Genomic DNA, 55,294 nt, shown 5'->3' with positions numbered 1-55,294 from the left:
TGTGCCCACGACGAGTTCGACATGTGCCGCAACGGCAAGTACACCGAACGCGGCATCAAGGAGCTCGACGGGTATGCGAGCGAACTGTGGTGCGTGGAAGCCGGCTACGCCGTGAAGATCGATCCTGCGCTGGAACGGGTCGGCGTTCTGATGGAGCCCACCTCCGTCGTGGCCAAGGCCTGGGAGCAGATCCGTCGTGTCGGCGAGCGCGCCTGGTTCGAACCACGACGTGCGCTGATCACCGGAGCGGGTCCGATCGGGCTGCTCGCCGCTCTGCTCGGCATCCAGCAGGGCCTCGACGTGCACGTGCTCGATCGCGTGACCGAGGGCCCGAAGCTCGATCTGGTGCGCAAGCTGGGAGCGACCTACCACCACGAGGACGCCGCGACAGTGGCAGCCCATGTCCATCCGGACGTGGTGGTCGAGGCGACCGGCGCCGGCACGGTCGTCTTCGACGTGCTCGCCAACACCGCCGCCTACGGGATCGTGTGCCTGACCGGGGTTTCGTCCGTCGGACGCCCGATACGGCTCGACGCGGCGGCGATCAACCGCGAGCTCGTTCTCGAGAACGACGCCGTGATCGGGTCGGTCAACGCCAATCTCAGGCACTACCGGCAGGCCGCCGACGCACTGGCGTCCGCCGACGAGACCTGGCTCGACTCCCTGATCACCCGCAGAGTGCCGCTGACCCGCTACGCCGATGCGTTCGAGTCCGGCCCTGAGGACGTCAAGGTCGTCATCGAGCTGAACGGAGCCGGCTCGTGACCGCCGTGCCGATCGAGGACTACGCGCTCCTGGGTGACCTCCAGACAGCGGCCCTGGTCGACCGGCGGGGCAGCATCGACTGGCTGTGCCTGCCGCGGTTCGACTCACCCGCCTGTTTCGCCGCCTTGCTCGACGACGCGGACGCGGGCCGGTGGCTGCTGGCGCCGGCGAACGGCGCGCCGTGCACCCGCCGCCGCTACCAGGACGAAACACTGATTCTCGAGACCGAGTGGGAGACACCGGACGGGACCGCACGGGTGATCGACTTCATGCCGCCGCGCGGCGAGGCCGCGGACGTGGTGCGCATCGTGGAGGGGATCTCCGGCTCCGTGCCGATGCGCATGGACCTGCGGCTGCGGTTCGACTACGGCAACGTCGCGCCCTGGGTGCGCCGTCACGACGGCCAGCTCGTCGCGATCGCCGGTCCGGACGCGGTGTGGCTGCACACCCCGGTCTCCCTCGACGAGACCGGCTCAGGTGCCGCGTTCACCGTGCGCGCAGGTCAGCGAATTCCGTTCGTGCTCACCTACGCACCTTCTCACTGCCCGACACCGCAGGCCGTGGACGCGGAGCAGGCCCTGCGAGACACCGAACGCTACTGGCGCACCTGGATCAGCGGCTGCCGGTACGAGGGCAGGTGGGATCGCGAAGTGCGCCGCTCACTGATCTTGCTGAAGGCGCTGACCTACGCCCCGACGGGCGGAATCGTCGCCGCGGCCACCGCGTCCCTTCCGGAGGAACTGGGCGGCACGCGCAACTGGGACTACCGCTACTGCTGGCTGCGCGACGCAACCTTCACCCTGCAGGCGCTGCTCGGCACCGGCTTCGTGGAAGAGGCGCGTGCGTGGCGGGAATGGCTCGTCCGGGCGGTCGCGGGAGACCCGGCGAAACTTCAGATCATGTACAGCGTCGACGGCGCACGTAGGTTGCCGGAACAGGAATTGCCGTGGTTGTCCGGCTATGCAGGGTCGGCACCCGTGCGCATCGGCAACGCCGCGGCGGATCAACTCCAGCTCGACGTCTGGGGCGAGGTCCTGGAAGGCCTGCACCTCGCCCGGCAGTCGGGAATCGCGGTCATGGACACAGCCTGGGACGTCCAACGGGCGCTGCTCGACTACCTCGAAGGGCACTGGGCCGAGCCGGACAACGGCCTGTGGGAGGTCCGGGGACCGCGAAGGCACTTCGTGCACTCCAAAGTATTGGCGTGGGTCGGCCTGGACCGCGCCGTGCACACCGTCGAACACCACGGCCTCGACGGACCAGTCGACCGCTGGCGCGCTGTACGGGACACCATCCACCGCGACGTGTGTGAACACGGCTACGACGTTGAACAAGGCACGTTCACCCAGTACTACGGCTCACGAGCGGTCGACGCGGCCTTGCTGCTCCTGCCCCGCGTCGGATTCCTGCCCTGGCACGATCCGCGTGTCCGCGGCACCGTCGAGGCGGTTCAACGGCAGCTTTCCGAGGACGGGCTCATCCTGCGGTACCGCACGGAGGTCGAAGGCCGGGTCGACGGGTTGCCCGGCTCGGAGGGTGTATTTCTGGCGTGCAGCTTCTGGCTCGCTGATGCGCTGTGCGGCATCGGACGCGTGGACGAAGCCGAAGCGCTGTTCCGGCGACTGCTCGATCTGCGCAACGACGTCGGGCTGCTCAGCGAGGAGTACGACGTGACCACCGGGCGGCACCTCGGCAACACACCACAGGCGTTCAGCCTCGTCGGCCTCGTCAACACCGCTCGCAGCCTGTCCGGAACGCCGACGACGACCTCGGCACCGGACGGCGCCGAGAGGCGATGAATCCGGTGAGCTGACCAGACAACCTGGTGTGCAGGGCCAGGAAGGGATGTTCGCGGACTACTGGGTCCGCGGACATCCGACGTGATCAGGAGTTGGCGTTCTCGTTCTTCCGGACCTCGCCGGGATCGATCTTGTCCCGGGAACTCCTCAACTCCTGTTTCACCACCGGCGCCAGCAGGTACACGCCGATGATGTTGAACAGGGCGAGGAGGAACAGCACGGCGTCGGCGAAGCTGAGCACGCTGCCCAGGGGCAGCACCGACCCGGCGACGATGAACAGGCAGAAGATCAACTGGTAGAGGCGTTCGCTGCCTCGTGACTTGCCGAACAGGTAGGTCCACGCCTCCTGTCCGTAGTACGCCCAGGTGATCAGCGTGGACAGGGCGAACAGAGCGACCGCGACGGTGAGCACGTAAGGGCTTCGAAGTGCTTGATCTCGCCGGGATCGTCCTTCTTGCTGTACTTCCCGCGCACGAGGCCCAGCGCCATCCCGAACCCGCCGAACTGGATGAATTCGAAGTAGACGCTGAAGATGGTCGCGGCGGTGACCAACCAGGCGACGATCCACGGAAACTCAAGGCCGAACACGGAAATCTCGGCGAAGACGAAAGCGACAGTGCCTGGGACACCGGATCGAAGGCGCTGTTGATCCAGTTTTCGACGGCGCCGAGAGTCCCGTTCAACCAGGTGGTGGTCCGGGCCGCCGTCGCGCTGGTGTCGCTGGTGGTCGCGGTCGACGCGGTGGAGGTGGCTGGGCTGACTGGTCAGATCCAGCCGAGATCAGCGGTGGTCACCGCGGGCTCGCCGCCTGCTTCGGTGAATGCGGTCAGCGCATCGACGAGTCCTCGCCGTTCGTCCTCGGGCATCTTTGCGACGATCTTCCCGATCGCCGCACGGCGCCGTCGTGTCACGCCGCGTACGACCCGGCGGCCTTCGTCGGTCAGTTCGGTCACGACCTCACGGCGTGTTGCCGGGTTGGGCTGGCGGGCGACCATCCCGGTCGTCACGAGGCGGTCGACCATGCGTGTCACGGTGGACGGGTTGACGTCCAGCAGCTCTGCCAACGAGCTGAGCTTCATCGCTCCCCGGCTGTCCAGGACCACGAGCATCCGGAACTGCGGCAGGGTAAGCGTCTCCTCGAACGCCGCGAGCGAGCGCGCGGACACGGCGACCAGCAAGCGCGAAGCTGTGAGCACGGCGTCGGTGAGCGCGTCGACGTCGTTCGCGCCGACCTTGGACCGGGTCATGCGACTGTTGTACCCCAACTTCGGCGCTGTGATCACAGAGCCGGTTGGTGTACTGCCTGCTTTGTGCGGCATTCGGCGGCTACGACGGTTTCAAGGGCGTCGAGCGCTGCCTCGACCCAGGTGTCGACCGTGCTCCGCGACGCTCCGGGCGGACCGGTCAGGCGCACGCAGACCGCGCTGCGGCCCGCGGTCAGCCGCAGAACCTGAAGGGTGCCGTTGCAACTGGTCGTGGTTTCGCTGCCCCAGGTGATGCGCAACCGTTCCCAGTCGATGGTGACCTGGCGTTCGACGTCCACATCGGCGTGCAGGCCCGGCAACCACAGGCGGATGAGGTTGGGGCCGGACAGCTCGACCTCGATGGAGTCGGGCAACCAGGCGGTCATGTTGTCGAGGTCGGACAGGACGTCGAAAACGGCGTCCGCGTCGGCGGGCATGGAACGGCTTCGGCTCAAGACGGGGTCCTTCCGGCGGATTCCGTCCATCGTGTCTGGTTCGTCGGCCTCTGCGCCTGACGAGTGCCTAACGATTGCCCGTTGCGCCGGGTGACGGCGTGAGCGCCGTCGAGGCAGCAGGCGTGCTGGAGGTTGGTGAAGTGGTCACGGGTGTCGAATGACGCCGCTGTGTCACTACCGGCGTGGGTGCCTCGCTGCGCGTGGTCGTGGTGCCCAGCGGCTCCGGTTCATCCTGTGTGGACACCCCGCACGCGGTGGTCAAAAGGCACGCGGCGGCGGCCAGGACGACTCTCATGAGAGGGCCTTCGGAAGCTCTACGACGAATCGCGCTCCACCGCCGGGGCGGTCCTCGACCCACACCCTGCCGTGATGGCGGCGGACGTGTTCGGCGACGAGCGCCAGGCGGCCGAGCCCACTGCCGGTGTCGGCGCCCCGGCTGCCCGCTCTGGTGCCACGGGTGAAGCGTTCGAACACCTGGGTCCTCATGTCGCGAGGCACACCGGGTCCAGCATCGTCGACCTCGAGCCGGACGATGCCGTCCTGGTGGAGCACGGCGAGCCGGACAGCGCCTCCGGCGTGCTGCTCGGCGTTTTCGATGAGGTTGCCGATGACGCGGTCGAGCCTGCGCCGGTCGCCGAGCACCAGTGGGGGAGGGGGCTCGACGACGACCTCGACGTCCTGGCCCAGCCGCAGACCCGCGGCACCGTGCACGAGGCCACCGACGTCGAGCGGCTCGAAGTCCTCCTTGTCGCCGTCCTGGTCAGCTCGGCTGATCTCCATCAGGTCGACCACCATGCGGGCGAACCTGTCGACCTCGGACGTGAGCAGCCCGAGTGCCTTGCCCGCCGTGCCGGGCAGCTCCGCCTGCCGCCGCCGGAGCACCGCGGCGGCGTTGACCATCGTCGTGAGGGGCGAGCGGAGTTCGTGGCTGACGTCGCCCGCGAACCTGGCATCACGCAGCACGCGTTGCTCCAACGCGTCGGCGGTCGTGTTGAACGTGCTGGCCAGCGGCCCGAGATCGGGATCGCGCCGGCTCGGCAGCCGCGCCTTTAGATCGCCGCCGGCGATGCGTGATGCGGCGTCGGTCAGCTCGGTCAACGGCCTCAACGCGCGCCTGCTGGCCCATGAACCGAGCCCTACGCCGATCATGCCGCTGAGCACCGTTCCGGCGATCAGCAGGCCGCTGAGGAAGCGGAAGGTGCGGTCGAGCTGGACGAGCTGGAAGAGTTCGACGTAGACGCCCTGCCCGTCGGCCAGCGACTGGGCCACCGCGATGACGGGGATGCCGTCGGCCCGGAGGCGTTGCCTTGCCGGTGTGCCGTCGCGTGCCATCACGATCAGCTCGGCGGGAACGACGGCGGGATCGACCTGCCGTCCGCTCGTCAGGACCTCGTCGCCGTGGAAGAGCATGATCGTCGAATCCGGGTTGGTGGTGAGACCGGTCAGCAGTTCGGTCAGGCCGTCCGAGTTGGTGCGGACGGCCTCCTCGACTAGGCGCAGGTTGACCTCCGCCTGACGGGTCGTGGCCTGCACGCGCTGCCGGAGCATGTAGTCCGACGCCAGGTTCCACGTCGCGATGGCCAGCAGGCTGGTGACGAGCACTGAACCGAGACCGAGCGCGGCCGCCACCCGCCATCGCAGGGAGAGGCGGGGCACCATCACCTCGGCGGGCCGATCTTGTAACCGGAACCGCGCACCGTCAGCACGAACACCGGATCTTCGGCGTTGTGCTCGACCTTCGTGCGCAGTCTGCGGATGTGCACGTCGAGCAGCCGGGTGTCGCCGTAGTAGTCGTACCCCCACACCCGCTGCAACAGTTGCTCCCTGGTGACGATGCGCCCGCCGGCGCCGGCCAGTTCGGCGAGCAGGCGGAACTCGGTGCGGGTCAACCGGATCTCCTCGCCGCCGCGTTTGACGACGCCTTCGTCAGGCCAGATCTCGAGGTCCTCGACGCGGTAGGAGAGGTTCTCCCGCGTGCCGCCACGGCGCCGCAACAGTGCTCGGATGCGTGCGGCCAGCTCGCTCGCCACCAGAGGTTTGGTCACGTAGTCGTCCGCGCCCGCTTCCAGCCCGGCGATGACGTCGGGCGTGTCGGTGCGCGCCGTCACGATGATGATCGGCAGGTCGCCCTGGGCACGCAGTCTTCTGCAGACCTGCAGACCGTCCACCCCGGGCAGCATGAGGTCGAGCAGGACGACGTCGAAAGAGCCGTTGTCGAGCCGGCTCAACGCGTCTTCGCCCGAGACGGCCTCGTCCACGGCGAAGCCCTCGTCCGCGAGGGCCAGGCCAAGTGCCTGGCGGATGCGCTCGTCGTCGTCCACGAGCAGCACGGAGAAGTCCATGTCCCGCTTTTCTTCGTAGGTTTCTGGTGCTGCTTCTACCACGTTGTCATGGTGACCGCATTGCGGCTGAGATGTATGCCTTCGAAAGGAGTTCGTAAGGTTGCACAATGCACGCGTCAGGCATGCTTGTCGCCGCGGGTGAACACCCGTAGTGGGCGCGTGCTCGCGCGCTTCCGGGGAAGGTCAGACATCAGTCGACGAGAGACGGCCGGCGTCTGCCTCGGGATGATGAGAGGCCATACCAGTCGTGACAGGCATGCCCACCGCCGATGAAGGCATGACAGGAACAATTCTGGTGTGCGACGGGTGCGGGCGGTCGCGCCGTACCAGTGCCACCGGCATGTTCGTGTGGGACCTGTTGTGGCTTCAGGCCGACCAGGCAGGGTGGACGGGCTCCGACAGGCCGCTGGGGCCTCACTACTGCACGGTCTGCGCCGGTAACGAATAGATAACCTTTGCGCAATGCAATAATCTTGCTGGCCTGATTTGTCCGTATCCCTGATTTGTTAGCGCGCCTTGGTGGCAGCGGGAGTAGCCTGGTGGGGTGAACTGCCCGCGTTGGTGTCGGAGCTTTGTAACCCTTGGGTTGCAGGCGTTTCGTGCTGCCTTGGGCGAGTCTCACACTGAACGTGGTGGAGCAAAACTGGAGCACGGCAAGGAGCTGAACGTCACCGAACGGCACGAAACGGCGCCGAACGGCACGCAACGGCACCGCATTTCCTGGGGCACTTGCGTTTCCGCTGGTGGGAGTCCTTTGTGGGCCATTCTGGCAGTGTGAGGGTCAGGGGTTCGAGTCCCCTCAGCTCCACAACTTAATGTAGGACCGGATTCGCCCGCTGACCTGCGGTAATGCAGGTGGCGGGCGATCTTGCTCTTGCGTCCACTGTGGACTGCGGCGGCCGAGCTGGAGCAAATCTGGAGCAGGCGGTCACTCCGCACGAAATGTTGTCAGCTGTGTGCTCCAGCTCTTACTAACCCGGCTGGGTGGATCCGCAAAGGAACTCTCTGGTCGCCGTGGCCGTCGCCAAAGTTCGGCGCTGGCGGTCAATGGCCGGAGTGGTCCGGTGAGGCCGTCAGCGGGCGTCTGGTGCCCGAACCTGCAGTTGGCTTGTCCTGGCACGCCCATTCTGCGCCGAGTGCTGTCGTTGCCCTCGCCTCCGGTTGGGATCGCCGGCCCGTACTTCCTCGGGGGCAATTGCTCGTACTGATCGCGGGAGCGGCAGTGGTCGCTGCGCACGGCGCGGCTTGGCCTGTTCTTGTGCGTCTCTCGGGCGGCTGCGTGGCACCGGGCGAGTCGTCCGGGACCGCGCGGAGCTGCCAGTTGAGTAGTACCGCCTCCATCAGACAACGCATCGGGTGCCCCGTCTCCGATAGCGATCTCACCGTGAGGCCAGACGTCGGGTAGCCCGGACAGCGTCCACCGACAAGTAGTATCGACTGGGGTAGCAGCGGAAGCGAGCTCTCGTCAGCCGGGGCTGGGCAAGCGGCGTCGGGATTGAGCAGTCCGGCGGTGGCTGCCGCGGCGACCGTCCCGACGGGCAGTCGATCTTGTAAGCCCTCCAGCTCCATGTGAGAGCCCTGTGTCCAGGTCCTGGCCGACGTCATGACGTCGGCCACGCGGGACGTGGGCGTGCGCATCGCCCTCTAGCAGTGGTACGGCGTCTCCCAACGCGATCGCCTCAAGAAGAGGTGTGGTATAAGACTCGTGCACCGTCCACCGCGGGCCGGATACAACCCGACCTCCTCAGGTGGCTAGATTATCGCATGGACCATGTGCCGAGCAGACCCCACCGAGGATGAAGACACTGAACACTCTACCGATGTTCGCGGCGCCGGTTACGATCGGTACGACTTCCGTTCCGGACGGCAAAGTCAGCGACTTCCTTACCGGGAAACTGTTTAAAGACACGCCTGAAGAGTATGTCCGACAGAATGTCGAGAAAGCTCTTGTGCGAGGCTACCGGTACGCTGCAAGTGACTGCGAACCGGAATTTGCAATCAAAGTCGGTTCGTCACGTCGAAGGATTGATATTGTAGTTTTCCGCCCGCAGTCCGAGCATAGGCAGGAAAACGCATGGATCCTCGTAGAGACAAAAAAGCGGGGAACGAACCCGGGAAATAAAACCGAAGGTGTAGAACAACTCAAGTCGTACATGGCTGCTTGTTTAAACGCTCAGTACGGCATGTGGACTAATGGCGACGAGCAGATTTTTTACGCGAAGCGGATCGCGGAACACGGCTTTCGCATCGAAGAAATCGTCGAGATTCCTGCCGCAGGACAAAGTGAGGCCGACGCACAAAGGCCTAAAAGGAAGGATCTCAAACCGGCGACAGCGGATAATCTCCTTTTTGCATTCCGTCGATGCCACAACTATATCGCAGGCACCGAAGGAAAACAAAAAGCCGAGGCCTTCTGGGAGTTGCTCAAACTCATTTTCTGTAAGATTGAAGATGAGCGCTCGAAGGTTCTAGACTTTTATGCCACGGCAACGGAGCGCACTTCCGCGACGTCTGCAGTAGCTGCCAAAAAGAGGATCCAGCGAGTTTTTACCGAAAAAGTTGTCAAAAAGTATCCAACGATTTTTTCCGGCGCTGATAGGGATATCGATCTTAAGCCTACGGTAGTTGCGTATGTCGCAACTCAATTGCAAGGCTTCTCGCTTCTCGCGTCTCCTGTAGATGTAAAGGGGGTGGCATACGAAGAAATCGTCGGAAGTAATTTGCGCGGCGATCGGGGTGAGTTCTTTACCCCTCGAAATGCATGCCGCATGGCAGTAGCGATGCTCAAGCCTCAACCGGACGAACGTTTGATTGATCCAGCGTGTGGCACTGGCGGCTTTCTGATTACTGCTATGAATGCTGCTTTGGATTACATCGAGGCTGATGAACGTGCTGAGTGGGCAGACCCAACAGACGGCACGGATTCAGAGCGGCAACAACTATGGGCACGTCGTAATGACTATCTTTCACGCTGTGTCCATGGTGCAGATTTGAACCCTAGTCTCGTGCGTGCAGCTAAAATGAACATGGTTATGAATAATGACGGTTCGGGAGGGCTCTTCCAGGCAAACACTCTGGCGAATCCATACTCTTGGGATCCGCAGGCCGCAGCATCGATCCAGCTAGGCAGCTTTGACGTGGTGGTGACCAATCCACCGTTCGGAGCTAACATCTTGATCGAGGACGAAGAGATTTTGCGCCAGTACGACCTCGCAGCGATGTGGGACCGCACTGACGGTGTATGGAAGATTCGTCTAGGTCCGAACGGCGAACCGGTATTGCAGAAGTCTCAGCCTCCGGAAATTCTCTTCATCGAACGATGCGTGCAGTTGCTCAAGCCCGGGACTGGCCGTATGGCGATGGTCATTCCGAATGGCATCTTGAACAACCCGGCGCTTGGGTATGTTCGCCATTGGATGATGATTAATACCCAAATTCTTACGGTTGTGGATATGGCGCGCGAGCTTTTTCAGCCAAAGAATGATACGCAAACTAGCATGGTGCTGCTTCGACGTCTTTCGGACGATGAGCGTCAGCGCGCTAGCGATGGAGCGCTTGACTATCCGATTTTTATGGCCGTTACCCGATCGATCGGCCATGATAAACGAGGTAATGTTCTCTATCGTCGTACGGAAACCGGGGATGACGTCGTTGTTGAACGCATCGATACGGTAGCGGAAATTGATCCGAAGACAGGCAATGAAGTCCTACGCCAAGTAAAAACGGCGGAACGCCTTGTCGACGATGAACTTCCCGACGTCGCCCAGGAGTACTTGAATTGGCTTGAGGGGCGTCTGTGAAGACACCGATGAAACTTAATGCCACCACTGTTCAATCCAAATCAATCCAAATCTACGACCGTCTCGACGCCAATTTTTATTCGAATGCGTCGGTCGGAGCTTCGGAGCAAATTGAACATCTAAGTAAGCGTGGTGTTAAGATGACGACCATCGGTGCGATGGGCTCGGTCTCGATGCCCGCCCGCACCGCATTGGCCAGAGCGGAATCTCTCGAAGATTCGTTGCCTTATTTGCGTCCGTATGACGTATTCGACTACATTCCGACCGCAGCCGATCATGTGTCGGTACCTAGAAATAAAAAAATAGACTCCTTCCGTATCAAAACTGGCAGTATCCTGCAAACGCGCTCAGGTAGAAACCTTGGCCCCTGCACGCTCGCCGATGATGTGCTCGCACAGTTTGCGCTCTCCGATGACATGATACGGATTCATGTTGAAGAAGAGCGTGACCGTCTAGTGCTGCTTGCTTTCCTGAAGACTTCATTGGGTCAAGCTCTGATCCGTCGCGGACGGAGCGGTTCTGTCATCGATCATCTAACTGTATCGGATGTTGAGGCAGTTCCTGTTCCTGTCTTTCCGGTTGAAGTAAGTGATGCGATAGGAAGCATTGTCGGCGATTCTGTCCTATTGAGGCAGCAGGGTAGGACTGCCCTAAAAGCGGCCCTCAAGGAGGTTGAAAATCTCTATCCAATCTCTGAGTGTACAACGTGGACCCACTGGTCAATGCAAGCGCAAGTATGTGAGGATCGCCTTGACGCTGGTTACTATCATCCGATGGTCCGTAACGGGAAACAGCAACTTCTGAAAGCGGGAGGTGTAAGTCTTGGCACACTTGCGACGGCAGCACTGCCAGTCAGGTATAAGCGGTACTACGTAGAGGAGGTTTATGGGCGTCCGATAGTTAGTGGTCGTCAGCTTTTGCAGCCGGAGCCAATCAATCTTCGATACGTGTCAGATAGATCATTTAAGAATACCGACGATTACGAAATTCGCTCTGGCTACACCGTTTTTGGCGCTGTCGGCCGTTCGGAGGGGCGCCAGGCATGGCCAGCTCTTGTAACTGCGGACCGGGAAAGATGGCTCGCCAGTAACGATGTGATGCGCCTTGTTCCAAATAGTGATGTTCGCCCCGGAGCGCTTTGGCTCGCTGTAGCTACCCCGCAAGTGCAGTCTCAGATCAAGGCGCTTTCTTTCGGCAGTGTTGTGGATCATATGAATCCTTGGGATGTGGAATCTGTGATTGTTCCTGTGTTCAATGATTCATTGGCTGCGCGAGTGGAGCAAGCGTGGGACGATTTGGCGCAGAGTACAATTCTCATCCAAAATGCCACCAGTGAACTCGAAAAGGAGATCCAACGACTCGGTGGATGAGTTGAATTGCGAAAGAATTTCCATTAAGTTGCAGTTTATCGTCTTCCTATAAGTTGATCATCGTGATCGGGGGGCGAGGGTTCGCATCGGTTATCGCCGCGGAGCGTAAGGTTCTGCGGTTGCGGGTGGTGGCGGGGAAGGGCAGCGGAGGTGTTCGGGGTCTCCGAGCGCTCTGTGGGCACCTGGTGGCGAACCTACCGACGGGGCGTCCGGCCTTGCCGAATTGATTAGCGCGGAGGATCGGGGCACGCTGTTCGGCGCGATGGCTGACTACACGCCCGAGGAGTTGTTGATCGGCGGCCACGTTGTGGACCCGCCCGGCGGTGGTCAGCTGATCAGGCTTGTCGTCGGTGTGGACATGACCGAGCAGGGCGTCGGTTTGTGGCTGCGCCGCCACGCGTTCGCTCCGCAACGCCCGGCACGCCGGACCTACGAACAGCAGCCTGCTGCGGTGCGCGCGTGGTTGGACGAGGACAATCCGGCGATCGAGCCACGGGCGAGGGCCGAGGTGCGGCGGCGAGATGCGAGATCAGAGTGCACACCAGGATGTCTTGAACCTGCGTCCGACCGGTCGAAGTGTGAAGTGGCAGCAGTCCTTGCACACGCAACTACCGTCTACGCTCGGATGATCCACGGACTCCAGGATCTAGGCGAGATGAGGACGGCGGCGTGTCATGGCCGGGTCTGCGGTTGACCGAGAGGCTGGCTGTGGCGTTGCGGGTCCGGCTCGAGTTTCGCACCGCGTGAGGGGTGAGTGTTCGACGGTTGAGCCGGTGCCTGTCGCCGTTTCACACTGGGGTGTGTGGAGCAAATTTGGAGCAACTGGCGGAGCCCAATGACGTGCGACGGCCTCGAACGGCGGTGAACGGCACCGGCTGACGTGCTGATTCTCTGTTTGCGCTGGTGAGGGAAAAGGCCGGACCACTGGCAGTGTGAGGGTCAGGGGTTCGAGTCCCCTCAGCTCCACTTGAAGTAGAACCCGTCTGATCGAGCGATTTTCGCTGGTCAGGCGGATTTTTGCTGTTCTGGGTGGATCTTGGGTGATCGTCTGCTGATCGTGTTGCGGTGACCCTGTGGAGCAGTTCTGGAGCGGGATTTGCCCGAATCCACTCGGTGGTTGGCCGCCTAGCTGGGACGATCGATGCGACCCCTCCCGCCAATGGTGTGAGGGTCATAGATCGTCGAGCCCTCGGCGACCACGTTGTACGTGTTCGGTCAGGAGATCCGCCTGGAGGCCGGCACGACGACGCCGTCGTGGACCCGCTACTACAGCCACAACGGCCGCACCGTGGCGCAGCGCAACTCCATCTCGGGCCCGAAGTGGTTGCTGTCCGACCACCAGGGCACGGAGACAGCCGCGGTGACTGCGGGGCGGGCATGGCAGTGGCGACTCGCCGCCAGAGGGTGCGCGTGCGCGGTGGTGGGCGTTCGTGCTCGGTTCGGGCTTTCGCGTCGGGATCGTGTTCCTGATGAGCTTGGCCGTCTTTGGTTTGGTGATGATCGGCGTGCTGGCGATCGTGTGGCGTGCCTCCATGTCGTGTCGGGGAGAGTGTGGGGATCAGAGATGAGCAGGAAGTTCGAACTCCAGCCGTTCGAGGCTGATCAAGCCGCACCGGCGGACCTGAGAGCGCTCTACGAGCTGTCGGTGGCCGCTCTGCGTCTGGATCGCCCGGATCCGGTGGTGCTCGATTATGACGACTGGGTGGCCAGTCTGCGGCAGCTTGCCCCGAGTTTGGGGCCTCGGGGGTACTGGATCGCGCGTTGTGATGGCGAGCTGGTGGCCAAGGCCGTCGTCTACTTCCCGCCGAAGGAGAACGAGCACCTAGCGCTTACGGAGATCACCGTGGCACCGCGGCGACGGCGTGAGGGTGTGGGGACCGCGGTGCTCATGGCGTTGCTGCCGGAACTTGAAGCGCGTGGCAGGAAGCTCGTGGAGGGCTGGGAACTGTCCAAGGGCGGACCGGGGGCGCAGTGGGCGGTCGGGGTGGGGATGCGCATCTCCAAGTCGACGATCGCGCAAACGCTGGATATTCGCGATGTCGCCCCGGCGCTCTGGGAGGTGCCTGCTCCTGACGGTTTCAGGGTGGCGGAGTGGGTGGGAGCCGCGCCTGATGAGCTGGTGGCTTCGTACGCTCGCGCGCTGCACGTGATGCGCGATGCGCCTGCCGGCGACTCCGAGTACAGGCTTGCGGAGTGGACGGCCGAGCGCGTACGCGAGGCCGAGGCTCGCCATCGTGAGCGGAACGTCGTGCAACGGGTGGTGGTCGCGGTGTCCGAGGCGACAGGTGAGGTTGTTGCACTGACGCAGATGGACCTCTACACCGCCTATCCCGAGTGGGCCGTTCAGCAGGACACCGCCGTGATACCCGCGTATCGCGGCAAGGGGCTCGGACGGTGGGTCAAGGCGCACATGTTGCGGGCACTGCTCGCCGAACGGCCCTCGATCGGGAAGATCTACACCAACGTGAACGCTGACAACCAACACATGATCAGGGTAAACGGGCAGATCGGCTTCACGACCAGCCGCTCGACGGTAGGGGTCAGCGGGGAGATCGCCGAACTGCGCCGACTGCTGGGCTGAGTCTCACACTGATCGTGCTGGAGCGGAGCTGGAGCAGGGCAGGCAGTTGAACGTCGTCGAACGGCACTCAACGGCGCTGAACGGCGGCTAGTTGCGTTGGACTTGTTGCGGTTCTAGTGTTTGAGCTGGTAGGAGTCCTCTGTGGACCAAACTGGCAGTGTGAGGGTCAGGGGTTCGAGTCCCCTCAGCTCCACAATTTGATACAGTGCACGAATCGCCCGCTGGCCTGTGAGAACAGGTTAGGCAGGCGATTTTCGTTATGCGTCCACTGTGGACAGCCGGGTGGTGTTCCTGTCGCACGGCAGGCAGGCACGGCAGGGTGCTCGCCCGCAGCTGCGCGCCGATGAACCTGGATCGCCGGTACTCGTTGGCGCACCGAGGAATGCTTCCAGCGGCCGAAAACGAAGCCGGACTGGACCATCACCAGGGATCAGACCCAAGCACCTCGCCGGCGCGAACGTTGCGACCTCGTGTCGCACCTTGTCATGGCGGGCGGCGCAGCCCATCCAGTACGAGGGTGATGACACCGTCGGCTTCGCCCCTCATGAGAACAGGGCCTTGAGGATCTTCGCGGACACCGGCAAGTGCGTTGGCGCCGGGCAGTGCGTGCTTACCGAGCCCGCGCTGTTCGACCAGAGCGAGGACGACGGCACGATCATCCGTTCAGCGTGGACGATCACGTTGATCGATGGGTTCCTTTCGGCCCCGGCGTGATCAAGTAGCGCAGCGGCCCATCGGAGAACACTCCGCGCATCACCGGGCCAGGCGGTCCAGCAGTTCGGCGAGCAGCGCGCGTTCGCCCGGCGTGAGGTCGCCCGGATCGTCGGCGATCAGCGCGCGCAGGGTGAGTGCGGTGCTCGCGCGCTTCGGCGTGCCCGCCGGGGCCGTGTGCAGGACGGCTGCGAGCGCGGCCTCGCGAACCCGTTCGGACAGGCCGAAGTCCGGGTCCGGCTGGGAGATCAGCGTCAGCGTGATGCCGACGTTCGCCGCGAGCACCTGCTCGGCGGCGTCGTCCGCGGGCACCTTCAACAGGCCTCGAGCGGCCGCCTCGGTGAACCGGTCGCGCAGCGCGGCGTGCGCGGGGGCGGTGACGGCGCAGGGCTTGCCCGGTTCGGCGCGGCCGTAGAGCAGGCCGTAGAACGACGGGTGCTCCAGCCCGAACCGCACGTGCCGGTCCCAGCCCTCGCGCAGGTCGCCGAGGGGGTCGCCGGAGCTCTCGACCGCCGTGTACTGGGTGAAGCCGTGGTTCGCCACGGCGTCGATCAGGCCCTGCTTGCTGCCGAAGTGGTGGTACAGCGTCGGCGCCTGCACCCCGGCGCGTTCGCACACCGCCCTCGTGGACACCGTGCCGCCGGTCTCCAGCAACTCCGCCGCGGCGAGCAGGAGCCGATCCCGTGCGTTCTGCATGTTTGCTACAGTAGTCCATGTAGCGATACATTGATGGCTATAGCGCCATGTGGAGCGCTATAGCGAGAGGAGAAGTCCATGAGGACCTGGTTCATCACTGGTGGAACGCCCGGAGGGTTCGGCCTGGTCTACGCCGAGGCTGCGCTGGCACAGGGCGATCAGGTGGTGGTGACCGCCCGTCGGCCCTCTGAACTGCGGGAATGGGCTGAACCGCACGGCGACCGCGTGCTGGTTCTCCAGCTCGACGTCACCGACGCCGAGCAGGTGCGCGCGGCGGTCAAGACCGCGGAGGAGCGGTTCGGCGGGATCGACGTGCTCGTCAACAACGCGGGCCGTGGCTGGTTCGGCTCGGTCGAGGGGACCCCTGACGAGACGATCCGCCGCACGTTCGACCTCAACCTGTTCGCCGTGGTCGAAGTGGTCCGCGCGGTCCTGCCGGGGATGCGGGCACGCGGCGACGGCTGGATCGTGAACATGTCGTCGGTGGCAGGCCTCGTCGGCGCGGAGGGGTTCGGCTACTACTCGGCGGCGAAGTTCGCGCTCGAAGGACTCTCGGAGACGCTGCGCCAGGAAGTGCAGCCGTTCGGTGTGCGCGTGCTCGTCGTGGAGCCGGGAGCGTTCCGCACCAAGGCCTACGCCGGCTTCCAGGACGAGCCCGTCAACGAGACCGTCGACGCGTACGTGCCGCTGGTCGAGAACGTCAAGGCGGCGTTCGTGGACCAGAACGGCAAGCAGGCGGGCGACCCCGAACGCGGAGTGCAGGCCGTGCTCAGCGCGATGAACGCACCCGTTCCGCCGCACCGGATCGTGCTCGGCAACTCCGGCTACGACGTCGTTGTCGCGATGCACGAGAACGCACTCGCGGAGCTGCGCGCGAACGAGAAGCTCTCGCGCAGTGCGGACTTCTGAACCGGCTACCAGAAGCTCGGCCCTGGATGGGCCGTCCCGTTGGTGCTGCAAGGACGTGCCAGGACGCGCCCTGCGTCCTGGAAACCGAGAGACCGGAGAGCGGAAATGGACAACGTCACCCTTCCCAAGGCTGTCGACGACTTCGTCGCGGCCACCAACGCGCACGACGTGAACGCGCTGGCCGCGGTCTTCGGCGACGAGGCCACCGTGCGCGATGACGGGACGACCTACGTCGGCGAGGCCGAGATCCGCGAGTGGATCCAGGCGCACCTGATCGACCCCAAGATCGTGATCACGCCTATCTCGTTCGAGGGTGATCGGCTGGTGGCCTCCGGGGACGGGGACTTTCCCGGCGGGCCGCTGTCCTTCGCGTTCGTGTTCGGTATCGAGGACGACCAAGTCACCGATCTCACGATCGACCCCGTTTGATTCGGTGCCGGCCGGGGCGGTCTGAGGGCTGCCCCGGCCGTGAGTGGGGAGCAATCCAACGCAATGGTCCGCTGCACAGTCCGGACGATGTATTGTTGATGCGGTAGCCACGTGAGTAGAATTCCCGGCAGTCGCGAGGAAGGATCACATGGAATCTCCTGTCTGGTGGGTGAAGAACGACAGGATTGGGCGGAGCAGGCTTTTCCTCCTTGCCTTCGCCATCCTCTGCGTGCTCGGAGCTGCCGTGGTCGGCTGGCCGAGTTGGACGAACGCGTTGATGATTTTGGTCCCCTCGGTCGTCGTGTTCATCGGCGACTACCTGTTCTGGCGCGTCGATTTGCGTCGAGCCAAGAATCCGTAGGAGCCCGGTGTCGGCGGCGGTGGAGCTGGCGTAGCCGGGCGCTCGGAGGTTGTGGAGCACGGTGCCTGAGGAGCGAGCAAGCCTGAAGAAGAAGCGGGCGCCACGAGTCATGATCATCTGGGGGGACGACCTCGACTCTCCCCGGTCGCCGCACTGGGCAGGACTGCACGACCACTGGTTCCGTCCTTGCCGGGCGGACGCCATCCTGCTTGTCAACGGCATGGTGGAAGACCTGATCGACTGGCCGAATTGGGCCGATGCCACGTCGATCTGCGACACGTTCTTCCTCACTTGCGTGGAAGCTGAGGAAGGGGCCGGCCTGGAGTACGTCTACGGTGGCAGGAAAAGGCGGATTGTTTCTGTTGACATCAAGCTGCCCGCTGAAGTCGTCCGCGCCACCTCGATTGCGAAGGTAGTCGGCACCCTGGTTGAATCCGCGTTGGCGGCCATCGAGTTTGCGGCGACCAGGCTGTCGATTCCCTCTCCGCCGTTGGACGCACTTCCGAGGGGAGAGAGCCTCCTGGGCGGAAACCGTGTCAGCGCGCTTCGTGACATCCTGATGCCGAACAACGTTCTGCTTGTTCCCGTGGGGCCGCCGAGGGATCGAAGACTTCTCAAAGAGAAGCTCGTTCTCGAACTCGGCGGCACCGACCACGATGTCAACGGTTATCCGGGTGTGCTGTGCGCACTTCCTCCGAAGGTGCGGATGTCAGCCGACGTCGAGGTCGACGTGGGAGACTTCATCGCCAGCCCTGTGCTGATCGAGCAGCTCGCTCTTCCTGAACCGGTCGAACTCGTCGCGTTCCTGTCCGGTGCGGACTTTGATCATCGCGCGACGAGGCTGGCGCAAGCCGCGAGGACCCGGCGCGTCCTCGCGGAGCGCGTCAAGATGAGGCTCATCGCCACGGGGCGGGACAACTCCGTCGTCTGGATGACGTTCTGCGGCGACGAACTGCGATTCGACGTCGAGGACTTCGTGGGGCCAGGCTCCCGGTAGAGGTCTTGTGGAGCATGCCTGAGTCCCGAGCAGGAGGCCAACGCTGAGCGCGTGGGCACCGGGCTGGGAAGAAGCGGGCTGAGGGGCTCCGGGGACGACAGAGCCCGGCCGGTTGAGATCAGCCGGCCGGGCTCTGGTGGTTCGTACCTCCTGGGCCGCCGGTGTGCCGGCGGCGGTGGGTACTAGGAGGGGACGACGTTCTCCGCCTGCGGGCCCTTCTGGCCCTGCGTGATCTCGAAGGAGACCTTCTGGCCCTCCTGGAGCTCGCGGTAGCCCTGGGCGGCGATGTTCGAGTAGTGCACGAAGACGTCGGCGCCACCGCCGTCCTGTTCGATGAAGCCGAAGCCCTTTTCCGAGTTGAACCACTTGACGGTTCCGGTGGCCATGTTGCACTCCAAGCATCAAACGGCACCGCACGATGCGGAGCCAAAGGGGATCGGTCATGGTCGCCGAGGCACGGAACAGCAAAACGCCCGTGACACGTGATCACGGGCGAACGGTACTTCGGAACCATGACTGATGGACACCACGCTACACCGACCGGTGCGACTTCGCTGCCCAGGTGGTGCAGATTTTGGCGAAGAGGGCGTGAGCTGGGCTGAACGGCGGTGAGGGGCGTGTCGTCGCGGCTTCCGGTCGGTGGCGCCTCAGCTCGGCCACTCCGGTGTCTGGTGCCTCCCCGAGTACTGGGACGCGGGCTGGTCTCGTCGAGCCTCGTGTGACGCGGACACCGCGGCCGCCGGGCACGGGACCGTCGCGGCCCTTGCGGGGGCGCCGGCCACGTACTTGGCGTAGAGCTCGTCGAAGATCGGGGTTGCGGTCATGCACAGAATGGTGATGAGAAAAGATCACAAATCTTGTCACGACAGGTTTAAACCGCTTGATGGGGTGATCTGTGATAACGAAATGGAAACCGTCCGCGGGCGGGGGTGAGCTTTCCCCGCACATGACGAAGCGCCCGGCCGGAGTCCGGCCGGGCGCTTGCGTGGTCTTCCAGCAGGCCGGTTTGTGCCGGCGCAATCGTCATCGTGGCCGCAGAGGCGGAAGGAGTGCCTCCGCGGCCACGACAACGACCTCATCTTGTCGTTTTTCAACGAGATCAGGCACGCCGGTCGAACTCCACAATGCCGGTCGGGCGTGGCGACGTCGTGGCGAAGTCGATGGTTCACGGCGTCGTCACCGTCCGGCATTTTCGGATGTACCGGCCCCCGAAGAAATCAACCGGTCAGCCACTGCGTCGACGGGCTTGCCGGTGCACCGCCTCGACTTCAGGCGGTGCACCGCCGCAACGATCAATGCACGTCTTCCAAGCACACCGGTACAGGCGTCAGCCGGTTCCGGTGATTCCCTGCGAGGTACGGCGGCGCGGGTCAGCGCTCGTCGTCGTCCTCGTGGTGGTGGTGGTGCTCGTGCTCGTGGTCGATGTCGATGTCCGGGTTCACGCACGAACCGCTGTCGTTGTTCGAGAGGATCGGCACAGCGATGACGTTGACGTCGATGTGGCAGACGTTGATGTCGCTGAGCAGCTCGGAGTCCTCCATGTTCACCAGGCCGACCTGGTGGTCGTGGTCGTACTCAGAGGCGAGCGTCATCATGTCGCTCATCGCGTCGCCCTGCGTCGCGAACGCGGGCGAACCCATCATCAGGAAACCGGCGCCAACGGCGGCCGCGGCCACAGCCTTCTTCAGCATGATTGCTCCTCATGAACCAGTCGTTTGACCTGCACGTGTGAGAAAAGGCGGGAGCGGACCCCGGCATTCCGGCCGGGGCTCCGCCCCAACTGCAAGAACGGCGCGATCACGGGGAGCGCCGTTTCACATCACTCGTCGTCGGGGTTGGCGCACAGGCCGCTGTCGTTGTCCGACAGCACCGGCACCGCGATGACGTTGACGTCGATGAAGCAGGCGTTGATGTCGCTGACGACCTCGGAGTCGTCCAGGTCGACGAGGCCGACCTGCTCCGTGATGTCCAGCTCCGGGGCGTCGGCCATCGCCGTGGAACCAAAACCGAGGAAAGCGCCCGCGATAGCGACGGCCGCCCCTGCCTTCTTCAGCACGAAAATCTCCTTGAGTAATTTGCTCGGAACAGATTGCGCCGACGAACCGCATCGGCCGCAAGTCCGACAGCACCATATCCAGGTGATCGGGATGGGCAAAATCGGTGATCACGCGATGGTGTGAATGTAGCCGTTACACCACCCTTTCGGGTGGTGTCGGAATTGTGATGTTCCGGGGTGGCCGAGCATTTGAACAGGCAGAACGCGGAAATCCGGCGGATTTGGCGTTGTCGCGGGGCAAAGCGAATCCGCCACGTGTTCCGGTGGGGCCGCCGTTCGCCGCGGCCCCACCGGAAGTGCCGTCCTCAGCGGATCGTCGCGGCGATCAGTCTGTTGTCGCGTTCAGCGTCTTGTAGCCGACGCCCAGCTGGGCGAACGACTCCAGGGTGAACTCGGTGAGCTGGTCGACCGCCAGCTTTCCGAGCAGCAGCACCCGGACCTGGTCCAGCCGGGCGCCCGTGAGGCCGGGCTGCTCGCGGTACTCGATCTTGACGGTGTTCCCGCCCATCGTGCTGACGTCCACCTTGACGTCCCGGTAGACGCCGGTGAGCTTCGAGGTGATCTTCGAGACGAGGTCCTGGAGCAGGATGGCGCCGGTCAGCGCCGCGATGATGGTCAGGATCGTCGTCGGGTCCGTGTACAGCACGCGGGACCTCGGCGTCGACCAGCCGCCGTTGCTGTAGAGCCGGGTCGCGGTGTTGTCGTCGGTGAGGTCGATCTCCACGGCGTTGGACCTGGCCGAGCTGAACATGGTGCTCGTCGTGATGTCCTGCTCGAACCACACCTGCACGACCTCCATCGGCGTCAGCACGTCGCTGCCCGGAACGATCGGTGTCTCGGCCACGTAGATCGGGGTCGTCTTGCCCTGCCCGTCGACGCCCGTCGAGTACGCGGACAACCCGGGGTGGATCGAGCCGTAGTGGTTGACCAGCGTGATCCCGGTCGCCGGGCCGCCGGACGAGGCGTCGCCCAGCAAGCCTTCCTCGCTCAGGACCGCCTCGTAGCCCAGGCCGATCGGCACCTTGTTGGTCGCGGTGTGCACCCAATCGTTGCCCTTGAAGTCGTTGCTGCCGAAGAGCTCGTAGAGCGGCTGCCACGAGAACGTGTTGTCGACGAGGTAGTCCTCGGCTGACTGCCAGACCACGTTGTAGGTGTCGTTGACCTTCTTCGCGAAGCAGAGCATGTAATGGCTCTTCTTGAGGGCTTTAAGGTCGTCCGGGGCGATCTGGATGTCGATGCTCTTCATCTGGCCGTTGGGCATGGTCGCGCTCCTCGGTCGTCGGCGGGGGTCGTCGTGACTCCCGGAGCACAACCTCCAGCGGCGGCGTCTCCCGCGGGTCGTCGTGGCGGGCGGGGCGCCGTCGGCCGATCGTTTGGCCCCTGTCGTGTCACTCGATGGGTTGGACTGGGCCGGAAGGGTGCGCTTGGGCCATTGGCGTTACCGGCACCCGGTGGATCCGGGAGGAACAACGACACGCCGTGGACGCGTGCTCCCCACCGGGTGACCACCGGCGCGGAAGTCAAGCCCGCGCACGACTGAGCGGCGCCCGTTCGCCGGCGGTCCGGCCGACGGCGGGGCAGGCGCGAGCGAGACGCACCGAAGACGCGGCCGGTGCGATGCTCGTCGCCCCGGGAACACCGCAGGCGAAACCGGAAGGACCACGATGAACGAAGCGTCCGAAGGCGGCAGACGGACCGGGACCGGGGGAGAGCGGCTGGTGCTGCTGGGCCGGTTCGAGCTGTTCACCGGGTCCGGGGACGTCGTGCTGCCCAAGGGCGCGCAGCGGTTGCTGGCCTTCCTCGCGATCCACCACGGCGACGCGGTGAGCAGGCAGGCCGCCGCGGAGCAGCTGTGGCCGGGATGTCGCAGGCAGCGCGCCAACGCGAACGTCCGGCAGGCGCTGTGGCACCTGCGCCGGGCGACGGACCGGCCGGTCGTCGAGCCCTCGGTGGACCGGCTGCGGCTGTCGCCCGCGCTGACCGTCGACTTCTGCCGGGCGGTCGAGGCCGCCCACCTCGTCGTCGGCCCGTCCGCCCCTCTCGGCCCACGCGTCGCGGACGGCCTGGTGGATGCCCTGTCGCAGGACCTGCTGCCCTACTGGGCCGAGGAGTGGCTGGCCCCGGAACGGCGGCGGTGGGAACAGGTCAGGCTGCACGCGCTGGAGGCGATCGCCCAGCGGTTCATCTCCGCGGGCGCGCACCTGGCCGCGCTCGAGGCCGCGTTCACCGCGATCGCCATCGACCCGGTCCGGGAGACCGCGCACCGGACGGTGGTCGCGGCCCACCTCGCCCAGGGCAACTGCGGGTCCGCGCTGCGGCACTACCAGCAGTACCGGGCCCTCCTGCACCGGGAGCTGGGTGTCGCGCCGTCCGCGCAGATGACCCGGTTGGTGGCGTCGCAAGCGGCGATGTGAGCCCCGCGCCGCGTGCTCGCCCATCGGCCGTGACCAGGCCAGGAGGTAATGTCCGTCGGGTGGAGAAGATCGTCCGCATCGGCGTGTTCTACGACGGCACGTGGTTCGCGTACCTCAGCGACTTCTACGCCACCGCGCACCGGCGGGCGGCGCGGATCTCGCTCGACGGCTTGCACGACGCCCTGCGCTGGTTCGTCCACACCGAGACCGGACGGCCGCTCGACGAGTGCGTGGTCGCTGAGGCGCACTACGCGCGCGGCCGCATCGAGACGCCCGCCGTGTCCTTCGACGCGGCGCTGACCGCCGCCGGCATCACGCGCCACGACCTGCCCCTGGTCGGCGGCAAGGAGAAGGGCGTCGACGTCCACCTCGCCCTGGAGGCGTGGGACCGGGCGATCTCGGCGCCCCTGCAGTGGGTCGTCCTGCTCACCGGCGACGCCGACTTCGCCCCGCTCGTGACCAGGCTGGCGGCACGGGGCGTGCACGTCGTGGTGCCGGTGGTCGACGTGCGGACGATCGAGAAGCCCCCGGCCTGGACGCCGCGCACCGCGGCTCCGCTGCGGGCGGCCACGCCGTTCACGCCGGGGTTCGACGCGTTGTTCGCACCCGGTGACGACGCCGCCTACCCGCTGCGGCGGGCTTTCGTGCGGTCCAGCGAGGTGGTGGCCTCACCGGTGGGGGCGCCGCGCGGGCGCAGGCGCGGCACGGTCGCCACGTGGAAGTCGGGACAGGCACACGGGTTCATCACGGACACGCGCGGCGGTTCGTGGTTCGTTTCCCGCGACGATTTGCCGGACGGGCTGACGCTGTTGCTCGCGGGCACCCCGGTCTCATTCACCGGGTCGCCCGTGCCGGCTCAGGGCAGGAAGTACCCGCGCGCGCAGTCGGTGCGCGTCGATGATTTCCCGGCGGCGCGGACGCGCTCTTCCGCGCACTGACACATCGCTTGCCGCCGGTGTCAGCGGAACGTCAGCGCCGGTCGTGATCCTTCTCGGCAAGACGAAATTCTCCCTGCACGAGTCGAGGGTTCACGGTGCTGAAGAAATCTGTTTTCATGGTGCTGATGGGTGCGCTGATCAGCGCGTCCTTCGGTGCCGGTGCGGCCAACGCGGCGACGGCGCGCAACGGTGTGTGCGAGTCGGGCGAGTTCTGCCTGTACTACAACAGCAATCAGGCGGGTTCGGTTTCCGACTTCGACACGTCGATTCCGGACTACGGAGACGACCAGCCGAGCTGTTACGAGTTCAAGAGCGCGGGCAACGGTCAGGGCCTGTGCGTGAAGAACAACGCCGCCGCGGTGTGGAACCGCACCGGCGGTTCGGTCACCGTGTACTTCAACAGCGGTTACGCCGGTCCGCGGCAGACGATCGCCGCGGGTGCCAAGGCGAACCTGAACTCGGACCTCAAGAACGAGAACGCCGCGCACAAGCTCGGTGACGGTGGCGGCACGCCGCCTCCCGGTGGCTCCTACGGCGCCCCGGCCACCAACCCGCACCCGGAGGCGAGCGCCCGTGCGCCGCAGGCCACCAAGCGCACGCAGCACGTCGACGACCAGATCCGGGCGCTGACCGGCGAGAAGGACTGCTGGGTCGGCGACTACCGCAGCTACGAGCCCTCGACGAGCAACCACAACACCGGCAACGCGCTCGACTGCACGATCTCCAACGCGATCGGCTCGCACCCGTCCGCGGCGCAGAAGGAGCAGGGCTGGAAGCTCGCCCGCTGGCTGCAGAAGTACGCGTCGCAGCTCGACGTCCGCTACGTGATCTGGCAGGGCAAGATCTGGAGCGTGGCCCGCTCGGCCGAGGGCTGGCGCGACTACACCGCGGGCAGCGGTGTGACCGGTGGCCACTACGACCACGTGCACGTCTCCATGCAGAACCCGCACGGCGACTGATCGCCACGCGGGAGAGGTGACCTGCCCGGGGTGGGCGGCGGGGCTGTGGAGGCCCGGCCGCCCACCCCGTCGTCGTCGCACCGGGCTCAGGGCCGCAGGTCGTGGACGATCAGCGAGGCGGCGAGCAGCCGGATGTCCGCGGGGTCGGCCGGGTTGTAGCCGGTCAGCTCGGTGACCCGGCGCAGGCGGTAGTTCAGCGTGTTGCGGTGCAGGTGCAGCTTCTCGGCGGTCCGGTGGCGGTTGTGGTCGCTGTTGAGGAACTCCCGCAGGGTGTGCAGCAGGTCGGGGTGCTCGGCCAGCTTGTCCATCACCAGCGCGAGGCGCTGCCGGCCGGGACCTGGCCGGCAGAGCTGGTACTCGAGCAGGACGTCGTCGAGCACGTACGCGCCGGGCGGGCGGCGCAGCCGCGCGACCAGCTCGGCGATGTCGGCGGCCTGCCGGGCGGCGGCCGGGATCTCCGCACGGCCCTGTGCGGCGGCGATCCCGCCGACCAGGCCGGTGCCCGCGGCCGTGTGCAGCCGGTGGACCAGGTCGGCGGCGTCGGCCAGCTCCTGCTCCAGGTTCTCGGCCGTCGTCGGCAGCAGCACGGTGCCGCCGTCGTGGTCCAGGGCGGAGAGCGCGTGCCTGGGGAGCTCCGCCCGCAGCCGTCGCACCAGCGCGTGGGCGGCGAACCTCGCGTCCGCGGCCTCGGCCAACGGCGGCGCCTCGACCCGCACGGCCAGCACGACGTGGTCGGTCGCGAGGTCGAGACCGATCCGCTCGGCCAGCGGCTCGGCCTCCCTGCCGGTCAGCAGCGCGGCCACCAGCGCCCGGCCGGCTTCCCGGCGTTCGGCGTGCAGCTGCTGCTGTTCGGTGAGGTAGGAGGCGGCGACGGCGGGCACCGCGACGCTGAGGTACTGCAGCAGCGCGGGCACGGTCGCCAGCAGGTCGTCCAGCTCGTCCTGCTCGGCGACGTCCGCCATCGCCATCCACCCGACGTGCGCGGCGACGTGGTACGTGCTCAGCACGACGTCGAGCGGCACGCCCTGCTGCGCCCGGCGCACCGCCGTGGCGATCTGGTCGGCGAGCTCCTCCGGCGCCGGCGGCCGCTGTTCGCGCAGGGCGCGCAGGAAGACCTGGAGGTTGCGGCTCACCGCCTCGGTGATCTCCCGGTCGACGAGCTGGTGCGGTAGCTGCCGGTAGGCGGCTGACCTGGCGAAGAACGCCTCCAGCACCTTCTCGGAGATACCGGGGATCTGCGTCGCGGCGCGCTCGTACAGCGGGGCCTGCGGATCGGGAGCCTGGATGTCGACCACCGGCAGAGGCTCGCGCATGCGAGGGCCGGGGGCCATCGCCCGAAACGGTCTTCTTCGGTGAGCACCGTGCACGAAAGCACCCACCCGCCGTTGTGCAGCTGACCCAAACACTTGACCTGATCGAGTGACATCCGGTGAGTCGTGCTCGTGCACGTGGCCAGAATTGTCCCCTTCAAAACGGCAGGGGCAGGGTGACTTGGCACATCACGCGAACAGCGTCCAAGAATGCATGAAGGTGTTGTTGCGGCGAGGGTTTCAGCGGTCCGTGGTGCGAGACCGCATGACGTGCGTCAACGCGGTCATGTTCCGCCGGGTGTGGCGGGGCACCAACGAGACGGTGCTGGCGTACTCGGAGTCGGAAGCGCTGGCCTACCGCGTGCGTCAGGAGGACGTCGATCCGGCGGACCCGTTCGTCGTCGACCCCGACCACGCGCTGTGGCAGTGCGGCGGCGAGTTCCTCGACGTCGCGGGGCAGCTGCTCGAGCTGCCCCCGGCGCCGGAGCACTCCACCTTCGACCGCTGAGCTCAGCCGGTCAGGAACTGGTTCGGGCGCAACGCCCTGCCGACGACGCGCGTGTCCCCGATCGCGCCGTAGAAGCCCTGGCCGTACCGCAGCGCGAACTGGGTCGCGCCGATCACGAACGGTTTGCCCTGGGTGGTGATGCCCCTGGACTCCTCCGCGGCGTTGCGCGCGATCTTGGCGCCGTCGACGTACATCGTGGTGCGGCGGCCGTCGTTGACCACCGCGACGTGGGTCCACCGCCCGACCGGGATCGCGTGGCTCCACGAGGTGGGGTCGGCGTCGCCGGGCACGGGGTAGACGACGAACTGCAGGAACCGCTCGCCGGACACGTTCAGGCTGCAGGTCGGCTCGTCGTCGGACCAGCCGCTGTGCTTGCCCGCGTCACCGGCGCGGCCCTCCCAGCTCAGCACGCCCATGAACGCGTGGTCGCCGGCGAACGGGCTGGGCAGCTTGAGGAACGTCTCGATGGTGTAGCCGGACTCGAACTTCGCGCTGTTGATCGCCGCGGTGGGCGACGTGCGCAGGATCGCGCCGCGGTCCGGTCCCTTGCCGCCCGCGAACGACAGGCTGGCGTGCGCGGGCTGGGCGTCGTGGTGGTCGCGCGACCACGTCAGCACGTCGGGCGCGCTGGCGTGCAGGTGCTGCACGGTGAGGTCGTTGCCGTTGCCGGTGAGGTCGCGCACGACCGTGCCGGGCGCCACCGCGCCCTCCGCCGCGGAAGGCAGTCCCTCGGTGTCGAACCGCCAGTACGCCACGGTGTCCCTGGTCAGCACGGCCCTCGCGGGACGGGGCGCGGGCAGCGCCGGCGGCGCGAACGCGGCGAACCGGCGGCGGAAGTCGATCTCGACGGTGAACCTGTCGGTCTCGCCGCTGAGCTGCGCGGTCTCGGCCTCCGGCAGCGTGTCGCGCCTGGTCAGCAGCCACGGTGAGAACGTCTCGACGTCGATCACGTTGCGCGCGAGGTCGAACGAGTAGAACCGGACCATGCCGGCGCCGCCGTAGTAGCGCTCCTGGTAGTTCGTGATGTGCAGGTGCACGGGGTTGCCGTGGTCGTTGGTCAGCGTCGTGCGCCCGGACGGCCAGTAGTGCCCGTTGAGCGTGAGGAAGATCTGGTCGTTGCGCCGGATCAGCTTCTCCCACAGGTGGGTGCCGTGACCGGACAGCTCGGCGCGAGGGCTGCCGGCGACGAGGTCGTGCGTGGTGAGGATCGTCGGCAGGTTCCGGTGCCGGTCCAGCACGCCCTGCGCCCACTCGACCCCCTTGTCCGACACCCGCCAGTCGAGCGCGAGCAGCAGCCACTCCCGGCCGCCGCCGGAGATCACGTGGAAGGTGTTGTAGCCGCCGGGGGAGGCGCCGCCGAACGTCTTCATCCGCGCGAACCTGTCCGGCCCGAACGTCCGCGAGTACGGCGTGGGGCCGCGCTGGTCGTCGGTGCCGCCCGGCACGTCGTGGTTGCCGGCCAGCACGCTGTACGGGAGCTGCCCGCCGATCGCGCCGAACACCGAGTCGGCGGTCCGCATCTCCTTCTCGGTGCCGTGCTCGGTCACGTCGCCGAGGTGCGCCAGGAAGACGATGTTCGCCTCGCGCCGCCGCCTCACCAGCGCGCGCAGGGCCTCCCTGACGGGTTCGGGGTCCGAGCCGCCCTCGTCGAGGAGGTACTGGGTGTCCGGCAGGACCGCGATCGTGAACCGCTGGTCGCCGTCGCCCGCGGCGGGGGCGGCACCGGCGGACGGGGCACCGAGAAGCGCGGCGGTGGCGGGCGCGGCGAACGCGGCCTGCAGCAGCGTGCGGCGTCCGATCTCTGACTTTTCGGCCATGCGCGCAGCATGTCCGGCCACATCGGACCGGAGGTTGACGGGAACGGGAACACGCGCTGAACGTTGCGAGAGCGCTCCCAACTCATCCCAGCCAGCTCACCCCCGCCTGCTCACCACCTCGGTGATCCACACAGGAGCGAACGGCGAGGTGCAGTTCGGCGGCGTCGGGTAGTCCTTGAGCACCTCCAGCCGCTCGCCGATCTCGATCGCGCGGGCGCGGTGCGCGGGGTGGTCGATGCCGATCTGGGCCAGGCAGTGGTTCATCGCCCACTGCAGGCGGTCGTCGGCGTCCTTCATCTCCCGTTCGACGACGTCGAGCAGACCGGAGAGGTCCAGGCCGTCCGGCTTCTTCGCGACGCGGTCGGTGGTGAGCGCCCAGCCAGCGCTCGCGACCACCGGGTCCGGGTCGGCGAACCACGCCCGGCGCAGGTCCTCGGCGTGGGCGCTCTTCTTCACCACGTAGTTCACGAGCCAGTCGTGGACCTTGGGGCGACGGGCCTCGCGCAGCATGGTGTCCAGCTCGTCGCGCGTGAACGCCTTGGGCCGGCAGACCAGCAGGGCGAGCAGGCGGGCCGCGGTGTCACCGGTCGCCCACAGCGCGACCGCGAGGTCCTGCTGGGTCTTCAGGCGCTTGGCCACCGCGCGCAGCTTGCCGAGGTTCACGCCGTGGTCGTCGCCCTGCTTCTCGTTGACCGCGCGCGCCCTGGGGTCTTCGAGCGCGGCCAGCTCGGCCATCACCTCGGTCACCGTCGTGCCGGCCACCGCGTTCGCCACCGTCCGGCCTCCCGTTCGCCACTGGTGACGACCAGCCTACGACCAGGCGCGCTGACAATTGTCACCTCGACGAGGTGACTGCGGCTCACTACTGCCGCAAGGCCGGTCCGAGCAGGCTGAACACCATGGAAACGGTGCTCGAGGTGCGTGGGGCGCGGCACGACTACGGTGCCACGCGAGCGTTGGACGGCGTCGATCTCGACGTCGGCGCGGGGGAGTGCGTGGCGTTGCTCGGGCCGAACGGGGCGGGCAAGACGACACTGGTGAACCTGGTGGTCGGGCTGCTGCCGGCGAAGGAGGGCCGGATCCGGGTCTGTGGCGGCGATCCCCGTGTCGCTGCGACCCGGCGGCGGCTGGGGGTGGTGCAGCAGTCGCTCGGGTTCCCCACCACGTTGAAGGTGGGTGAGCTGGTCACCGGGGCCGCGGTGCGTGCGGGTGTGCCGAGGTCGGCCGCCGGACCGGTGCTCGCCGAGCTCGACCTGACCGACCTGGCGGGGCGGCGTGCGGTGAAGCTCTCCGGCGGTCAGAGGCAACGGCTGCAGCTCGCCATGGCGCTGGTCGCCGATCCGCGGCTGCTGGTGCTCGACGAACCGACCGCGGGCCTGGACCTGACCGCGCGCAGGAGGTTCTGGCAGTTGCTCGCCCAACGGCGCGAGCGCGGGACCGGCGTGCTGCTCACCACACACCTCGTCGAGGAGTCGTCGGCCGTCGCCGACCGCGTGGTGGTGCTCGGCAGGGGACGCGTGCTGGCGAGCGGCACGCCGGACGAGCTGGTGGCCCGGCTGCCCGATCGCACGGTGATCGCGCGGACGGCGTTGGGGCGCACGCGGCTCGAGGCGCTGCCCGGCGTGGTGTCGGTGCGGGCCGACGGCGAGCACGTCCACCTGGGCACCAGGGCGCCGGAGGCGTTGTTGCGGGTGCTGCTCGCGGAGGACCCCGGTCTCGCGGACCTGAGGGTCGAGAGCGCGGGCCTGGCAGAGGCGGTGGCCGGTCTGGTCGAGAGGGGTGCGGCGTGAACGCGAAGGTCTTCGGTGTCGAGCTCGCGGACGAGCTGAGGGGGATCGTCCGCGAGCCCGCCGCGCTGTTCTTCTCCATCGTCATGCCGGTGGCGTTCTTCGCGCTCTTCGTGTCGCTGTTCGGAAAGCTCGGCAGCGGCGGGTTGTCGGCGGGCACGACGATGCTCACGACGTTCGGCGCGTTCGGCGTGATCTCGGTCGTGCTGATGAACCCCGGCATCGGGGTGGCGGCCGACCGGGAACGCGGCTGGCTGCGGGCGAAGCAGGTGTCGGCGGTGCCGATCGGCGTGACGCTCTCGGCGAAGGTGGTGGCGTCGCTGCCCTACGCGGCGGGCGTGCTGGTCGCGATGACGGCGACTGCCGCGATCACCGGTGCGCTTGACGCGCCGGTGCCCGCCCTGCTGCGGATCCTCGGCGTGTTGCTCCTCGGCGCGTTGCCGTTCGCCCTGCTGAGCCTCGCGATCGGGTTCCAGGTCGGTACGGGCGCTGCCGCCGCCGTCCTCAACGCGGTCCTGATCCCGTCGGCCGTGCTGTCCGGGCTGTGGATGCCGTTGGAGATCATGCCCGCGTTCTTCGCCGACGTCGCGCGGTTCCTGCCCACCTACCACCTGGCCCGGCTGGCGCTCGCGCAGCTCACCGGTGCCCCCGCCCTCGCGCACGCGCTCGTGTTGCTGGGTACGACGATCGTGGCCGCGGCACTGGCCGCGGTGTCGTATCGTCATGCGCGGTCATGAAAAAAGTCGCCGGTGCCTCCCGCTGGTTCCACCTGCTGTACCTCGGGAACCTGCTGTGGTCGGTGGTCTTCGACCCGGCCACCGACTGGGTGGACTGGGCGCTCGTCGCCGTGGTGGTCGTGGCCTTCGTCCCGATGTACGTGCTGGCGTGGCGGCGGCCGGAACTGGTCCGCCGGTGGTGCCTGGTGCCGACGGTGGTGCTCGGCGCGCTCGTGACGCCGTTCAACACCGGGGCCGCGGTGCTCTTCGTCTACGCGGCGGCGTTCGCCGGGCTGGCGGAGTCGCGACGTGTGGCGATGCGGTGGTTCTTCGGCCTGTCGGCGTTGATCTGCGTGTTCGCGGTGGTGTCGACGGTGCCGATGCCGTACCGGCTGTGGGGGCTGCTGCCGTCGCTGATCTTCCTGTGGCTGGTCGGCGTCCTGCAGGTGGAGTGGTCCGAACGCGAACGCGACGCCGAGGAGCTGCGCATCCGCACCGCGCGGGTCGAGCACCTGGCCACCCTCGCCGAACGCGAGCGCATCGCCCGCGACCTGCACGACCTGCTCGGCCACACGCTGACCGCGATCGTCGTGCGCGCCCAGCTGGTCGCCGCGGACCCGGCGCGGGCGCGCGAGGAGGCGGCGGAGATCGAGCGCACCGCCCGCGCGGCGCTGGGGGAGATCCGCGACGCCGTGACCGGCTGGCGCAGCGCGAGCCTCGACACCGAGCTGGAGGCCGCGCGGACGGCGTTGACGAGCCTCGGCGTCGAGGTCGTCGTGCGGCGGGACCCGGACCTCGTGATCGTCGGCTCGACCGAGCACGAGCTGGCGCTCGCGTTGCGGGAGGCCGTGACCAACGTCGCGCGGCACGCCAGGGCGAGGACGTGCCGCATCGGGGTCGAGGCTCGCGACGGCGAGCTGCGGCTGGTGGTGGCCGACGACGGCGTCGGCAGCCGGGCGCCGGAGGGCAACGGCCTGACCGGGATGCGCGAGCGCATCGCCGCGCTGGGAGGTTTGGTGCGGCGGACCGGTTCGGCGGGCACGACCGTCACGATCGCCGTGCCGCTGCGGGTGGCGACGTGATCAGGGTCGTGCTGGCGGAGGACCAGGCGATGGTGCGCGGCGCGTTCGCCCAGCTGCTGGACCTCCAGCCGGACGTCACGGTCGTCGCGACCGCGGGCGACGGGGACGAGGCCCTCGCGGCGGTGGCCCTGCACCGGCCCGACGTGCTGCTGACCGACATCGAGATGCCCGGCAGGACCGGTCTCGACGTCGCGCAGGAGCTCAGCCGCCTGGGCGGCTCCACGAAGGTCCTGATCATCACCACGTTCGCCCGCGGCGGGTACCTGCGCCGCGCGATGAACGCCGGGGTGGTGGGTTACGTGCTCAAGGACGCGCCGATCGCCGAGCTGGTGTCCGCGTTGCGCCGGGTGCACGCCGGCGAACGCGTCGTCGCGCCCGAGCTCGCGATGGCCGCGTGGGACAGCGCCGACCCGCTCACGCCGCGCGAGCGGGAGCTGCTGCGCGAGGTCACCACCGGCGCGAGCAACGCCGACATCGCGGCCCGGCTCAACCTCGCCGAGGGCACGGTCCGCAACTACCTGTCCACGGCGATGGCGAAGCTGGGAGCGCGCAACCGGTCCGAGGCCGCGAACACCGCCAGGGACCGGGGCTGGCTCTGACCTGCCGGACGGAGCGCGGAAGCGCGGCCACTACGCGGCAGCGGCGCGCCGGGAAGCGCGGCGACGGGCGATCATCGGCAGGAACCACATGTAGACGCCGGTTCCCATCAGGACGAACAGCGGCGGCAGCGGCACGTACGACACCCACACCGCCGGGCTGTCCACGGCCAACGCGACCGAGGTGAACACGACGGTGGCCATGAAGACCATGCTCACCACGCGGTGGAACCGCCGGATTCCCTTGCTGCCGCTCATCTTCCCCTTCCTCCCGGTTGTCGAACCCGATGCGGGCAACGGTAGGAGGAAGGGCCTCAGCCGCGCTTCTCGATTCCTGACCGGACGATCGCGCGGGCTTCCTCCGGTGTGAGGTTGCCGGTGAGCGTCAGGTTGGCGAGACCGAGGGCCAGCGCGAGCCGTTCCCGCGCCGCCGGACCGGCCAGCGCGGTCAGCACGGCGATCAGCGAGTCGTAGCTCTCGCGCAGCCGGGCGGCCAGTTCGGGCCGGGTGAGGGCGTGCGCCTCGAAGGCCTGCGCCACGCGGTACAACCGGCGGTCCTCGGCGGTCGCCGGGATCAGCTCGGTCAGGAGCGCCTCGGCCGGATCGGCGCTCGCGGACACCCTGGCCCGGACGCGGGCGGCGCCCAGGTCGTTGATCGCGGTGAACGCGGCGGTGAGCAGGTCGTCCTTGCTCGGGAAGTAGTGCTGGACGCGCCCCACGGACACGCCGGCCTGCTCGGCGACGCGGCGGATGCTGACCTGGTGGGTGCCCTCGGCGTCGACGATCGCGAACACCGCCTCCAGGATCGCGCCTCGCCGCTCGTCGTGAGCGGCTCCCCTGCCTCGCACCCGCACCCCTTTTCAAGACGTTCGCATTGATTTGACCACGAGAGGGGAGGAGGCTACCGTTCGGGTGTCAAAGCGTTACGTTCGTATTGATTTGGGGGGAGTCATGGAAGTGATCGCGGTGGTGCTGCTGGTGCAGGGCGGTGGCGGGCTGATCAACAACCTCGCCGGCGGCTCGCGGAGCTGGTTCGCGCTGAACCACGTGGAGATGCCGGATGCGCTGCGCATCACGTTGCACGCCTTGATGGTCCTGGCAGGCCTGGTCCTCGTGCTGCGGCGGTTCGGCTGGGACCGGCTGAAGGGCTAGCGCCCTCGGGCGCCGGCGATACCGGTGGACGCTGGACTCTGAGGGGTGTTCAGCGCCCACCGGTGCGCATGGCGGAAACTCTCTCCGCGCGAGGTGTCGATCCCGGCATCTCCCGTTCGACGCACTCATGACAGCAAGCGCGGACACCAAGGAGAACCAGATGCGCACCCTGATCGCCACCGCGTTCGTCTCGCTCGACGGTGTTGTGGAGGCGCCCGGCGGCGAACCGGGTCACCGCAGCGCCGGCTGGACCTTCAAGGACATCGAGTTCGACGAGGCCGCCTACGAGATCAAGGGCCGTGAGCAGGACGAAGCCGCGGCGATGATGATGGGCCGCGTCAGCTACGAGGCGTTCTCCCCGGTGTGGCCGACGCTGGACTACTTCCCGAAGTACAACGCGATGCCGAAGTACGTCGTGTCCAGCACGTTGCAGGAGGACCAGCTCGTCGACAACTGGGGCGAGATCACCATCCTGCGCTCGCTGGACGACGTGGCCGCGCTCAAGGAGACCGAGGGCGGCCCGATCTCGATCCACGGCAGCGCGACGCTCAACCGCAACCTCTCCGACGCGGGCCTGATCGACCGCTATCACCTGCTGGTCTTCCCGGTGCTGCTCGGCGCGGGCAAGCGGCTGTTCAGCCAGACCGACAAGGACAAGCAGATGCTGAAGGTCGTCGAGAGCGAGTCGTACTCCAACGGCATCCAGAAGCTCGTCTACGACGTCGTGCGCTGAAGCTCGCGCCCCGGCGCGGGCAGCGGCTTCTTCGCCGGTGTCAGCTGCACCAGCACGATCGCGCCGATGAGCACCGCCGCGCCCAGCAGCTGCCACGGCGAGAGCGTCTGCGCGAGGAACAGGTAGCCGAGGGCGGTGGCCACGATCGGGCTGAAGAAGCCGAGGAACGACAACCCGATCGCGGGCACCCGGTCGGTGCCGCGGAACCAGACCGAGTAGCCGAAGAGCGAGCCGAGCACGACGAGGTAGCCGAAGCCGAGCGCGTTGGCGCCGGTGATCGTGCTCGGCAGGCCCTCGGCCAGCAGCAGCGCGGGCAGCAGCACGAGGCCGCCCGCGGTGAGCTGCCAGCCGGTGAACAGCAGCACGTTGACCGGGCGCTGCCAGCGCTTCGTGAGCACGATGCCGGCCGCCATGCACACCGCGCCGCCGAGGGCGGCCAGCACGCCGACCAGGTCCAGCCGCGCGGTCGCCCGCAGCACCAGCAGGGCGACACCGGCCGCGGCGGCGAGGCAGGCGAGCACGTGGGGGAGCCGGATCCGGTCGCCGAGCAGCACCGCCGCCAGCACCAGCACGACCACCGGCTGCACCGAGCCGACGAGCGCCGCGACGCCGCCGGGCAGGTGGTAGGCGGCGACGAACAGCAGGAAGAAGAACGCGCCGATGTTGAGCGTGCCGAGCACCAGGGCGCGCCACCACCAGACGCCCTTCGGCAGGACCCGCCCGAACAGCACCAGGACCAGGCCCGCCGGCAGCGCGCGGACGACCGCGGCGAGCAGGGGCCGGTCGGGTGGCAGCAGCTCGGTGGTCACGAGGTAGGTGCTGCCCCAGATCGCCGGCGCCAGCGCCGTGATCGCCGAGTCGGCCAGCAGCCGGTTGCCCGCCATGTCCTCACCCGTCACTTCTCGGTGCCGAAGAACCGATCGCCGAAGTCGCCGACGCCGGGCAGCATGTAGGCGTCGTCGTTGAGCCGTTCCTCGATCGCCGACGTCACGATCCGCACCCGCGGGAAGCGCGAGCAGACCGCCTCGATGCCCTCCGGCACGGTGATGAAGGTGATGAAGACGATGTTCTCCTCCGGCACGCCCCGGTCGACCAGCACCTGGATCGCGGCGTTGGCCGTGCCGCCGGTGGCGAGCATCGGGTCGAGCAGCAGCACGTGCCGCGACGCGATGTCCCGCGGCAGGTTCGCGTAGTAGAGCTTCGGCTGCTTGGTGGTCTTGTCGCGCTGGATCAGGACCTTGCCGATCCGCACGCCCCTGACGAGCGCCCGCAGCCCGGCCTCCATGCTCTCGCCCGCGCGGATGATCGGGACGCCGACGAGGTTCCCGGCGAACGCGAGCCCGTGGTAGGTGGCGCCGACCGAGGTCGTGACGTCGAGCGGGGTGAACGGCAGCAGGTCCAGGCCCGCCTCGACGAGCAGCCGGATGATCCGCTCGCTGTAGAAGACGAAGTCCTCGCGGGAGGTGTCCCGGTTTCGGACGATCGTGTGCATCGCGCGCAACTGGCCGGTCTGCGGCAACACGTGCACGTTCTTCTCCAGGTAGGCGTCGATCGAGATCACGAGCACTCCTTCACGGCGGCCACGACACCGGCGAACGAGTCGACGAGCCAGGTGGGGTTGGCGCTGAGCAGTTGGTCCACGGTGTGCACGCCGTAGGTCACGCCGATCGACGCCATCCCGGCGCCGTGGGCCATCAGCACGTCGTGGGTCGTGTCGCCGACCATGACCGCGTTGCCCGGTGCCACGCCGAGCCTGTCCAGGACGACGAAGCCGGACTCGGGATCGGGCTTGGGCCTCGCGACCTGGTCCGCGCCGACCACGACGGAGAAGTCCTCGCGGAGGCCGGCCGCGACGAGCAGCGCCTCGGCGTTGGCGATGAACTTGCTCGTCGCGACGGCCAGCAGGAAACCGTCCTCCCGCAACGACTGCAGCCCGTCGAACACACCGGGGAACACGAGCTGCGGCGCCGTCGGCAGCACGATCTTGCGGAACGTCGGCTGGTAGAGCTCGACGCACGCCGCCACCACCGGCTCGTCCTCGGCGGTCCCGAGCACCTTCGCGAACGCCGCGGGCAGCGGGAGCCCGATGGTGCCGCGGATCGAGCCGGAGTCCGCCGTGGGCAGGTCGAGCTGGGCGAAGACGGCGGCGAACGTCGTGACGATCCCGCGTGGGGAGTCGACGAGCGTGCCGTCCAGGTCGAAGATCACGCACCGGTTCATCGGCTGAGCTCCTTCGCGTGGGCGGCCGCCAGCTCACCCGCGACCCCGGCGGTGTTGACGAGCACCGCCTGGTTGGCCTTCGCCGAGCGGCCCTCGGTCGCGCGGTCGACGGCCCGCATGAGGTACTTCGTGATCGCCTGCCCGGACACGCCGTCGCGTTCGGCGCGCGCGACCGCCTCGGCGATCACCGACTCCACCTCGTCCCCGGCGATCGCGTCCTCGGGCCTGGTCGGCGTCGTGACGAGGAACGAGCCGGGGTTGCCGAGCGCCCAGTGGTTCTCGATCGCGCGGGCGAGCTCGAGCGGGTCGTCCACCCGGTGCGGGCTGCGCAGGCCGCTGGAGACGCAGTAGAACGCCGGGAAGTCGTCCGACCGGTAGGCCACGACGGGCACGCAGTGCGTCTCCAGGAACTCCAGGGTGAGCCCGAGGTCGAGGACGTTCTTCGCGCCGGCGCAGACCACCGCGACCTTCGACCTGGTGAACTGGACCAGGTCCGACGAGACGTCCATCGTGCGTTCGGCGCCGCGGTGCACGCCGCCGATCCCCGCCGAGGAGAAGAACCTCAGCCCCGCGAGCTCCGCGGCGATCACCGACGACGCGACGGTCGTGGCGCCCATCCCGCCGCGGGCCAGCACGATCGGCAGGTCCCGGCTGCTGACCTTCGGCACCCCCGGTGTGGTCGCGAACCTCTCGATGTCGTTCTCCGAGAGGCCGACCAGGATCCGCCCGTTGTCGACGCCGATGGTGGCGGGCACCGAGCCGCTCGCCCGGACCGCGTCCTCGACCCGGCGGGCGGTCTCGGCGTTGTCCGGGTAGTCCAGGCCGTGCGTGATGACGTTGGACTCGAGCGCCACGACCGGTTGCCCGGCCGTGATCGCCTCGGCCACTTCCTCGCTGTAGACCAGGGGGATGTTCATCTGCGCCTCAGTAGCTCGGGGTCTTGTGCAGCAGGTGCCCGCGTTCCACGATCTCCGGCGCGTAGACCTCGTCCTGCCACGCCCGCGGGTCCACCGGCTCCAGGGCGATCGACACCACGCCCGGCTCGCAGCCGAACGCGCGGGTCACCGCCTCGGTGATGGCCGTGACCAGCTCGGCCGCCCGCTCCTGCGCGAGCGGGGCGGGGAAGTGCTTGACGTTCACGTGCGGCACTGGAAGCTCCTCACGACTGGCCTCCCGAGATGGCGAGGGTGACGGCCTTGGTGACGGCGGCGATCAGCTCGGACATCTGCTCCTCCGACAGCAGCACCGGCACGCGGGCGGCTTCCCGCGCCACGGTGTCGCGCCGGCTCATGGACGCGAGCAGCTCGTCGACGTCGGGCTCGCGCAGCAGGCTGTAGTGGTCGGCCTCCAGCTCGACGACGACCGGGTCGGTGACCGAGAAGCCCTCGCTGCCCTCGATGAACGAGTAGTCGTCGCCGCGCGCCTTGAAGATGGTGAGCGGCGCGGTGATCGTGCGTTCGGCGAGCTCGCTGAAGGTGTACTTGAAGGAGAACGTCTCCGTGACGATCTTGATGATCCGCCGCACGAGCTCGCTGTCGAGGTCGCGGAACTCGCTGCTGATGAACGCCGCGAAGCTGTCCTCGTCCTTCGCGACCTCCAGGCACCGCGTGAGCTCGGGGGCGGTGATGCTGCCCGCGAACACCGAGAACAGGATCGTCACGAACGCGCTGTTGTCGTAGGAGGCCTCGTCGCTCGCCCGCTCCGAGCGCACCTTCGGCGACCCCGGCGCGATCAGGTACAGGTTCGCGACCTCGTGGCCCGCCTGCTCGAGCTGGTAGGCCGTCTCGAACGCGACCCGTGCGCCGAAGGAGTAACCCCACAGCGTGTACGGGCCCTCGGGCTGCACCGCCTTGATGGCCTCGATGTCGGCGGCGGCCATTTCGCGGATCGTGCGGTACGGCGTCTCACCCTCGTTGATGCCGTGCGCCTGCACGCCGTAGAACGGCCGCTCGGACCGGCTTGCCAGCGTGCGCAGGTTCATCGGGTAGCCGCCGAGACCGGGCCAGCAGAACACCGGTGCGCCGTCACCGCCGGGCTGCAACGGGACCAGGCGGGAGACCGGGCCGTCGTGCAGGCCGTCGACGCGGCGGGAGAGCTGCTCGATCGTCGGCGACTCGAAGAGCACCTGCAGCGGCAGGCTCGTGCCGAAGTCCTTGTTGATCCGGTTGACCAGGCCCACCGCGATCAGCGAGTTGCCGCCGGTCTCGAAGAAGTCGTCGTGCGTCGAGACGGTCTCGCGCTTCATCAGCTTCTTCCACATCTCGCTGATGCGGCGCTCGGTGACGGTGCGCGGAGCGACGAACGGCCGGTCCTGGTCGTCGACGTCGGTCTTGTCCGACGCCTCCAGGGCCTTCACGTCGATCTTGCCGTTCGCCGTGACCGGGAGCCGGTCGAGCACCACGACCTTGTTCGGGATCATGTAGTCCGGCAGGAAGTTGACCAGGTCGTCGCGGATCAGCTCGGCCGGGCCCTTCATGTGGACGATGTCTTCCTTCATGCCGGGGCTGCGGCGCTGCTCGTAGGAGACCTTGCCGCCCAGGAAGAAGTACGACGGCCCGTCCTGCTCGCCGATGTCCTTGAGGATCCCGCAGATGCGCTTGGCGGACGGGAGGTCGTTGTCGGTCTTCGAGCTGTAGCCGGAGGACATGAAGCCGAGGTCGACGTCGTTGGCGGACAACCGGTGCATGGTCCGGCCGAGGTCGATGTAGCGCCGCCAGAGGTCCGCCGACCTGGCGACGGCGCTGACGCCGAAGCTCGCCCGCTCGTACACCGCCTGGTTGATCGCGATGACGTGCTTGCGCAGCACCAGCTCGTCGGACAACCGCTCGAACTCGCCGTCGGCGTAGCGGTACATCCCGGCGGGCAGGTTCGCGACCCGGCCGGGGTGCGTCTGCAGGTAGACCTCGACGTCGTCCTGGCGGGGACCGGTGTAGGCGCACAGCTCGAACGTGCCGAGGTAGTAGTCCTCCTCGGGGACGTCGAGCAGGTCCTTGGTCCGCGGCGTGTGCGCGGAGGGGGTGACGTCGAGGCCGTAGCCCGGCAGGACCTCCTCGAAGAGCCCGATCATGTGGCCGGTCTCGATCTCCAGCACTTCCCGGATGTTGTTGAGGTACACCGCCTCGATCGCGGCCTTGTGCCCGATGAAGTGCAGCTTCGCCCGCGGCTCTGCGCTTTCCCGCACCGGTGAGATCAGCACGAGCTGGTGGCGCAGGGGGTGGTAGTAGTACAGCCCGGCCGGCACGCCCGCGATGTGGTGCAGCTCCAGGTAGAGCTGGGTCGCGTAGAGCGAACCCGGTGAGGCGTAGCCGTACTTGGGCAGCAGCCGCTGGTCGCTGAAGTGCGCGCCGAAGTAGCGCAGGATCTCGCCGAGCTCGGCGAACCGGACCGTCTGCGGCTCCCGCGAGCCGGCGCCGATCGGCTTGCGCTCCAGCAGCCGGGCCAGGTCGGCGTCGGTGACCTGGCCGCCCTCGTAGAACCGGTAGGACTTCCGGGAGAACACGACCTTGCGCTGCAGGCAGGAGGCTTCCTCGCCGGGCAGCTCGATCGTCGGGCGGTCGCCGAGGTCGTCGCGCACGCCGGGGTTCGACAGCTGCGCGCGCACCTGCAGGCGGCTCGCCTTCGACTGGTGGTGCGCACCCGCGTTGCCCTGGTCCATCAGGGCGGCTTCCTTGGGGTTCAGCTCGACGCACGCGATGAGGTTCTGGAACCCCGTGCGCTCGTCGGACTTCACGATGACCGCGGCGTTGCGCACCCAGTCGTGGGTCTCGATCGCGAGCCGGATCTCGTCCAGCTCGACGCGGTAGCCGCGCAGCTTGACCTGGCTGTCCGCGCGGCCGGCGAACTGCACGGTGCCGTCGAGGTTCTGCGTCACGAGGTCGCCGGTGCGGAACATGCCGTTGGCGAACCGCTCCTGCGTGAGCTCCGGCTGGTGCAGGTAGCCGCGGGCGACCTGGACGCCGCCGATGTGCAGCTCACCGATCTCGCCGGGCGTCACGGGGTCGCCGCCGGCGTCGAGCACCAGGTACGTGGTGTTCGCGACGGGCAGGCCGATCGAGATCGACTTCGGCGCCTCGGCCAGCTCGGCGGGATCGACCACGTGCGAGGACGAGTTGATCGTCGTCTCCGTCGGGCCGTAGAGGTTGATCAGCGCCTTGCCGGGCATCGTGTCGAAGAAGCTCCGCGCGAGCGTCCGGGACAACGCCTCGCCGCCGCTGAAGACCTGCCGCAGTGACGTGACGGTGTGGAACTCCTCGGTGTCGATCAACGCCTGGAGCAGCGTCGGCACGCACTGCAGCGTCGTGACGCCGTGCTCGCGCATGGTCTCGATCAGCATCTCCGGGTCGCGGTAGATGCCGGGACGGCCCATCACCACGGTGCTGCCGACGGCGGGGGCCAGGATCTCCCACTGCGCCGCGTCGAAGCTCATCGGCGTCTTCTGCACCACGCGCTTCGTGCCGTCGATGCCGTGCTCGTCGTGCAGCCACTGCATCTGGTTGACGATGCTGCGGTGCTCGATCATCACGCCCTTGGGCCGGCCGGTGCTGCCCGAGGTGTAGATGATGTACGCGAGGCTGTCGTGCGCAGGGGAGAAGCCGTCGTCGAACGCCTCGTCGCAGTCGTCGAGCGTGATGATCCGGGTGGTGCTGGGCGCGAGCTCGGCGAGCCGCTGCCGGAGCGCGGGCTGGGTGACGACGACCTTCGTGCGCGAGTCCTCGATCATGTACCGGAGGCGCTCCTCCGGGTACTCGGGGCTGAGCGGCAGGTAGGCGCCGCCGCCGCAGAGGATTCCCCAGGCGCCGATCACGAGGTCGAGCGACGGTTCCACGAACATGCCGACGCAGTCGTCCGCGGCGATGCCGAGCCGCCGCAGGTGCGTGGCGAGGGCCGAGCTCTGCTCGAAGAGCTCGCCGTAGGTGATGCTCTCCTCACCGAAGACGACGGCCGTGCGATCGGGGTGCTCTTCGACCCGCTTGCGCAGCAGGTCGGGAAGGCAGCCGCCGTCCACTTCAGCTTCGTGCGACATCTCAGACATCCCCCAAGCGGTCGGCCGGCAGGAGCGGGTGCGACGAGTCTTGTTGGTTGAAGACCGTACGAGCGTTGGCTCGAAACCCGCTGGAGCGACCTGCCCGGTCACCGACTGTGGAGGTCTACCAGGACCGCCTTGAGGCACAACGGATTTCCGCCGGTTGGGACCGGCGGTCCGGCGGTGGCCCGTCCGTCCACAGTGGTGCCGCTCGGGTTCGGCGCGCTGCTCCGGTTGCCGCGCAACGCGATCACCGGCGTGCGGCGGGGCGATCCGTCCCATGTGGATGACGGACGCGAGATCGGGCGTTCGTCAGGACGGGCAGAAGCGAGGCGTCACGGGTGCTTGCGATCGGTGTGGCCGAGCGACCGGTCCGGCGCCACCCGGTCGCGCACCAGCTGCTTGAGCACCGCGAGGTCCGGGAAGCCCTCCTGCTCCTTGCGCGACCACACCGTCTCACCGTCGAGGCGGACGTCGAACACACCGCCGGTGCCGGGGATCAGCGCGACCTCACCCAGCTCGGTGGTGAACGTGGTCAGCAGCTCCTGCGCGGTCCAGCCGGCGCGTAGCAGCCACCGGCACTGGGTGCAGTACTCGATCTCCAGGCGCGGTGTCCTCACGCCTGGCTCCTGGCGGAGGCCCCCGCCGAGGTCGCGTCCCTGCCCCAGCTCGCGAGCAGCTGCATCGCCTCGGCGGACGCGGTGCCCGGCTCGGCGTGGTAGGTGACCAGGTGCAGGTCGGGCTCGCCGGGCATCCTCAGCGACTCGTAGGCCAGCGTCATCTCGCCGACCAGCGGGTGGCGCACCGCTTTGGTGCCGAAGCTCTTCTGCTTGACGTCGTGCCTGGCCCAGAGCTGCCGGAACGGCTCGCTCTTCACCGACAGCTCGCCCACCAGGGCGGCCAGCTCGGGGTCGTTCGGGTAGCAGCCCGCGTCCATCCGCAGGAACCCGACGACGTCGGCGGCCTTGCTCTCCCAGTTCACGAAGAGGTCCTGGTAGGAGGGTCGCAGGAAGATGAACCGCGCCCAGTTCCGCTCGCGTGGCGGCAGCTCGCTCCAGTCGCCGAACAGCGCCGCGGCCATCGGGTTCCACGCGAGCACGTCCGAGCGCCGCCCGCCGATGTACGCGGGTACGCCGATGTTGTCGAGCAGGTGGTGCAGCGCCGGTCGGATGCGCGTGTCGGCGGCTTTCTTCTTCTTGCTGCCGTGCGGGCACACCGCGAGGTTGCGCAGGTGCGTGCGTTCCGCGTCGTCGAGCTGCAAGGCGTTGGCGATCGAGTCCAGGACCTCGTCCGAGACGTTGCGGCCGTTGCCCTGTTCGAGCCGCGTGTAGTACGCGACCGAGACGCCGGCGAGCTGCGCCAGCTCCTCGCGGCGCAGCCCGGGAACCCGGCGGGTGCGGCCGTACCGGGGCAGCCCCACGTCGTCGGGGGACAGCCGCGCCCGGCGGCTGCGCAGGAACTCGCTCAGCTCGGTGCGCGGATCGACGGTCATGTCCCCGAGTATCCCCTTGCCGGTCGCGCCGTGCCTGCTACTGCCAGTGGTAGGCACGGCGGACGTACGAAAACCAGGTGTCTGGGTGGGGCGGGGTCTCCCCGGCAGTGTTGCCGGTGAGACGACGACACGAGGAGAGACACCGATGAGCACCGTCGCTGCCTACGCCGCTCCCGCACCGAAGGCACCGCTGGAGCGCACGACGATCGAGCGCCGCGAGGTCGGCCCGCACGACGTCCTGATCGACATCAGGTTCGCCGGCATCTGCCACTCGGACATCCACCAGGTCAACGAGGGCTGGGGAGAGGCGATCTTCCCGATGGTGCCGGGCCACGAGATCGCCGGCGTGGTCGTCGCGGCCGGTTCCGAGGTGACCCGGCACGCCGTCGGCGACCGGGTCGGCGTCGGCTGCATGGTCGACTCGTGCCGAGAGTGCGAGTTCTGCCTGCGCGGCCTGGAGCAGTACTGCGCCAACGGCAACACGATGACCTACAACGGCGTCGACCGGAACGGCGACGTCACCTACGGCGGCTACTCGAAGCAGATCGTGGTCGACGAGAACTACGTCGTGCGGATCCCGGACGCGCTCCCGCTGGACGTCGCCGCGCCGCTGCTGTGCGCCGGCATCACCGTCTACTCGCCGCTGCGGCACTGGGGCGTCGCGCCGGGCAAGAAGGTCGCCGTGGTCGGCCTGGGCGGGCTCGGCCACATGGGCGTCAAGATCGCCGCCGCGCTCGGCGCCGAGGTGACGGTGCTGTCGCAGTCGTTGCGCAAGAAGGACGACGGGCTCAAGCTCGGCGCCCACGACTACCGCTCGACCGGCGACCCGGCCACGTTCACCGAGCTGGCGGGCGAGTTCGACGTGGTCCTGTCCACGGTGTCCGCGCCGCTCGACTTCGGCGCCTACCTCGGGCTGCTCAAGACCGACGGCGCGATCGTGAACGTCGGCGCGCCGGAGGAGCCGATCTCGCTGAACCTGTTCGCGCTGCTCGGCGGCCGCAAGACGCTCGCCGGTTCGATGATCGGCGGCATCGCGGAGACCCAGGAGATGCTGGACTTCTGCGCGGAGCACGGGCTGGGCGCGGAGATCGAGCTGATCGACGCCGACCAGATCAACACCGCCTACGACCGCGTGCAGTCGAGCGACGTGCGGTACCGGTTCGTGATCGACGCCACGACGATCTGACGTGCGCGCCTGGCCCTGTCCGCTCAGACGTGCGGACAGGGCTTCGGCACGCCGGACTCGAAGGTCGCGGAGGCGCCCGCGATCACCGTGTCTAGCCGCAGCAGCGTCTCCCGCAGCTCGTCGAGCTGCTTCACCACCGACGAACGGTGGCCGTGCAGCTTCGCCAGCACCTCCGGCGTCGCCAGCCCGGTCACCATGCACGGCAGCATTTCGAGGATCGACGCACTGGAGATCCCGGCGGCGTAGAGCTGCTGGATCATCCGCACCCGATCGACCGCCGTGTCACCGTAGTGCCGTTGTCCGCTTTCGCTGCGTTCGGCGGTGAGAAGCCCCTGCTCTTCGTAGTAGCGCAACGCGCGCACGCTCACGCCGGTGCGTTCCGCCAGCTCTCCGATGCGCATGAGACCTCCGTCACAAAGCCTGCCTCTGACGTTAATGTCAGGTTTCTAGCCTAGCTCCATGCTCCTCACCAGCTACCGGCTCGGAAACCTCACCCTGCCGAACCGCCTCGTCATGGCGCCGATGACCCGCTCAAGGGCCGTGGACGGCAAGCCGACCGCGGCGACGGCCACCTACTACGCCCAACGTGCCACCGCCGGTCTCATCGTCACCGAAGGCGTGCACCCCAACGCCGTCGGCCAGGCCGGTCCGTCGATGCCCGGCATCCACACCGACGAGCAGGTCGAGGCCTGGCGCGTCGTCACGGACGCCGTGCACGTCAACGGCGGCCGGATCTTCGCGCAGCTCATGCACGGCGGCCGCATCGGCCACGCCGAGGTCGCGGGCCACCAGCCCGTCGGCCCGTCGGCGATCGCGGCCGGCACCGACGTGTTCACCCCGACCGGCCTGAAGCCGGCGCCGGTGCCCCGCGCGCTGACGACCCAGGAGGTCGCCGAGCAGGTCGAGGCGTTCGCCGACGCCGCACGACGTGCTGTCGACGCGGGCTTCGACGGCGTCGAGCTGCACGGCGCGAACGGCTACCTGATCCAGCAGTTCCTGTCGACCAGCGCCAACCGGCGCACCGACGGCTACGGCGGCTCCATCACCGGGCGCATCCGGTTCGCCGTCGAGGCGGTCGGGGCGGTGGCGGACGCCATCGGGCCGGAGCGCGTGGGCATCCGGCTCTCACCCGGCGGAGAGATCCAGGGCATCGTCGAGGAGAACGTGCCCGCGCTCTACTCGGAGCTGTTGAAGGCGTTGCCGGACATCGCGTACGTGCACCTTCTTGCGACCGTCGACGATGAACGGCTGATGGCGTTGCGCAAGGCGTGGCCGACCACGTTCATCCTCAACCCCGGCGGCCAGATCGGCCCGCACGAGAGCACGCGCGAGCAGGGGGAGCGCTGGCTCGCCAACGGCGCCGACCTGATCAGCTACGGCCGCGCCTACCTCGGCAACCCCGACCTCGTCGAACGGTTCCGGCTGGGCCTGCCGCTCGTCAGCACCGACCGCGAGACCTGGTTCCAGAGCCCCCGGGGGTACATCGACTATCCCAGCTATCAGCACTGAAGTGCGCGCATGAGGTGCTCGACGAGCCGTTCGAGGTAGTCGGGTTCGATCTCGGCGCGGCGCACGGACAGCCGCCAGTAGACCGGGGCCGCGACCAGGTCGAGGGCGATCTCGACGTCCAGGTCCGCCGGCAGCTCTCCCCGGTCGACCGCGCGCTGGAGCGTCACGGCGCCGAGAGCGCGCCTCGGTACGCCGATCGTCTTCGCGATGGCCTCGGACAGCGCGGGATTGCGGACGGCCTCGGCGGTGAGGTCGGGCAGGATCGTGGCGAACCGCGGGTGGGTCAGCCAGTCGTGCACGGCCGTGACGGTGGCCAGCAGATCACCGCGCAACGACCCGGTGTCCGGCACTTCGGCCAGTGGCACGGAGAACTCCGACAGCGCCGCGACCACCATGTCCTGTTTGGACGGCCAGCGCCGGTACAGCGCGCTTTTGCCGACCTCCGCCCGTTTGGCCACCGCCTCCATCGACAGCCGGCCGTACCCGTGCTCGGCCAGCTCGTCGAACACGGCCTCGGTGATCGCCCGCGTCACCTGCGGCTGCAGGACGGCGGCGCCGGTCGGGGTGCGCTTCGTCATGGCGCTCATCATAGGACTGGACGAGACGGTCCCGTCGCGCCTAGTGTTGTGGACGGGACGGAACCGTCTCGTCCATTTCATCGGAGGAATACCGTGGACGTCGTCGAGAAGGCGTTGCAACTGCTGCTGGACAAGGACATGATCGGCTTCGCGGGCCTGTGGGCCGAGGACGGCGTGGCGGAGTTCCCGTTCGCGCCGGACGGCTGGCCCACCAGGCTGGAGGGCCGTCCCGCGATCGAGGACTACGTGCGCGACTACGCGAAGACGCTCGACATCAAGGCCATCCCCCGGAAGGTCGTCCACCGGACCACCGACCCGGACGTCGTCGTCGTCGAGTTCGAGACCGAGGGTGTCGTGGTGCCGACCGGCGAGCCGTACCGGTCCTCGTACATCGTGGTCATCACGACCCGCGACGGCGAGATCGTGAACTACCGCGACTACTGGAACCCGCTCCTGCTCGAGGAGTGGAGGGCGTGAGCACGCTGGTCATCGGCGGCACCGGCACGACCGGCGGCCTGCTGGCGCCCCTGCTGCCCGATGCCCGCGTCGGCACGCGGAAACCGCGGCAGGACGACCACGTCCGGTTCGACTGGGACGATCCGTCGACGTTCGACGGCGCGCTGGACGGGGTGGACCGCGTCTACCTGATCCCGCCGATCGGTGCTGTCGAGCCGGCACCGGTCGTCGAGTCGTTCCTGGCCAGGGCCCGGCACGTGCGGCGCGTGGTGCTGCTGAGCTCGTCCGCGGTGCCGGAGACCGCCACGGGGATCGGCGCTCTTCCGGCGCTGGTCAGGGCGGTGCCGGAGTGGGCGGTGCTGCGCCCGTCGTGGTTCATGCAGAACTTCACCGGTGACCACCCGCCCGCCGCGGGCGTACGCGCCGGCGAGATCGTCACGGCCACCGGTGACGGCAGGGTCGGGTTCGTCGACGCCGCCGACATCGCCGCCGTGGCCGCGCGGGCGCTCACCGATCCGGAGCCGCACAACACCGACCACGTGATCACCGGCCCGGAGGCGCTCGGCTACGCCGAGGTCGCCGCGATCATCACCGACCTGACCGGGCGGGTGGTCCGGCACCGGTCGGTCAGCACCGCGGAGATGACCGACCGGCTCGCCGCGGAGTTGCCGCGGGAGTACGCGGCGCTGCTCGCCGGGCTCGACGAGGACATCCGCGGCGGCGCGGAGGACCGGGTGACCACGACCGTCCAGGACGTCACGGGCAGGCCCGCCCGGTCGTTCCGCGACTTCTACCGCGACTTCCTCAGCCGAACGTCCACCGCGTAGCCCCACCGGACTCCGCCGTGGAGACGGCGTGGGCGGCGCGCAGCGAGATCCGGTGGACGTGCCAGGGAGGCGGGCCCGCGCTGGGAGCGGTGTAGGGCGCGGTGAACGCCGTGCCCTCGCGTTCGGCGGGCCAGCCGGTCTCGCGGTACCTCGCCGCCACCCGGTCCAGAGTGGCCTCGTCGGTGACCCGGTGCGCGTCACCCTCCAGCACGAGGTCCATTCCCGTCAGCCGCACCGACACCGTGCAGGCCGGGTTGACCGCGAGGTTGCGCGACTTGCGGGTGCCCGGTCCGCTCACGAAGAACAGGGTGTCCTCGAACCAGATGGCGCCGATGCCCACCGAGTGCGGCCTGCCGCCGGGGTGCACGGTGTTCAGGAAGAACGGCACCTCCTTCGCGGCGGACTCGCGGACGAGGAGGTCCTGCGCCTGGCTCCACCGCAGGGGAGGGTTGCCGTACTGGTCGAGGTTGCGGGTTCTTGTTGTTGTCATGCCACTGCGTCGAACGGGGATCCACGTTTTCGACACTCAGTTCAGCAAGGTGCACGGGAGGACGAAGAACCAGTTCTTCGGCTCGTGCTCCAGCCGCGCCTCCGGTGCGCCCGCCGCGCACTGCGCACGGGCGTTGGCGACGCTCTCGTCCCACGGCACGCCCTTGAGCACCGGCGAGGACTCCTGCAGGTACCAGAAGATGCTCACCACCACGATGATGCCGATCAGGTAGCGGCTCGCACCCACCACCGCCCGTCCCCAGGCAGGCGCGGGCGTCGCGTCGAGGCCCACGAAGATCGCGGTGAACAGGAACAGGCACGGCGCGATGCTGTAGCGCTGCCCGGCCATCACGACCTCGTGGTACTGCACCTGCAGGATCGCGGCCCAGTTCAGCACCAGGCACGCGACGATGACGACCGCGCTGTACGCGGCCGCGACCAGTGCCAGCGCCCGGCCGGCGCGGTCGCCGAACCTGAGCCCCGCCGCCACCGGCAGCGCGGCGACCAGCAGGGCCGCGACGATCACGGCGTTGCCGAGCGCCGGGTAGAAGTCGTCGACCCGCTCGGACCCGGTGAACGCGGCCACCGGCACCCGCAGCAGGCTCGCGAGCAGCACCTGCACCGGGTCGACCGCGTCGTGCGAGTACACCGTCCTGGTCGCGAAGATCATCGTCGTGCCCTGCACGACCAGCCCGGTGAGGAACGCGATCGGCACCTCCTTGCGCGGCAGGACAAGGCGCGTCAACGCGATGGGGGCCAGGAAGAGGACCAAGGGGCTCGACACGGCGGCGAGGAACACGAACAACGCGATCGGCACGCGTGGGGCGTTGCGCCACAACAACGCCCAGAAAGCGCCGTAGAGCAGGAACCAGTGCAGGTTCGACATGTTGTTCAACGTCTCGGAGTTGCCCACCGGCAGCACGATCACCAGTGCCGCCAAGGCGAACCGCATCGGCGTCGACCGCAGGTAGGCCTTGGAGCCCGCGAACACGATCAGCGCGATCAGCGCGCGCAGCACCGCGGCGGTGACCGCGAACGCGGCCGCGGTCCACTCGATCGGCAGCAACGCGATCACTTCGGCGACCAGGCGCGGCAGCGTCTGCAGGTAGCCGCCGTAGGGCTCGACGAGGTTCTCCAGCGCGGGGAACCGCATGGCGCCGACCGCGAACTTGGCGCCGTCCTCTGACCACAGGTGGTCGAGCCGCGCCCAGCCGGCGGGGATGAGCAGCAGGAACGCCACCGAGCCGAGGAACGCGGCCACCATGCCGAACCAGGCGCGTTCGTGCGGGGGATCCACCGGTAACGGGATCACGCTGTCCGCGAGAGCTTTCGGTCGTTCGCTGGTCATCGTCACTCGATCCCCCAAGGCCGATTCGAACACGGGCACGGTACGGGGTCAGCCGAGCAGGCGTTCGTAGCGGTCCCACTGCTCCTGCGTCACGACGCTGACCTCGGAGGAGTTGGACAGCGCCACCTCGAGCGAGTTGATCACCATCAGCTTGTCGCCGACCAGCAGCCCCGCCCGCCCGTCCGGTCCGAGCACCGCCGGAACGGCCGCCGGGACCTCGACCGCGACCCGGAACGAGTCGACGATCTTCGGCCGCCAGCCGATCACGCCGCGGGCGAACTTCGCCGCCGCCGAGCCGCGTTCGAACCGGACGACCTTGCCGTCGACGACCACGTCGGCCGTGCGCTCGGGGGAGGGCACCGAGAAGCCGTCGAGCACGCTCGCCTCGTCCGGCGTGGCGCAGCCGTGGAGGCCGAGCGCGTCGAGGCCGAAGTGGCTGATGCCCGTCGGCGCACCGGAGGCGTCGGAGGTGGTGGCGCGCAGGACGTCCAGCGCGACCTTGTCGCACGGACCGCCGGGGTGGACCGGCGCGTGCCCCTGCGGCGTGCGCACCAGGCCCGGGCCTTCCTTCCAGGCGCCGGGGATCACCACCGGGTCGAACGGGTGGCGGGTGAACTCCTTGTTCCAGAAGGTGAAGGTCGTGCCCTCGCCGGTGGAGTGGGCGATGGCGAACGCCGACGCCGCCTCGATCCACATCCAGTCCGCGCTGAACGCCTCGACGACGGACCGGGTGCGCGCCTCGGTCGTCTTCTGCACGGGCTTGAAGCCCTGCGGGCTCAGCGTCTCGACACCCGTGGTGAACAGCGGGTCCTGCGAGCGCAGGACGTACTGGCCCGCGCCGTTGGTGGCGCCCGCGAAGCCGGTGGTGTCGGTGAAGAGCAGGTAGACCCAGCCGTCGAGGTAGAGGGCGGACTGCTGCCCGGCGCCGTAGGTGTTCTCGCGGATGATGTCGTTCGACGTGCCGAGGATCGCCTGTCCGCCGTTGGCCCGCGTCCAGTGCACGCCGTCCTTGCTGGTCGCGACGCCGACCGAGCTGCCGTTGGCGTGGTTGTCCCGTGCCGCGCCCGTGTAGTACATGTAGTACGTGTCGCCGATCTTGATCAGCGACGGGTCGCACGTGTGCTTCGCGTCGAAGCTCGTGCTGCTGCCCGACAACACCGGGTGCGCCGGTGTGAACGGACCGTCCGCGCTCGGACCCTCGCTGTAGAGGATGTCGTCGCCGTCGGGCTTCGCGACGTCCATCTGGCTGCACCACCACGTGCGGACCTTGCCGCCGTCGAGCATCACGGCGGGCGCGTAGTTGTAGACGGCGTCACCGCCACCCGCGACGACGGTGCCGGCGCTCTGCCTGCCGTTCTCGACCGTGAGCTTGAGCTTGTCCCGCGGAGGTGCCTTGACCTCTTGCTGTTCCTGCCGCACCGGCGGGGTGGCGGGCTTGCCCACCGGCTCGCCGGCCGGGGTGCCGGTGCACGCGGTGACCCCACTGAGCAGTGCGAGCGCAGCGAGCAGCGCAGGAGGTCGGCGTCTGAGGGGCACCCGCCCATCATAATGATCAACTCACCCGACCGGGTGAAGTCCTGCCGCGCACCCACCGTCGGCTCAGGTGTAGAGCGCCCTGGCCAGGCCGTCGATCACGGAGGCGGTCAGCGGCCCGAAGCCGAGCACCTGGTGGTCGCTCATGTCGACGACCCGGCGCTTCTGCCCGGCCGGCGTCCCCGCGACACCCGGCAGCCGGGTCACGCCCTCGACCCCGCCGACGGACCGGAGCCCCGCCGACATCACGAGGACCACGTCCGGAGCGGCTCTCGCCAACGCTTCCGGATCGATCGGCGTCGCACCCTCGATCCCGGCCTCACCCGCCCCGTCGACCGCGCCGACCGCGGTGATCAGCTCGTCCGCGCCGGTGCCCGCGCCCAGCACCTGCGCGACCCCGGCCCGCCCGCGCACGTAGAGGAAGACGATCCGCAGCGCGGCGTCGCCCGCGAGCCGGTGCGCCGCGATCTTGGCCTTCTCGATCTCGACGGTGGTGCGCCGGGCGAGCGCGCGGCCCTCGTCCGGAACCCCGAGCGCGTCCGCGACCTGCTGGGTCAGCGGGCCGACGTTGTTGGCGGCGCGCCGCGAGTCCGTCACCACGACGGGGACGCCGGAGCTCCTGAGCCGCAGGACGACGTCCCACGGCCCGATCGTGGTGTCGGTGATGACGACGGTCGGCCGCAGCCCTTCGATGACGTCGGCGTCGAGCCGGTGGCCGTTCGTCGTGATGAGCGGGAGGTGGGCGGCGGCGGGGAATCCGGTCGAGGTGTCGCGTCCGGCCATCCTGCCGCCCAGCCCCAGCCCGAACACCGTGGCGCCGAGCGTGCCGTGCACGTCGAACGCGAGGATGCGGTCGACGCTGGTCACCGTGACCTCGGTGCCCTGCGCGTCGGTGACGGTCGTGGGCAGCTCCGGCCGGACGTCGCGGCTGATCGGCACGACGTCCGGGGTGGCCACCGTCGCCGTGCTGGGCCCGGACTTCTGCCGCGGGTCTGCGAGAGGCGCGAGCTGCTCCGCCGGCGTGCGGCCCGGATCGGCGGGCGGCACTTCCGGCGCCGGCGGACCGGTGCACCCGGCCGCCAGCACCACCGTGAGCACTGCCGCCCAGGTTCTCACCCTGGGAACTTAACGCAGAAAACGCCGCCGGTGGCGGCTGCTTCGGGGGCTTGTGCCGTGCCCGGCTGCCCGTGGTCAGCCGCTGAGGTAGCGGACCACGGCCAGCACCCGCCGGCTCAGGCCGGACTCGCCGGTGAGGCCGAGCTTGTCGAAGATCGAGTTGGCGTGCTTCTCGGTGGCGCTCAGGGAGATGTGCAGGGTTTCGGAGATGCGGGTGTTCGTGAGGCCCTGCGCCATCAGCTCGAGGACGTCCTTCTCGCGCTTGGTCAGGGTCTCCAGCGGGTTGACGTGGGAGGTCCTGGTGAGCAGGCGGCGCACGACCTCGGGGTCGAACGCGGCACCGCCCTGCGCCACCCGGTCCAGGGCTTCCAGGAACTGGTCGACCTGGGCCACCCGGTCTTTGAGCAGGTAGCCCACCTTGCCGCCGGTGCTGGTGATCAGCTCGGTGGCGTAGCGGTTCTCGACGTACTGGGAGAGCACCAGGACGCTCACGTCCGGCCACTGCTCGCGGATCTTGAGCGCGGCGCGCATGCCGTCGTCCCGGTGGTCGGGCGGCATGCGGACGTCGGTGACCACGATGTCCGGGCGGTGTTCCTCGGTGGCCTTCAGCAGCTCCGGCGCGGTGCCCACGGCCGCCACCACGTCGTGGCCCTCCTCGGCGAGGAGGCGGATCAGGCCCTCGCGCAGCAGTGTCGAGTCTTCGGCCAGGATCACGCGCACGGCAGCCTCGCACTGATGGTGGTGGGACCGCCGGGCGGGCTGGTCACCTCGAACTCGCCGTCCACCGCCTTGACCCTCCTCGCGAGACCGGACAGGCCGGTGCCGGCGGGATCGGCGCCGCCCACGCCGTCGTCGCGCACCAGCACGGTGATGCCACCGGGGACCGCCTTCATGGAGATCTCGACCACGGACGGGTCGGCGTGCTTGGCCGCGTTGGTGACGGCCTCGGACACCACGAAGTAGATCACCGTCGCCAGTGCGGTGCCCGGTGGGTCCGTGAGCTCGTCGCTGATCTCCACGCGCACGCTCGACCGCTCGGCCAGCACCTCCAGCGCGGTGCCGAGGCCCGAGTCGTCGAGCACGGCGGGGTACACGCGGCTCGCGACCTCGCGGAGCTCGTGGATGGTCTCGCCCGCGGTCTCGTGGGCTTGACGCAGGAGCTGCTGGAGCTGGTCGTCGTCGTTCGCGCGGCGCGCCCTGCCGATCAGCATGCCGAGCGCGACGAGGCGTTGCTGGACGCCGTCGTGCAGGTCGCGCTCGATGCGCCTGCGCTCGTCGTCGATCGCCTCGATCACCTCGGCCCGCGTGCTGGTCAGCTCCGCCACGCGCTGCCGCAGCAGGACCTGCTGGCTGCGGCCGAGCATCGTCGTCGCCAGCCACCGGTCGAGCTCCGCCACACCGGTGATGCCGGCGAGCGTGACGAAGATGAGCAGCGTGCCCGGCAGCGTGGCCAGGGCGATCAGCTGCGTGTCGACCACGTCGCCGTCCCTGACCAGGCCCCAGTTGCCGTCGAAGAGCCACGCCGTGAGCATCGACAGCGCCGTGGTCAGGTAGAGCATGAGCATCAGGACCACACCGGCCCCCATGCCGCCCACCAGCCACCGCGCGCCGAGGTAGCGCCGGCACCGGCGCGGCGTCAGCGGGTCGGCGTGCGCCGGCCTGCCGTACCGCGCGATGCGCCGCAGCTCGAACTCGGTCATCCCGACCACGCCGACGCCCAGCACCGCGACCGGCAGGTCCGCCAGGGCCGTGAACGACCCCACCAGGACCCCGTAGAACGTCCGGAACCACCCGCGCACCAACGATCCCACGCCGAGCTGCTCGTCCTGGTGCACTTCGCCACCGTAACGGGCGGTCGCCGCCCCGGCATTGCGGTTTCCCGCACTACCGCCCTGCGGTTTCCCCCACGATTCCCGACGGTCGTCCTCATGGTCCGCCCCCCTCCCCGCCCCTAGCGTCGAACCCGACCGATCTCGTTGCCGTGAAGGGGAAAACGATGCTGGCAGAGTGGGCCGTCGACCTGATGGAGTCGCTGGGAGGAGTGGGCGCGGCCGTCGTCGTGGGGCTCGACAACCTGTTCCCGCCGATCCCGAGCGAACTGGTGCTGCCGCTGGCCGGCTTCTCCGCGAGCAGGGGCGTCTTCAGCCTGCCGGCGGCCCTGTTCTGGACCACGCTCGGTTCCGTGGCCGGCGCCGTCGTCGTGTACTTCGCGGGCATGCTCCTCGGCCGCGACCGCACGCGCCGGTTGGTGGCCCGCATCCCGCTGGTCCGCGTCGCCGACTTCGACCGCACGGAGGCGTGGTTCTCCCGCCACGGCACCAAAGCCGTGTTCCTGGGCCGGATGGTGCCGCTGTTCCGCAGCTTCATCTCCCTGCCCGCGGGCGTGGAACGCATGCACCTGGCGAAGTTCCTCGTGCTCACCACCCTGGGCAGCCTGATCTGGAACACGGTGTTCGTGTGCGCGGGCTACCTGCTGGGGGAGAACTGGCACCGCGTCGAGTCTTACGCGGGGATCTTCCAGAAGCTCGTGCTCGTGGCCGTCGGTGCCGCCGTTGTGCTCTTCGTCGTCACGCGCTTGCGCCAGCGTTCGAAGGGCGATCCGGAGGCCACGGAGGTGATGCCGCGTGTGAGGTGACGTTGTTCGCGGTGCGGCGGGGGCGGTCCGGTTCGGAAGGGAGCGCTTGGGCCTGTGGAGCACGAGGGCGTTGACCGGCTCGGCTTCCGGCGTGGTGGGCCGCGCGGGTTGTCCGGTCTGGACGGTGGTGGCGAGGTCACTGGGCGCCGCTGGGGGGTTGCGCCGGTATGGAGGTTGCGCCGGTATGGGGTTGTGCCGGATAGGAGCATTCCGGCCCGCACGGCGTGCACAGCGCCACGACCGCTGACCGGGATCAGCTCCCGGCTCTGGCGCGGTAAGCCGGGCGGGCCGTCTGATGCGGACCGCCCGAACGCACCAGCTCCCGCGTCTGACGCGGTAAGCCGGGCGGGTCGTC

General features: G+C 68.2%; 58 protein-coding genes and 1 pseudogene (1 of these 59 cut by a window edge). 26 read left to right on the top strand and 33 right to left on the bottom strand.

The window, feature by feature from the left end; translation table 11 throughout:
- Positions 1 to 765, top strand: partial view of a glucose 1-dehydrogenase gene (locus BMW88_RS27735; RefSeq protein ID WP_089955883.1) — the 3' portion only. The gene continues 297 nt to the left of window position 1, outside the view; the window shows 765 of its 1,062 coding nt (coding positions 298-1,062); its start codon lies beyond the left edge, outside the window; its stop codon occupies positions 763 to 765.
- The gene (locus tag BMW88_RS27730; protein ID WP_089955882.1) at positions 762 to 2,564 is read left to right on the top strand and encodes a glycoside hydrolase family 15 protein; all 1,803 of its coding nucleotides are present in this window, start codon (positions 762 to 764) and stop codon (positions 2,562 to 2,564) included. Before BMW88_RS27735 ends, BMW88_RS27730 begins: the two co-directional genes overlap by 4 nt.
- An 85-nt stretch (positions 2,565 to 2,649) precedes the next feature.
- On the opposite strand, the pseudogene BMW88_RS27725 reads toward BMW88_RS27730, so the two are convergent.
- From BMW88_RS27725 to BMW88_RS27705, 6 genes and pseudogenes are all read right to left on the bottom strand, one after another.
- Positions 2,650 to 2,982 (bottom strand): annotated as a pseudogene (locus tag BMW88_RS27725) (alanine:cation symporter family protein); the annotation flags it as partial.
- A complete protein-coding gene (locus BMW88_RS42175) occupies positions 2,934 to 3,152 on the bottom strand; it encodes a sodium:alanine symporter family protein (RefSeq protein ID WP_177221383.1) in 219 nt (72 codons plus the stop codon). The gene BMW88_RS42175 and the pseudogene BMW88_RS27725, both read right to left, overlap by 49 nt.
- A 176-nt stretch (positions 3,153 to 3,328) precedes the next feature.
- Entirely contained in the window at positions 3,329 to 3,811 is a 483-nt protein-coding gene (locus BMW88_RS27720) for a MarR family winged helix-turn-helix transcriptional regulator (protein WP_089955879.1), read from the bottom strand.
- Between the two features lie 32 nt (positions 3,812 to 3,843).
- Positions 3,844 to 4,263, bottom strand: a complete 420-nt coding sequence (locus BMW88_RS27715; protein ID WP_177221387.1) for an SRPBCC family protein — start codon at positions 4,261 to 4,263, stop codon at positions 3,844 to 3,846.
- 291 nt (positions 4,264 to 4,554) lie between these two features.
- Complete coding sequence (locus BMW88_RS27710; RefSeq protein WP_089955874.1) at positions 4,555 to 5,922, bottom strand: sensor histidine kinase; 1,368 nt, start codon at positions 5,920 to 5,922, stop codon at positions 4,555 to 4,557.
- Positions 5,922 to 6,605 carry a response regulator transcription factor gene (locus BMW88_RS27705; protein WP_089955871.1) on the bottom strand — a complete coding sequence of 228 codons (684 nt, stop codon included), beginning with the start codon at positions 6,603 to 6,605 and terminating at the stop codon, positions 5,922 to 5,924. The genes BMW88_RS27710 and BMW88_RS27705 overlap by 1 nt, the downstream gene beginning before the upstream one ends.
- Before the next feature lie 1,796 nt (positions 6,606 to 8,401).
- On the opposite strand from BMW88_RS27705, the gene BMW88_RS27700 reads away from it, so the two are divergent.
- From BMW88_RS27700 to BMW88_RS27685, 5 genes are all read left to right on the top strand, one after another.
- On the top strand, positions 8,402 to 10,405 hold the full coding sequence (locus BMW88_RS27700) for a type I restriction-modification system subunit M (protein WP_218148238.1): 2,004 nt from the start codon (positions 8,402 to 8,404) through the stop codon (positions 10,403 to 10,405).
- The gene (locus BMW88_RS41155) at positions 10,402 to 11,775 is read left to right on the top strand and encodes a restriction endonuclease subunit S domain-containing protein (RefSeq protein WP_143116268.1); all 1,374 of its coding nucleotides are present in this window, start codon (positions 10,402 to 10,404) and stop codon (positions 11,773 to 11,775) included. Before BMW88_RS27700 ends, BMW88_RS41155 begins: the two co-directional genes overlap by 4 nt.
- Positions 11,776 to 12,037: 262 nt before the next feature.
- Positions 12,038 to 12,469 carry a helix-turn-helix domain-containing protein gene (locus BMW88_RS27695; RefSeq protein ID WP_143116267.1) on the top strand — a complete coding sequence of 144 codons (432 nt, stop codon included), beginning with the start codon at positions 12,038 to 12,040 and terminating at the stop codon, positions 12,467 to 12,469.
- 513 nt (positions 12,470 to 12,982) lie between these two features.
- Positions 12,983 to 14,356 carry a GNAT family N-acetyltransferase gene (locus BMW88_RS27690; RefSeq protein ID WP_143116266.1) on the top strand — a complete coding sequence of 458 codons (1,374 nt, stop codon included), beginning with the start codon at positions 12,983 to 12,985 and terminating at the stop codon, positions 14,354 to 14,356.
- Between the two features lie 558 nt (positions 14,357 to 14,914).
- Positions 14,915 to 15,070 (top strand): ferredoxin, encoded by a 156-nt coding sequence (locus BMW88_RS27685; protein ID WP_143116265.1) that lies wholly within the window; start codon positions 14,915 to 14,917, stop codon positions 15,068 to 15,070.
- Positions 15,071 to 15,109: 39 nt separating this feature from the next.
- Here the strand turns inward: BMW88_RS27685 and BMW88_RS27680 are convergent, their stop codons facing one another.
- On the bottom strand, positions 15,110 to 15,763 hold the full coding sequence (locus BMW88_RS27680) for a TetR/AcrR family transcriptional regulator (protein WP_089955862.1): 654 nt from the start codon (positions 15,761 to 15,763) through the stop codon (positions 15,110 to 15,112).
- Between the two features lie 78 nt (positions 15,764 to 15,841).
- Here BMW88_RS27680 and BMW88_RS27675 point away from each other — a divergent pair, with 78 nt between their 5' ends.
- The 4 genes from BMW88_RS27675 (at position 15,842) to BMW88_RS27660 (ending at position 18,459) form a co-directional block, all read left to right on the top strand.
- Positions 15,842 to 16,672, top strand: a complete 831-nt coding sequence (locus BMW88_RS27675; RefSeq protein WP_089955860.1) for an SDR family NAD(P)-dependent oxidoreductase — start codon at positions 15,842 to 15,844, stop codon at positions 16,670 to 16,672.
- A 105-nt stretch (positions 16,673 to 16,777) separates the two neighbouring features.
- Positions 16,778 to 17,101, top strand: a complete 324-nt coding sequence (locus tag BMW88_RS27670) for a nuclear transport factor 2 family protein (RefSeq protein ID WP_089955857.1) — start codon at positions 16,778 to 16,780, stop codon at positions 17,099 to 17,101.
- A 148-nt stretch (positions 17,102 to 17,249) separates the two neighbouring features.
- Entirely contained in the window at positions 17,250 to 17,462 is a 213-nt protein-coding gene (locus tag BMW88_RS27665; RefSeq protein ID WP_143116264.1) for a hypothetical protein, read from the top strand.
- A gap of 61 nt (positions 17,463 to 17,523) precedes the next feature.
- Complete coding sequence (locus tag BMW88_RS27660) at positions 17,524 to 18,459, top strand: hypothetical protein (protein WP_143116263.1); 936 nt, start codon at positions 17,524 to 17,526, stop codon at positions 18,457 to 18,459.
- A 182-nt stretch (positions 18,460 to 18,641) separates the two neighbouring features.
- Here BMW88_RS27660 and BMW88_RS27655 read toward each other — a convergent pair whose 3' ends face one another.
- From BMW88_RS27655 to BMW88_RS27640, 5 genes are all read right to left on the bottom strand, one after another.
- On the bottom strand, positions 18,642 to 18,845 hold the full coding sequence (locus tag BMW88_RS27655; protein ID WP_089955849.1) for a cold-shock protein: 204 nt from the start codon (positions 18,843 to 18,845) through the stop codon (positions 18,642 to 18,644).
- A gap of 261 nt (positions 18,846 to 19,106) precedes the next feature.
- Complete coding sequence (locus tag BMW88_RS42170) at positions 19,107 to 19,283, bottom strand: hypothetical protein (RefSeq protein WP_177221385.1); 177 nt, start codon at positions 19,281 to 19,283, stop codon at positions 19,107 to 19,109.
- A gap of 546 nt (positions 19,284 to 19,829) precedes the next feature.
- Positions 19,830 to 20,150, bottom strand: a complete 321-nt coding sequence (locus BMW88_RS27650) for a hypothetical protein (RefSeq protein ID WP_089955847.1) — start codon at positions 20,148 to 20,150, stop codon at positions 19,830 to 19,832.
- Positions 20,151 to 20,278: 128 nt separating this feature from the next.
- Positions 20,279 to 20,515, bottom strand: a complete 237-nt coding sequence (locus BMW88_RS27645) for a hypothetical protein (protein ID WP_089955845.1) — start codon at positions 20,513 to 20,515, stop codon at positions 20,279 to 20,281.
- Between the two features lie 325 nt (positions 20,516 to 20,840).
- Complete coding sequence (locus BMW88_RS27640; protein ID WP_089955843.1) at positions 20,841 to 21,776, bottom strand: hypothetical protein; 936 nt, start codon at positions 21,774 to 21,776, stop codon at positions 20,841 to 20,843.
- Positions 21,777 to 22,179: 403 nt separating this feature from the next.
- Between BMW88_RS27640 and BMW88_RS27635 the strand changes: the two genes are divergently transcribed.
- The 3 genes from BMW88_RS27635 (at position 22,180) to BMW88_RS27625 (ending at position 24,826) form a co-directional block, all read left to right on the top strand.
- A complete protein-coding gene (locus tag BMW88_RS27635) occupies positions 22,180 to 22,929 on the top strand; it encodes an AfsR/SARP family transcriptional regulator (RefSeq protein ID WP_089955840.1) in 750 nt (249 codons plus the stop codon).
- A gap of 59 nt (positions 22,930 to 22,988) precedes the next feature.
- Positions 22,989 to 23,867 carry an NYN domain-containing protein gene (locus tag BMW88_RS27630; protein ID WP_089955838.1) on the top strand — a complete coding sequence of 293 codons (879 nt, stop codon included), beginning with the start codon at positions 22,989 to 22,991 and terminating at the stop codon, positions 23,865 to 23,867.
- A gap of 95 nt (positions 23,868 to 23,962) precedes the next feature.
- Positions 23,963 to 24,826 carry a peptidase inhibitor family I36 protein gene (locus BMW88_RS27625; RefSeq protein ID WP_245778097.1) on the top strand — a complete coding sequence of 288 codons (864 nt, stop codon included), beginning with the start codon at positions 23,963 to 23,965 and terminating at the stop codon, positions 24,824 to 24,826.
- An 86-nt stretch (positions 24,827 to 24,912) separates the two neighbouring features.
- Here the strand turns inward: BMW88_RS27625 and BMW88_RS27620 are convergent, their stop codons facing one another.
- Positions 24,913 to 26,139, bottom strand: a complete 1,227-nt coding sequence (locus BMW88_RS27620) for a PucR family transcriptional regulator (RefSeq protein ID WP_089955833.1) — start codon at positions 26,137 to 26,139, stop codon at positions 24,913 to 24,915.
- 262 nt (positions 26,140 to 26,401) lie between these two features.
- Here BMW88_RS27620 and BMW88_RS27615 point away from each other — a divergent pair, with 262 nt between their 5' ends.
- Positions 26,402 to 26,644, top strand: a complete 243-nt coding sequence (locus BMW88_RS27615) for a hypothetical protein (protein WP_143116262.1) — start codon at positions 26,402 to 26,404, stop codon at positions 26,642 to 26,644.
- Positions 26,645 to 26,646: 2 nt separating this feature from the next.
- On the opposite strand, the gene BMW88_RS27610 is transcribed toward BMW88_RS27615, so the two are convergent.
- Positions 26,647 to 28,461, bottom strand: a complete 1,815-nt coding sequence (locus tag BMW88_RS27610; protein ID WP_089955828.1) for a laminin G domain-containing metallophosphoesterase family protein — start codon at positions 28,459 to 28,461, stop codon at positions 26,647 to 26,649.
- 96 nt (positions 28,462 to 28,557) lie between these two features.
- Entirely contained in the window at positions 28,558 to 29,223 is a 666-nt protein-coding gene (locus BMW88_RS27605) for a DNA alkylation repair protein (RefSeq protein ID WP_177221414.1), read from the bottom strand.
- A 137-nt stretch (positions 29,224 to 29,360) separates the two neighbouring features.
- On the opposite strand from BMW88_RS27605, the gene BMW88_RS27600 reads away from it, so the two are divergent.
- Genes BMW88_RS27600 through BMW88_RS43520 form a run of 4 tightly spaced genes read left to right on the top strand, consistent with a single transcriptional unit; the run spans position 29,361 to position 32,645 of the window.
- The gene (locus BMW88_RS27600; protein ID WP_089955827.1) at positions 29,361 to 30,251 is read left to right on the top strand and encodes an ABC transporter ATP-binding protein; all 891 of its coding nucleotides are present in this window, start codon (positions 29,361 to 29,363) and stop codon (positions 30,249 to 30,251) included.
- Positions 30,248 to 30,985, top strand: coding sequence for an ABC transporter permease (locus BMW88_RS27595; RefSeq protein WP_089955824.1), 738 nt, complete (start codon positions 30,248 to 30,250; stop codon positions 30,983 to 30,985). Before BMW88_RS27600 ends, BMW88_RS27595 begins: the two co-directional genes overlap by 4 nt.
- On the top strand, positions 30,982 to 32,046 hold the full coding sequence (locus BMW88_RS43525; RefSeq protein ID WP_245778096.1) for a sensor histidine kinase: 1,065 nt from the start codon (positions 30,982 to 30,984) through the stop codon (positions 32,044 to 32,046). Before BMW88_RS27595 ends, BMW88_RS43525 begins: the two co-directional genes overlap by 4 nt.
- Entirely contained in the window at positions 32,043 to 32,645 is a 603-nt protein-coding gene (locus BMW88_RS43520; RefSeq protein WP_281249450.1) for a response regulator transcription factor, read from the top strand. Before BMW88_RS43525 ends, BMW88_RS43520 begins: the two co-directional genes overlap by 4 nt.
- Before the next feature lie 30 nt (positions 32,646 to 32,675).
- On the opposite strand, the gene BMW88_RS27585 is transcribed toward BMW88_RS43520, so the two are convergent.
- Together BMW88_RS27585 and BMW88_RS27580 are read right to left on the bottom strand one after the other, a co-directional pair.
- Complete coding sequence (locus BMW88_RS27585) at positions 32,676 to 32,900, bottom strand: hypothetical protein (RefSeq protein ID WP_089955822.1); 225 nt, start codon at positions 32,898 to 32,900, stop codon at positions 32,676 to 32,678.
- A 56-nt stretch (positions 32,901 to 32,956) separates the two neighbouring features.
- Complete coding sequence (locus BMW88_RS27580; RefSeq protein WP_245778095.1) at positions 32,957 to 33,490, bottom strand: TetR/AcrR family transcriptional regulator; 534 nt, start codon at positions 33,488 to 33,490, stop codon at positions 32,957 to 32,959.
- 103 nt (positions 33,491 to 33,593) lie between these two features.
- Here BMW88_RS27580 and BMW88_RS27575 point away from each other — a divergent pair, with 103 nt between their 5' ends.
- Together BMW88_RS27575 and BMW88_RS27570 are read left to right on the top strand one after the other, a co-directional pair.
- Positions 33,594 to 33,794, top strand: a complete 201-nt coding sequence (locus tag BMW88_RS27575) for a hypothetical protein (protein ID WP_245778094.1) — start codon at positions 33,594 to 33,596, stop codon at positions 33,792 to 33,794.
- Between the two features lie 160 nt (positions 33,795 to 33,954).
- Complete coding sequence (locus BMW88_RS27570; protein ID WP_089956158.1) at positions 33,955 to 34,527, top strand: dihydrofolate reductase family protein; 573 nt, start codon at positions 33,955 to 33,957, stop codon at positions 34,525 to 34,527.
- Here the strand turns inward: BMW88_RS27570 and BMW88_RS27565 are convergent.
- From BMW88_RS27565 to BMW88_RS27530, 8 genes are all read right to left on the bottom strand, one after another.
- Positions 34,509 to 35,411: an EamA family transporter gene (locus tag BMW88_RS27565; protein ID WP_089955812.1), complete on the bottom strand. Its 903-nt coding sequence runs from the start codon at positions 35,409 to 35,411 to the stop codon at positions 34,509 to 34,511. The two genes, BMW88_RS27570 and BMW88_RS27565, sit on opposite strands and share 19 nt — an antisense overlap.
- Before the next feature lie 11 nt (positions 35,412 to 35,422).
- Positions 35,423 to 36,088, bottom strand: a complete 666-nt coding sequence (upp, locus tag BMW88_RS27560; protein WP_218148237.1) for a uracil phosphoribosyltransferase — start codon at positions 36,086 to 36,088, stop codon at positions 35,423 to 35,425.
- Positions 36,085 to 36,747 carry an HAD family hydrolase gene (locus BMW88_RS27555; RefSeq protein WP_089955808.1) on the bottom strand — a complete coding sequence of 221 codons (663 nt, stop codon included), beginning with the start codon at positions 36,745 to 36,747 and terminating at the stop codon, positions 36,085 to 36,087. The genes upp and BMW88_RS27555 overlap by 4 nt, the downstream gene beginning before the upstream one ends.
- On the bottom strand, positions 36,744 to 37,664 hold the full coding sequence (locus BMW88_RS27550; protein ID WP_089955805.1) for a pseudouridine-5'-phosphate glycosidase: 921 nt from the start codon (positions 37,662 to 37,664) through the stop codon (positions 36,744 to 36,746). Before BMW88_RS27550 ends, BMW88_RS27555 begins: the two co-directional genes overlap by 4 nt.
- Positions 37,665 to 37,671: 7 nt before the next feature.
- On the bottom strand, positions 37,672 to 37,896 hold the full coding sequence (locus BMW88_RS27545; protein ID WP_089955802.1) for a tautomerase family protein: 225 nt from the start codon (positions 37,894 to 37,896) through the stop codon (positions 37,672 to 37,674).
- Positions 37,897 to 37,906: 10 nt separating this feature from the next.
- The gene (locus BMW88_RS27540; protein WP_245778093.1) at positions 37,907 to 41,770 is read right to left on the bottom strand and encodes an amino acid adenylation domain-containing protein; all 3,864 of its coding nucleotides are present in this window, start codon (positions 41,768 to 41,770) and stop codon (positions 37,907 to 37,909) included.
- 335 nt (positions 41,771 to 42,105) lie between these two features.
- Positions 42,106 to 42,390, bottom strand: a complete 285-nt coding sequence (locus BMW88_RS27535; RefSeq protein ID WP_089955798.1) for an Rdx family protein — start codon at positions 42,388 to 42,390, stop codon at positions 42,106 to 42,108.
- A complete protein-coding gene (locus tag BMW88_RS27530; RefSeq protein ID WP_089955795.1) occupies positions 42,387 to 43,262 on the bottom strand; it encodes a helix-turn-helix transcriptional regulator in 876 nt (291 codons plus the stop codon). The genes BMW88_RS27535 and BMW88_RS27530 overlap by 4 nt, the downstream gene beginning before the upstream one ends.
- A gap of 145 nt (positions 43,263 to 43,407) precedes the next feature.
- Between BMW88_RS27530 and BMW88_RS27525 the strand changes: the two genes are divergently transcribed.
- Positions 43,408 to 44,448 carry an NAD(P)-dependent alcohol dehydrogenase gene (locus tag BMW88_RS27525; RefSeq protein WP_089955792.1) on the top strand — a complete coding sequence of 347 codons (1,041 nt, stop codon included), beginning with the start codon at positions 43,408 to 43,410 and terminating at the stop codon, positions 44,446 to 44,448.
- Between the two features lie 23 nt (positions 44,449 to 44,471).
- Here BMW88_RS27525 and BMW88_RS27520 read toward each other — a convergent pair whose 3' ends face one another.
- Positions 44,472 to 44,849, bottom strand: a complete 378-nt coding sequence (locus BMW88_RS27520) for a MerR family transcriptional regulator (protein ID WP_089955790.1) — start codon at positions 44,847 to 44,849, stop codon at positions 44,472 to 44,474.
- Positions 44,850 to 44,907: 58 nt separating this feature from the next.
- Between BMW88_RS27520 and BMW88_RS27515 the strand changes: the two genes are divergently transcribed.
- A complete protein-coding gene (locus BMW88_RS27515) occupies positions 44,908 to 45,957 on the top strand; it encodes an alkene reductase (RefSeq protein ID WP_089955787.1) in 1,050 nt (349 codons plus the stop codon).
- On the opposite strand, the gene BMW88_RS27510 is transcribed toward BMW88_RS27515, so the two are convergent.
- On the bottom strand, positions 45,948 to 46,535 hold the full coding sequence (locus BMW88_RS27510; RefSeq protein WP_245778092.1) for a TetR/AcrR family transcriptional regulator: 588 nt from the start codon (positions 46,533 to 46,535) through the stop codon (positions 45,948 to 45,950). The two genes, BMW88_RS27515 and BMW88_RS27510, sit on opposite strands and share 10 nt — an antisense overlap.
- Before the next feature lie 93 nt (positions 46,536 to 46,628).
- On the opposite strand from BMW88_RS27510, the gene BMW88_RS27505 reads away from it, so the two are divergent.
- Both BMW88_RS27505 and BMW88_RS27500 read left to right on the top strand, forming a co-directional pair.
- Positions 46,629 to 47,012, top strand: coding sequence for a nuclear transport factor 2 family protein (locus BMW88_RS27505; protein ID WP_089955785.1), 384 nt, complete (start codon positions 46,629 to 46,631; stop codon positions 47,010 to 47,012).
- Positions 47,009 to 47,818 (top strand): Rossmann-fold NAD(P)-binding domain-containing protein, encoded by an 810-nt coding sequence (locus BMW88_RS27500; RefSeq protein WP_218148236.1) that lies wholly within the window; start codon positions 47,009 to 47,011, stop codon positions 47,816 to 47,818. The genes BMW88_RS27505 and BMW88_RS27500 overlap by 4 nt, the downstream gene beginning before the upstream one ends.
- On the opposite strand, the gene BMW88_RS27495 is transcribed toward BMW88_RS27500, so the two are convergent.
- The 6 genes from BMW88_RS27495 to BMW88_RS27470 form a co-directional block, all read right to left on the bottom strand.
- Positions 47,796 to 48,308 (bottom strand): pyridoxamine 5'-phosphate oxidase family protein, encoded by a 513-nt coding sequence (locus BMW88_RS27495; RefSeq protein WP_089955781.1) that lies wholly within the window; start codon positions 48,306 to 48,308, stop codon positions 47,796 to 47,798. The genes BMW88_RS27500 and BMW88_RS27495 overlap by 23 nt on opposite strands.
- Before the next feature lie 36 nt (positions 48,309 to 48,344).
- Entirely contained in the window at positions 48,345 to 49,655 is a 1,311-nt protein-coding gene (locus BMW88_RS27490) for a hypothetical protein (protein ID WP_143116261.1), read from the bottom strand.
- Positions 49,656 to 49,703: 48 nt separating this feature from the next.
- Positions 49,704 to 51,191, bottom strand: a complete 1,488-nt coding sequence (locus BMW88_RS27485; protein WP_089955777.1) for a glycoside hydrolase family protein — start codon at positions 51,189 to 51,191, stop codon at positions 49,704 to 49,706.
- A 63-nt stretch (positions 51,192 to 51,254) separates the two neighbouring features.
- Complete coding sequence (locus BMW88_RS27480; RefSeq protein WP_089955775.1) at positions 51,255 to 52,304, bottom strand: heme/hemin ABC transporter substrate-binding protein; 1,050 nt, start codon at positions 52,302 to 52,304, stop codon at positions 51,255 to 51,257.
- A 75-nt stretch (positions 52,305 to 52,379) separates the two neighbouring features.
- Positions 52,380 to 53,024 (bottom strand): response regulator transcription factor, encoded by a 645-nt coding sequence (locus BMW88_RS27475; protein ID WP_089955772.1) that lies wholly within the window; start codon positions 53,022 to 53,024, stop codon positions 52,380 to 52,382.
- Entirely contained in the window at positions 53,015 to 54,139 is a 1,125-nt protein-coding gene (locus BMW88_RS27470) for a sensor histidine kinase (protein ID WP_089955770.1), read from the bottom strand. The genes BMW88_RS27475 and BMW88_RS27470 overlap by 10 nt, the downstream gene beginning before the upstream one ends.
- A 161-nt stretch (positions 54,140 to 54,300) precedes the next feature.
- Here BMW88_RS27470 and BMW88_RS27465 point away from each other — a divergent pair, with 161 nt between their 5' ends.
- Positions 54,301 to 54,939: a DedA family protein gene (locus BMW88_RS27465; protein ID WP_089955768.1), complete on the top strand. Its 639-nt coding sequence runs from the start codon at positions 54,301 to 54,303 to the stop codon at positions 54,937 to 54,939.
- Positions 54,940 to 55,294 lie beyond the last annotated feature (355 nt).

The organism is Lentzea xinjiangensis, assembly GCF_900110955.1.
In the GTDB taxonomy this organism is placed as follows: domain Bacteria; phylum Actinomycetota; class Actinomycetes; order Mycobacteriales; family Pseudonocardiaceae; genus Lentzea; species Lentzea xinjiangensis.
This window is presented reverse-complemented; position numbering and strand designations above follow the sequence as displayed.

Bases quoted from the DNA above. Each gene is read 5' to 3' on its own strand.
- BMW88_RS27570 (WP_089956158.1), top strand. From the start codon at position 33,955: ATGCGCACCCTGATCGCCACCGCGTTCGTCTCGCTCGACGGTGTTGTG.
- BMW88_RS27575 (WP_245778094.1), top strand. From the start codon at position 33,594: ATGGAAGTGATCGCGGTGGTGCTGCTGGTGCAGGGCGGTGGCGGGCTG.
- BMW88_RS27700 (WP_218148238.1), top strand. From the start codon at position 8,402: ATGAAGACACTGAACACTCTACCGATGTTCGCGGCGCCGGTTACGATC.
- BMW88_RS27585 (WP_089955822.1), bottom strand. From the start codon at position 32,900: ATGAGCGGCAGCAAGGGAATCCGGCGGTTCCACCGCGTGGTGAGCATG.
- BMW88_RS27650 (WP_089955847.1), bottom strand. From the start codon at position 20,150: ATGCTGAAGAAGGCTGTGGCCGCGGCCGCCGTTGGCGCCGGTTTCCTG.
- BMW88_RS27655 (WP_089955849.1), bottom strand. From the start codon at position 18,845: ATGGCCACCGGAACCGTCAAGTGGTTCAACTCGGAAAAGGGCTTCGGC.
- BMW88_RS27665 (WP_143116264.1), top strand. From the start codon at position 17,250: ATGGAATCTCCTGTCTGGTGGGTGAAGAACGACAGGATTGGGCGGAGC.
- BMW88_RS27555 (WP_089955808.1), bottom strand. From the start codon at position 36,747: ATGAACCGGTGCGTGATCTTCGACCTGGACGGCACGCTCGTCGACTCC.
- BMW88_RS27490 (WP_143116261.1), bottom strand. From the start codon at position 49,655: ATGACCAGCGAACGACCGAAAGCTCTCGCGGACAGCGTGATCCCGTTA.
- BMW88_RS27550 (WP_089955805.1), bottom strand. From the start codon at position 37,664: ATGAACATCCCCCTGGTCTACAGCGAGGAAGTGGCCGAGGCGATCACG.
- BMW88_RS27525 (WP_089955792.1), top strand. From the start codon at position 43,408: ATGAGCACCGTCGCTGCCTACGCCGCTCCCGCACCGAAGGCACCGCTG.
- BMW88_RS27465 (WP_089955768.1), top strand. From the start codon at position 54,301: ATGCTGGCAGAGTGGGCCGTCGACCTGATGGAGTCGCTGGGAGGAGTG.
- BMW88_RS27710 (WP_089955874.1), bottom strand. From the start codon at position 5,922: ATGGTGCCCCGCCTCTCCCTGCGATGGCGGGTGGCGGCCGCGCTCGGT.
- BMW88_RS27640 (WP_089955843.1), bottom strand. From the start codon at position 21,776: ATGCCCAACGGCCAGATGAAGAGCATCGACATCCAGATCGCCCCGGAC.
- BMW88_RS27600 (WP_089955827.1), top strand. From the start codon at position 29,361: ATGGAAACGGTGCTCGAGGTGCGTGGGGCGCGGCACGACTACGGTGCC.
- BMW88_RS27635 (WP_089955840.1), top strand. From the start codon at position 22,180: ATGAACGAAGCGTCCGAAGGCGGCAGACGGACCGGGACCGGGGGAGAG.
- BMW88_RS27720 (WP_089955879.1), bottom strand. From the start codon at position 3,811: ATGACCCGGTCCAAGGTCGGCGCGAACGACGTCGACGCGCTCACCGAC.
- BMW88_RS27565 (WP_089955812.1), bottom strand. From the start codon at position 35,411: ATGGCGGGCAACCGGCTGCTGGCCGACTCGGCGATCACGGCGCTGGCG.
- BMW88_RS42170 (WP_177221385.1), bottom strand. From the start codon at position 19,283: ATGACCGCAACCCCGATCTTCGACGAGCTCTACGCCAAGTACGTGGCC.
- BMW88_RS27695 (WP_143116267.1), top strand. From the start codon at position 12,038: ATGGCTGACTACACGCCCGAGGAGTTGTTGATCGGCGGCCACGTTGTG.
- BMW88_RS27680 (WP_089955862.1), bottom strand. From the start codon at position 15,763: ATGCAGAACGCACGGGATCGGCTCCTGCTCGCCGCGGCGGAGTTGCTG.
- BMW88_RS27615 (WP_143116262.1), top strand. From the start codon at position 26,402: ATGACGTGCGTCAACGCGGTCATGTTCCGCCGGGTGTGGCGGGGCACC.
- BMW88_RS27520 (WP_089955790.1), bottom strand. From the start codon at position 44,849: ATGCGCATCGGAGAGCTGGCGGAACGCACCGGCGTGAGCGTGCGCGCG.
- BMW88_RS27610 (WP_089955828.1), bottom strand. From the start codon at position 28,461: ATGGCCGAAAAGTCAGAGATCGGACGCCGCACGCTGCTGCAGGCCGCG.
- BMW88_RS43525 (WP_245778096.1), top strand. From the start codon at position 30,982: ATGAAAAAAGTCGCCGGTGCCTCCCGCTGGTTCCACCTGCTGTACCTC.
- BMW88_RS27530 (WP_089955795.1), bottom strand. From the start codon at position 43,262: ATGACCGTCGATCCGCGCACCGAGCTGAGCGAGTTCCTGCGCAGCCGC.
- BMW88_RS27620 (WP_089955833.1), bottom strand. From the start codon at position 26,139: ATGCGCGAGCCTCTGCCGGTGGTCGACATCCAGGCTCCCGATCCGCAG.
- BMW88_RS27515 (WP_089955787.1), top strand. From the start codon at position 44,908: ATGCTCCTCACCAGCTACCGGCTCGGAAACCTCACCCTGCCGAACCGC.
- BMW88_RS27675 (WP_089955860.1), top strand. From the start codon at position 15,842: ATGAGGACCTGGTTCATCACTGGTGGAACGCCCGGAGGGTTCGGCCTG.
- BMW88_RS27540 (WP_245778093.1), bottom strand. From the start codon at position 41,770: ATGTCGCACGAAGCTGAAGTGGACGGCGGCTGCCTTCCCGACCTGCTG.
- BMW88_RS27705 (WP_089955871.1), bottom strand. From the start codon at position 6,605: ATGGACTTCTCCGTGCTGCTCGTGGACGACGACGAGCGCATCCGCCAG.
- BMW88_RS27670 (WP_089955857.1), top strand. From the start codon at position 16,778: ATGGACAACGTCACCCTTCCCAAGGCTGTCGACGACTTCGTCGCGGCC.
- BMW88_RS27510 (WP_245778092.1), bottom strand. From the start codon at position 46,535: ATGACGAAGCGCACCCCGACCGGCGCCGCCGTCCTGCAGCCGCAGGTG.
- BMW88_RS27495 (WP_089955781.1), bottom strand. From the start codon at position 48,308: ATGACAACAACAAGAACCCGCAACCTCGACCAGTACGGCAACCCTCCC.